Origin of the sequence: Mesorhizobium sp. M0166 (assembly GCF_040322255.1) — a bacterium.
In the GTDB taxonomy this organism is placed as follows: domain Bacteria; phylum Pseudomonadota; class Alphaproteobacteria; order Rhizobiales; family Rhizobiaceae; genus Mesorhizobium.
In genome coordinates, this window is sequence record NZ_JAMYTD010000008.1 from 108361 (window position 1) to 165395 (window position 57035).

Sequence of the window (57035 nt, forward strand, 5' to 3'; positions counted from 1 at the left end):
CGAAGGTCGGATCATTGTCCTTGATCGCCCGCAGGCCCCGGTTGAGATCGGTGTCGGGCTTGGCAAAGGCATCGATCGCCACATAGGTGTCGGCCGCCGGCTCTCCCGCCAGCCGCTTGCGCGGCAGCGAAACGACGTTCTCGGGTTTCTGGGCGGCATCCTTGTCGTTTTTGCGCGCTGCCGTATATGGATCGAAGGGCGGGCGCTCATTGCCCGTGCGTCGGCCAAGCACGTTGCGCAGCTGGAAAAAGATCACCACCGCCGCAATCAGAAAGAAAATCGTGCCGAAGTCGAAGAAGCCCATATCTTGCGCCAATCAATCCCTGCTTTGGCCGGACCAGCGGCCAAGCAAGGGCCGCGATCACATAGCGTTCAGTATCCAAAGCATATAGAACGCATGGCGCAATCATTCAAATCAAAGGCAGCCATACCTATCTAACAGCTCTGGTGCCAGCGGCGATTGCTCGCCGGCCGGCAAAACATCGAAAACGATCGGTCAAGATTTGCGTATCCCGCTGCTTCCCCTGTTCATTCTCGCGCTTCCGCTGCTGGAGATAGCCGGTTTCGTCATTGTCGGCCGCCAGGTCGGCGCGCTGGCGACAGTCGGCTTGGTGCTGGCCTCGAGTGTCGCCGGCGCCCTGCTGCTGCGGCACCAGGGTTTTGGCGTGATGGCCAGGGTCCGTGCCGAAATGGATGCCGGGCGTGATCCGAGCGGCCAGCTTGCGCATGGCGCCATGATCGTGCTGGCAGCGATCCTTTTGATCATCCCCGGCTTCATCTCGGATATTTTCGGCCTTCTGCTGTTCCTGCCGCCGGTGCGCGATCTTGCCTGGCGGATGCTGAAAGGCCGCATCGTGCTGGCAACCGATTTCAGCAGTGGTTTGCGGGCAAGGCAACGCGGCAAGACCATCGATCTCGACGACGGCGACTATTCGCGCGCTGACGACCATACGCGCGGACCGGATTCTCCCTGGCGCCGCCTCAAGGACGAGTAGCCGCGAGGCAACCGGCGTCTTTTGCAAACTTGTCTTGTCGTGCCGGCCATGATAGCGAACGCCCGAATTTCAATCCGGTCAGCAACGCTGCCCAGGCAAAAGGACCACAGCTTATGGCCAGCAACGACGACGCGCCGACCGGCGCAGCCAACGGTAATGGAAATGCGGCGCAGCCTTCGCTCAACGTGCTCGCGCAATATGTGAAGGACCTGTCCTTTGAAAGCCCCGGCGCACCGAACTCGTTGCGCGGCCGCGACAAGGCTCCGGGCATCGCCATCAATGTCAACGTCAATGCCAACCCGCTTTCGGACAAGCAGTTCGACGTCAATTTGACGCTGAACGCAAAAGCGTCGTTCGACCAGGAAGTGTTGTTCAACGTCGAGCTGGTCTATGGCGGCGTCTTCTCCATCAGCGGCTTCCCGCAGGAGCACATGCTGCCGATCCTGTTCATCGAATGCCCGCGGCTGCTGTTCCCGTTCGCCCGGCAAATCATCGCCGAGGCAACACGCAATGGCGGCTTCCCGCCGCTGATGCTCGACCCGATCGATTTCGCGCAGATGTTCCAGCAGAAGCTGGCCGAGGACCAGGCTGCCGCCGCCAAGGTCAAGGTGAGCTGAAGCTGGCGTCACTCCGTCGTTGAAAAGCCCGGCCTCGCGCCGGGTTTTTGTTGGGGCGATGCATCAGAAGCGAGCCCGCACCTGCGTTTGGTGACCCGTCGTAGACCTTCGCGATTAGCCGAAACACCTATTCCTTCGTCATCCCAGGGCGGAGCAAGGAGCGGAGCGACGCGGCGCAGACCCTGGGATGACGAAGTGGAGGGATGTTTCGGCAAATCTCGAAGCTTGGCGACTTTCCACCGAACGGGACTATCGACGTTAGCTGCCGATCGGCCCTAACTATGCGGCGGAACTCGCTTCCGGGGCGACCCGCAGCCAGAGCGCCTTTTCGCCCAATGTGCCAACCATGCCTGCGTGTGCTGCGCGCTCGGCGTCGGTCAGGCGCGACGGCAAGGCGATCGGCCGCACACCGATCGAAATATCGATGTCGTCGACATTCTGCCTGCCGCCCGCCGGCGCCATGATGCTGTCGAGGATGAGGCTTGCCTGCTTGCCGCCGATAAGCTCGATATAGACCTCGGCCAGCAATTCCGAATCGAGCAGCGCGCCGTGCTTGGTGCGGCGGCCATTGTCGATGCCGTAGCGGCGGCAGAGCGCGTCGAGCGAATTGGGGCCCATCGGATGCTTGCGGCGCGCCAGCGCCAGCGTGTCGACGATCCGTCCCGGATCGATGGCCGGATGGCCAAGCCGGCCGAATTCGAGATTGAGGAAGCCGATGTCGAAGCCGGCATTGTGCGCGACAAGCTTGGCGCCGTCGATGAAGGCGAGGAACTCCTCGGCGATCTCCATGAAAGTCGGCTTGCCCTGAAGATCGGCGGCGCTGATGCCGTGCACAGCCTGCGCCTCGTGATGGATCTGGCGGCCTTGCGGGTTGATATATTTGTGGAAGGTTCGGCCGGTCGGGAAGCGGTTGACCAACTCGACGCCGCCAAGCTCGATGACGCGGTCCTCGCGCGTGTCGAGGCCGGTGGTTTCCGTATCGAAGATGATCTCACGCATCGAATCAGTCCACTGGTTCCGACATCATTCTAGCCGAATCACACCCGGAACAAAATGGCAACAAGTAATTGCGAGCTGCAAGCCTCTTAACCAGGCCTGGCTGCCTTATCCACGACTAGTTCGGCGATGATGGCCTTGACGGCCGCGCGAGCAGCGTCAAAGCCTTGACCGGTGTCGATGACGAAGTCGGCGCGACGGCGCTTTTCGGCGTCAGGAACCTGCCTGGCCAGGATCGACGCCAGTTTCTCCTCGTTCATGCCCGGCCGCGCCAGCACGCGGGCCTGCTGGATCTCGGGCGGCGCGGTGACGACCACGACCTTGTCGACGCGGTTACGGCCGCCGGTCTCGAACAGCAGCGGTATATCGAGCACGGCAAGCGGCGCGCCGGCGGCACGATTTTCAGCCAGGAACGCATCGGCATCGGCACGGACCAGCGGATGGATGATAGCTTCCAGCCGTTTCAGGGCGGCGCCGCGGCCGAGCACCCGCTCCGCCAGCTTTGTGCGGTCGACCGCACCGGATCTGGTGGTTCCGGGAAAGGCCGCCTCGACCAAGGGCGCGGCCTTGCCGGCATAAAGCCGATGCACCGCCTCGTCGGAATCATGGACCGGCACGCCGGCTTCGGCAAACATCTTGGCCGTGGTCGACTTGCCCATGCCGATCGATCCGGTGAGGCCGAGCACGATCATTTTATCGCGCCGATATCGGCAATAATCAGCTGGCGCAGTTCGGCGGAGACCTGCGGCCTGATGCCGAACCAGCGTTCGAAGCCGGGCACCGCCTGATGCAGCAGCATACCGAGCCCGTCGACGGTTCTCAGGCCGCGCGCCTTGGCCGCAGCAAGCAGCGGCGTCTCCAGCGGCACGTAGACGATGTCGGTGACGATGGCGCGGTCCGGCAGTCTGTCCGGATCGGCGGACAGGCCTTCATTGCCATGCATGCCGAGGGCTGTCGTGTTGACCAGCAGGCCGGCATCCTCGAGCAATTCGCCGGTCGCCGCGATGTTGTGGGCGGAGACGCCTGCGCCGAAGCGGTCGCGCAGCTCCTGCGCCCTCGTAAGCGTTCGATTGACGATGCGGATATCGCTGACGCCACGCTGCTTCAGCGCATGGATAACCGCGCGAGCGGCGCCACCGGCGCCGAGCACCACGGCGGGGCCGTTGGCCGCCCAGCCCGGTGCATACTCGTCCAGATTGGCGGCAAAGCCATGCGCATCGGTATTGCCGCCGCACAATTCGCCATCCTCGAACCACAGTGTGTTGACCGCACCGATCTGTTCGGCGTCGGCGTCGCGCCGCTTGGCCAAAGCGAAAGCGGCTTCCTTGTGCGGGATGGTGACATTGCCGCCGCGATAGCCTTGTGCCTGCAGCGTCTGCAGGAATTCGGCAAACGCTTCCGGTGCAACGTCGATGGCCTCGTAGACGCCGTCGATGCCGTATTTCGCCAGCCAGTAGCCGTGGATCTTCGGGGATCTGGAATGCGCGATCGGGTGGCCGGTGACAAACGCCTTTTTCGGGGCCTCAGCCATCGATCGCCCCAAGCTCGCGCAGCTTGGCCAGCACCGGCAAAAGCGGCAGGCCGACAATGGTAAAATAGTTGCCTTCGATTTTTTCGAACAGCTGGATGCCCTCGCCTTCGATCTGGTAGGCGCCGACGCTGGACAACGCCTTGGCGCCGACGCGCGCCAGATGGCGGCCGATGAAGGCCGGATCGAGCTTGCGCATGGTCAGGCTGGCGATGCCGACATGCCGCCACAGAACCTGGTCGTCACGGGCCAGCACCACGGCGCTGTTGAGATAATGCGTCTTGCCCGACAGCGCCAGCAGATGACGGCGCGCCCCTTCCATGTCGGCTGGCTTGTGGAACAGCTCGTCGCCGAGCGACAGCGTCTGGTCGCAGCCGAGCACCAGGGCGCCGGGCTTGCGCTCGCTGACGTCGGTGGCCTTGGCTTCGGCGAGCACGAGGGCGACATCCTCCGGCGACACGCCACTATTCTGCGGCGGCGCCTCAAGCGCGCGCTCATCGACAGAAGCCGGAACCGCTTCGACACTGACGCCGGCATTGACGAGCAGCGCCTTGCGGAACGGACTGCCCGAGGCAAGGATGATTTTTTCGGCCATTCTTTTCGCCCGTTTCCTAGCGCTCACTAGGGTGTGTCGAGATTCAGGTCAGGCCGAGCCGAAAATGGTGGCTTCCGAGAACCGGAGCGGAGCGTACTTTTCGTACGTGAGCACCGGAAGCGCAGGAAGCCGCCGTTTGCAGGCCGGCATCACCTGAATATCACACGCCCTAGCGCGTCTTGCCGCGCAGGGCAACGATCGCCGCCGCCGTCTCCTCGATCGAACGGCGGCTGACGTCGATCATCGGCCAGCCATGCCGTGTGCATATCTGGCGGGCATAGGTGAGCTCTTCGGCGATCGCGGCGCGGTCGACATAATCGGTTGGTTCATAGGCGCTGGTGCCGAGAATGCGGTTCTGCCGGACTTGCGAGATGCGTTCGGCGGTGGCGACCAGGCCGACGATCAGCGGCCTCCTGGCATTGACCAGGCTTTCGGGCACCGGCACGCCGAGCACGATCGGAATGTTGGCGGTCTTGATGCCGCGATTGGCGAGATAGATGCTGGTCGGCGTCTTCGAGGTGCGGGAGATGCCGACAAGCACGATATCGGCATCGTCCATATTGGCCGGCAGCTGGCCGTCATCATGCTCCATCGTGAAATTGAGCGCGTCGATACGGCGAAAATATTCAGCGTCCAGCACATGCTGGGCGCCGACGCGGCGCCCGGCCGGCGTGCCGAGATAGGACTGGAACACTGTCAGCACCGGCTCCAGCACCGAGACGCAAGGCAGGCCCATCGCCGCGCAGCGTTCGTCGATGCCACGGGCAAGCTTCTGGTCGACCACCGTGTAGAGGATGATGCCCGGCTCCTCCTCGATGTCCTCGAACACCTTCGTCACCTGCTTTTCGGTGCGGATGAGCGGATAGATATGTTCGATGGCGCGCGCATCCTTGTATTGCGCGGAAGCCGCGCGGCCGGCGGCCAGCAGCGTTTCGCCGGTGGCGTCGGAAATCAGGTGAAGGTGAAAGAAGCTCTGCGGTTTGTTCACAGGATACATTCCAGGCTGTGGGCCGATGTGGATAAGCCGGGCGGAAAACTCGGCCACCGCAAAGCGACTGTATCAGATGGCGGTTTGTCCACAATTCGATGTGCTGTCGGCTTCTCCGGGCGGTTGGGGACAAGTCCGGGGACGGAGCTTTTTGCCTTCGCTTCATCCACAGGGGCAATTTCCCTGGCCTGGCGGCAACGCATTGACTCCAGTCGCAAATTCGCGGTTTTCCACAAAGTCCTGCAATCCCGTTGAAGAAGCGCGCGACAATATGCTGGCTGGTCTTTTCCAAGGCAAAGCGGGACAGGAGACAACCACCACAACCAACAGACTCTTAGAATCATAAGATTCCTAAAAATAGAATATTTAATTATAGGGAAGCCTGGAAAGGCGAGCGCTCAATGCCTCAAGACCGGATCGTGCTGGACGTGTTGAGAGGCAAGGCGGCGTTTCCGCCACCGGTCTGGATGATGCGCCAGGCCGGCCGCTATCTGCCGGAATACCGGGAGACAAGGAGACGGGCCGGATCCTTCCTCGATCTTTGCTACGACCCGGATCTCGCCGTCGAAGTGACGCTGCAGCCGATCGAACGCTTCGGCTTCGATGCATCGATCCTGTTTTCCGACATCCTTGTCGTGCCGCATGCGCTCGGCCGCGACGTGCGCTTTGCGGAAGGACGCGGCCCGCTGCTGACGCCGATCACGGCTGTGGAGATCGCGGCTCTCGACGGCGAAACGTTTCACGTGAATCTCGAGCCGGTCTACGAGACGGTGCGGCGGTTGCGCACCAGACTGCCTGATGAAACGACGCTGATCGGCTTCTGCGGTGCGCCCTGGACGGTGGCGACCTATATGATCGCCGGCCACGGTACGCCCGACCAGTCACCGGCCAGGCTGTTCGCCTATCGCGAGCCGGCGGCCTTTCTTCGGCTGCTGAAGGTGCTCGCCGATCATTCGGCTGCCTATCTGATCCGGCAGATCGAAGCCGGCGCCGACGTGGTCCAGATCTTCGATTCGTGGTCAGGCGTGCTCGACGAAGCGTCTTTCGAATTGTTCTGCGTCGAGCCGGTGGCCGAGATCGTCCGGCAAGTGAAGGCTGCCCATCCCAATGTTCCGATCATCGGCTTTCCCAAGGGCGCGGGAGATCACTATCGAAGCTATCGCCAGAAGACCGGCGTGACGGGGCTGGGCCTCGACTGGACCGTGCCCTTGTCGGCGGCGAAGAAACTGCAGCGTGACGGCGCCGTGCAGGGCAATCTCGATCCGCTGAGGCTTGTAGCCGGCGGCAAGGCGCTGGCCGACGGCGTAGCGGCGATCCTGGAGGCGCTGGGCGACGGGCCGCTGATCTTCAACCTTGGTCACGGCATCACGCCGGAGACGCCGCTGGAGCATGTCGAGCAGATGGTGAAACTGGTGCGGAGCGCATCGTGACGATGATGGGCGCAGATAATGCGAACAGCACCAACAGCGGTCGAGGGGCGATGCGCCGCGCGGCAATTGCGATCGCCATCTTCCTGGTGCTGGCCGGGCTGCTGTTTTTCTTCGGTCCCGATGATTTCTATCCCTGGGCGAAGGCGATCCATGTGATTGCCGTCATCTCCTGGATGGCGGGCATGCTCTACCTGCCGCGCTTGCTGGTCTATCATGCCGATGCCGAAAAAGGCTCCGTTCAGTCGGAGACTTTCAAGGTGATGGAGCGCCGCCTGCTGCGCGGCATCATCAATCCGGCAATGGTGATCACCTGGGCATTCGGCCTGTGGCTTGCCTGGAAAGGCTTTGGTTTTCAAGGCGGCTGGCTGCATGCCAAGATCGCCGCGGTGGTTGGTCTGTCGGCCGTGCATGGCTATCTCGCCGGCGCCGTTCGGAAATTTGCCGAAGACCGCAATGAAAAACCGGCAAGGCACTGGCGGATCGTCAATGAGATCCCTACATTGCTGATGATCGTCATCGTCGTCCTGGTTATCGTGAAACCGTTCTGACGTCTTCGGTTGCCCGCAAAAGGCGGCTTGCTCTTTCAACCGACCGACGATAAAAGACGGGTCTTCCTTCCCGTCATGCGCCGCCCATTTATCGCTTCGGCCGCGCCCGGCATTTGTCGCATCCCGCCGATATTTTTTCCCAAAGCTTACTCAGAGTCCGTCTAATGATGCAAGAAATGAAGCTCACAGAGTTCAAGAACAAGAAACCACCAGAGCTGATCGCTTATGCGGAATCGCTAGAGGTCGAGAACGCCAGCGTCATGCGCAAGCAGGAGCTGATGTTCGCGATCCTGAAGAGGCTGGCGACCCAGGATATCGAGATCATCGGCGACGGCGTCGTCGAAGTGCTGCAGGACGGTTTTGGCTTTCTGCGCTCCGCCAATGCCAACTATTTGCCAGGTCCCGACGACATCTATATTTCACCGTCGCAGATCCGGCGGTTCTCGCTGAAGACCGGCGATACGGTCGAAGGGCCGATCCGCAGCCCGAAAGAGGGCGAGCGCTATTTCGCGCTGCTCAAGGTCAACACGATCAATTTCGACGACCCGGAAAAAATCCGCCACAAGATCCATTTCGACAATCTGACGCCGCTTTATCCGACGTCGCGGCTGAAGATGGAAATGGAGGTTCCGACCTCCAAGGATATTTCGGCACGCGTCATCGACCTGGTGGCGCCGCTCGGCAAGGGCCAGCGCGCACTGATCGTGGCGCAGCCGCGCACCGGCAAGACGGTGCTGCTGCAGAACATCGCCCATTCGATCACCACCAACCATCCGGAATGCTACCTGATCGTGCTTCTCATCGACGAGCGGCCGGAGGAAGTCACCGACATGCAGCGCTCGGTGAAGGGCGAGGTCGTCTCCTCGACCTTCGACGAGCCGGCGGTGCGCCACGTCCAGGTTGCCGAAATGGTCATCGAGAAGGCCAAGCGCCTGGTCGAGCACGGCCGCGACGTCGTCATCCTGCTGGATTCGATCACCCGCCTCGGCCGCGCCTACAACACCGTCGTGCCGTCGTCCGGCAAGGTGCTGACCGGTGGTGTCGACGCCAACGCGCTGCAGCGGCCGAAGCGCTTCTTCGGTGCTGCCCGCAACATCGAGGAAGGTGGTTCGCTGACCATCATCGCCACAGCGCTGATCGACACGGGCAGCCGCATGGACGAGGTCATCTTCGAAGAGTTCAAGGGCACCGGCAATTCGGAAATCGTGCTCGACCGCAAGGTGGCGGACAAGCGCATCTACCCGGCCATGGACATCCTCAAATCCGGCACCCGCAAGGAGGACCTGCTGGTTCCGCGCCAGGATCTGCAGAAGATCTTCGTGCTGCGCCGCATCCTGGCGCCGATGGGAACGACCGACGCCATCGAGTTCCTCATCGACAAGCTCAAGCAGACCAAGACCAACGCGGATTTCTTCGATTCGATGAATACGTAGGGTTGCGAGCCTTCCCTTCCCCCTGTGGGAGAAGGTGGCCGAGCGAAGCTCGGTCGGATGAGGGGTGCTCCAGCTTGGTAACGACGCCACTCCGTCCAACACCCCTCATCCGTCTCGGCGCTGCGCGCCAATCCACCTTCTCCCATGGGGAGAAGGGAAGGAGCGCCAGGTCCATCACCGCCGCAATAACCCTTCCAGCTCTTCAGCTTCCGTCACCACCGGCAGGCAGACCTGCCCGGTGCACAGCCAGGCGCCGGGCTCGGCCGTTGGCGGCAGGACGCCACCTGGCAAGGCCGGCAGATTTGTCGCCGCGCCAACAGGCACGACGATGTCCACCCGACGAGGGTCTGGATTTCGATTCGCAACCGGAACAAGCCTTGGATTCTCCGGTCTATCCACGATCACCAGTTTCAGCGGCTCCAGCGCCAGGGCACAGGCATTGACTATTCCCGCCTGGCCGTAGCCCTGGTGCTCCGCCCGCCCGCCCGCGTGCTCTGCGACTGTCCAGGCTTTTTCCCAAAGATCGAGATCGCCGGAAAGCGACGACAATCGGACCAAGGCTTCGATGATCTGGCCGGTAGCGGAAGAAATGGCTTCGTCGACATCGCCGCGGATGCGGACCGGCACGTCGGTGCTGTCGGATGCGGTCAGATAGTAACCGGTTTTGTCGTTGTCCTGATGCCAGAGGTCGAGCTGTTCGATGAATGTCCTGGCATGGGCGATGTAATCCGGACTGCCGGTCGCCTCGAACAGCGAGATGGCGGCATTGGCGATGGCGGCATAGTCGCTCGACAGAGCCGGAAACAGCTTCTTTGCGCCGAGCATCGAATGCGGCAGGCGGCCGTCACGTCCGGCGCCCGCAATGGCGGCAAAGGCCGCTGCCGCCGCTTCGATCCAGTCGGATCGGCCAAGCGACCGCCCGGCCTCGGCAAGCGCTGCGATCATCAAACCATTCCAGTCGGTCAGGGCCTTGCCGTCACGCCCGGGCCGAACGCGCTGTTCCCTCGCTGCCAGCAGCCTTTGCTTGAGCGGAACCAGAAGGTCACGATCGACGACGCTCTGCGCCTGTTGAGCATCAGTCTGGCAAATGATCGGCTTGCCTTCCCAGCCATGCGGGCCGGCAAGCGTGAAGTATTTGAAAAACAAGGCTGAATCGTCGCCGAGGGCTGCTTCGATTTCATCCCTGCTCCAAGTGTAGAACAATCCCTCCTCGCCCTCGCTATCGGCATCGAGGCTGGCGGCAAAGGCATCGCCCTCCACCCGCATTTCGCGCAACAGCCAGGCAATCGTCTCTTCGATTCGCAGCCGGAACAATTCCTTGCCGGTTGACGCATATGCCCAGTTGCACAAGCGGATGAGCTGGGCATTGTCGTAGAGCATTTTTTCGAAATGCGGGACCAGCCATTCGGCGTCGGTCGAGTAGCGGCTGAGGCCGCCGCCAATATGGTCGTAGATGCCGCCGGCCAGCATCTTTTCGAGGCTGAGGAGAACGGCGTCGCGGTGGGAAGCGGCGCCGTCGTGCAGCCAGGACAGCCAGAGGCTCTGCATGAACGGCGCGTTGGGGAATTTCGGCGCACCGCGCAGGCCGCCCAAATCGCGGTCGATCATGCCGTCAATGCCGTTGGCGAGGTTCGCCAGCATGCCGCGGTCGAGCACGGCCTTGCCATGGCTGCCCGCCAGCCGCGTCTCGACATGGGTAGTCAAACCGTCGGCACTTTGGTTAACGCTTTCTTTCTTCTCCCGCCAAGCCTTGTCAACCGCCTCCAGCACCTGGACGAAGCCCGGCCGGCCGTAGCGGGCCTCGCGCGGAAAGTAAGTGCCGCCCCAGAACGGCTTGCCGTCCGGCGTCAGGAACATGGTCAACGGCCAGCCGCCCTGCTCGCCCATCGAGGATAGCGCCGCCATGTAGATCTGGTCGATGTCGGGGCGCTCCTCGCGGTCGACCTTGATATTGACGAAGAGACGGTTCATGACGGCGGCGACGTCGTCGTTCTCGAAGCTCTCATGCGCCATGACGTGGCACCAATGGCACGCGGCGTAGCCGACAGAGAGCAGGATCGGACGCTGCAGCGCCTTTGCTTCGGCCAGAGCGGCGGGCGACCATGGCCGCCAGTGCACCGGATTGCCGCTGTGCTGCTGCAGATAGGGGCTGGCCTCCTCGGCAAGCAGGTTTTGTACAGGCAATGTCACGGCGCTACTCGATGGCGGATTGAACAGGCATAGCTAGGGCGCTTCGGCAGAGCGGGCAAATGATTTCAAAAGACTCCATCGTGGCTCTGTCGAGCGGGCGCCTGCCGGCCGGCATTGCAGTGATCCGGATTTCAGGACCGCAGAGTCGATTCGCCATCGAAACGATTGCCGGATCGACGGTGTCGAACCGCGTTGCCACCTATCGCAAGCTCCGGGCGCCTGACGGATCGGTGCTGGACAGCGGCCTGGTTGTTTTCTTTGCCGGTCCCGACAGTTTTACCGGCGAGGACGTTGCAGAGTTCCATGTGCATGGCGGGCGCGCCGTCGTGGCGAAGATGCTGGAAACCATCGCCACCTTCGACGGCGTCAGGCATGCGGAGCCTGGCGAATTCACCCGCCGCGCCTTTCTCAACGGCAAGCTCGACCTGGTCGAGACCGAGGCGCTGGCCGATCTCATCAACGCCGAGACCGAGGCGCAGCGGCGCTTTGCCGTGCACAACGCCGAAGGCGTGCAGAGCGAACTCTATCTGGGCTGGCGCCGACGGCTGATCCACGCCCGCGCGATGATCGAGGCCGAGATCGACTTTGCCGACGAGGATGACGTGCCGGGCTCGGTCGCCGATACGGTCTGGTCGGATGTCCGGGCCATGATCGAGGAAATAGAGCGCCATGTCGCCGGCTTCCGCGCTGCCGAAATCATTCGCGACGGGTTCGAAGTCGTGATCCTCGGCGCCCCTAATGCCGGCAAATCCAGCCTGTTCAACGCCTTGGCGCGGCGCGAAGCCGCCATCGTGACCGACGAGCCCGGCACGACCCGCGACCTGCTCGAAGTGGTCCTGGACCTGGAAGGGGTGCGGGTCAGGGTAACCGACACCGCCGGCCTGCGCGAGGCGCCCGGCAAGATCGAGGCGATCGGCATCGAGAAGGCCAGGACCAAGGCGCACAGCGCTGATTTGCTGTTGCTGCTGGAGGATCTGGCGGAGCCAATCGCGATCGGTGTGCTGCCGGGCGACATGCCGGCGCTGAGGGTCGGAACAAAAATTGACCTGTTGGGGGGCAAGTCACCCTCGCCCGCCGCGCACTATGATTTCGCTATCTCGACGCTGGACGGCACCGGTCTGGCCGAATTACTGGACGAGATCGGACGTCGTGCCGCAGCGCAGATCGGCAAGGCCGGCGATATCCTGCCGTCGCGGCTGCGGCACGTCGAGCTGCTCAACGAGACGAAACGCTTCCTGGTTGCGGCTGTCACCGGGGGCGATCGCGGGCAGGAGCTGCGGGCCGAGGAACTGCGCCTGGCGGCGGATCGGCTCGGACGAATCGTCGGGGCGGTCGATGTCGAGGATATGCTCGATGTGATTTTTTCGCAGTTCTGTATTGGGAAATGACTCACGTGAAACATTTGGGAAGCAGCACACCGGCGGTGATTCACGTGAAACACGGCGCAGGAGTAGGGGTGGGTACTGTTTCACGTGAAACGATCCCGCTCGTGCGTCTCCCCTTCTCCCACAAGGGGAGAAGGAGAAGACAGCGCCCTCTGTCCTTGACAGCGCGTGCCTCCGGGGACATGTGTCGGTCCACTTGAATTCGGGATTCTGAAATGACCAATCACTATGATGTGGTTGTGGTGGGCGGCGGTCATGCTGGGTGCGAGGCAGCCAGTGCCGCTGCGCGGGCTGGCGCCAGGACGGCGCTGGTGACGCTGCGCTTCGACACGATTGGCGTGATGTCCTGCAATCCGGCGATCGGCGGCCTCGGCAAGGGCCATCTCGTTCGTGAGATCGATGCCATGGACGGGCTGATGGGGCGCATTGCCGATGCGGCGGGCATCCAGTTCCGGCTGCTCAACCGCCGCAAAGGGCCGGCGGTGCGCGGCCCTCGAACGCAGGCCGACCGAAAGCTCTATCGGCTCGCCATGCAGGCGGCAATCCGCCAGCAGGTTGGCCTCGATGTCATCGAAGGCGAGGTGCTGGACTTCGAAATCGATGCCGGGGAAATCGGACACATCGCGGCGGTGCTGCTGGCGGACGGAAGCAGGCTCGCCTGCGGCGCCGTGGTGCTGACGACCGGCACTTTCTTGCGCGGGCTGATCCATATCGGCGAGAAGAAGATTGTCGCCGGCCGCATGAACGAACAGGCGAGCATCGGCCTGTCGGCGACGATGAGCCGCGCCGGCTTCAGGCTCGGACGGTTGAAGACCGGCACGCCGCCGCGGCTGGACGGCAGGACAATCGATTGGGCGTCACTGGAGAGCCAGGCGGCGGATGAAGATCCCGTGCCGTTCTCGCTGCTGACCGAGCGCATCGAAAACCCGCAGATCCATTGCGGCATCACCCGCACGACCAATGCCACGCATGAGCTGATTCGCGCCAATCTCGGCCGCTCGGCCATGTATTCGGGGTCAATCGAAGGCGTCGGGCCGCGTTATTGCCCGTCGATCGAAGACAAGATCGTCAAGTTCGGCGACCGCGAAGGTCACCAGATCTTTCTGGAGCCGGAAGGGCTGGACGACGACACGGTGTATCCGAACGGCATCTCGACCTCGCTGCCCGAGGACGTGCAGCTCGACATGCTGAAGACCATTCCGGGGCTGGAGCGGGCAACCATGCTGCAGCCGGGCTATGCCATCGAGTATGACCATGTCGACCCGCGCGAGCTCAAGCCAACGCTGGAGACCAAGCGGATCGCCGGGCTTTTCCTCGCCGGCCAGATCAACGGCACCACCGGCTACGAGGAGGCCGGCGCGCAAGGGCTGCTTGCCGGCTTGAATGCAGCGCACAAGGCGTCGGCGAGCGAGGAAATCGTGCTCAGCCGCACCGAAGCCTATATCGGCGTGATGGTCGACGATTTGACCAGCCGCGGCATCGCCGAACCGTACCGCATGTTCACCTCGCGGGCCGAGTTCCGGCTGTCGCTGCGAGCCGACAACGCCGATGAGCGGCTGACGCCGCTGGCGATGAGGCTGGGGATTGCCTCGCCGGAGCGGATGCAGCGGTTCAACAATGTCGTGCAAGACCTTGAGAAGGCGCGGCAGCTCGCCCTCGGCACCACCATGACCCCCAATGAGGCGGCGCACCACGGGCTCGAGATCAACCGGGACGGTGTACGCCGCTCGGCCTATGAGTTGCTGGCCTATCCCGGCGTCGACATCGCCTGGCTGGCGCGCATCGAACCGGCTTTCGCGGCGATCGACAGCAAAACGGCCGAACGTCTTGAAACGGAGGCCAAATATTCTGTCTATCTCGACCGCCAGCAGGCCGATGTTTCGCAGATCAGGCATGAGGAGAGCCGGCTTATTCCGGAGTCGCTCGACTTTGCTTCTGTTCCCGGCCTGTCGAACGAGTTGAAGCAGAAGATGCTGGCACGCCAGCCGCGCTCCATTGCCGATGCGCAACGCATGGAAGGCATGACGCCGGCGGCGCTGGCGATTATTGTCGCGCATGTGCGCAATGCCGAGGCGGCCGCGCGAAAGCAGGTCGCGTGAGCGCTGCGTCCTGGGCGAGCCTGCAAGCGGCAGCGGGCCCGGTTTCACGTGAAACATTCGATCGTCTGGTCGAGTTCGAGGGCGTCTTCCAGAAATGGAACCGCCGGATCAATCTCGCCGCGCAATCGACGCAGGACGATGTCTGGCGCCGCCACATCCTCGACAGCGCGCAGCTGGCGCGAATCAAACCAGACGCGAAGCGCTGGGTCGATCTCGGCTCCGGCGGCGGGTTTCCCGGCCTCGTGCTGGCGTTTTTGCTTGTCGAGCGGGAAGGCGCCGGTATCGACCTGGTTGAAAGCAACCGCAAAAAAGCATCGTTCCTGCAAGCGGTCGTCGGACAGTTCAGCCTGCCCGCCAAGGTCATCGCGCGCCGCATCGACGACAGCTATCTCCTTGTTCCTGCACCGCAAATCGTCACAGCCAGGGCACTCGCCTCGCTGTCCGACTTGCTGGACCTGGCGGCACCGTGGCTGACCAAGGGGGCGCGCGGCCTGTTTCACAAAGGCCGGGATTACCGCGCCGAAGTGGCAGAAAGCGCTCAACGATGGTCTTTCGATCTGGTAGAACATGCCAGTGCAACCGACGCGCAGGGCGTCATTCTCGAAGTATCCGACTTGCGACAGCACCCTGGCTTGTGACCGGCGACCCCAATGAATTTCTGGCATAAACCCATGATGAAGAACGGCCCCCGAATCATCACCGTCGCCAACCAGAAGGGCGGCGTCGGCAAGACGACAACCGCAATCAATCTGGCCACCGCGCTGGCGGCCATAGGCGAACAGGTGCTGATCGTCGACCTCGACCCGCAGGGCAATGCCAGCACCGGGCTTGGCATCGACCGGCGCGACCGCACCGTCTCGTCCTATGATGTGCTGACCGGCGAGCTCGATCTCGAAGCGGCGGCGATCCCGACGGCGGTGCCCGGCCTGTCGATCGTGCCGTCGACGCTCGACCTGCTCGGCATCGAGATGGAAATCGCCTCGGCGCCGGATCGGGTGCTGCGGCTGCGCAACGCGCTGCGGGCTTCGGCCGAGCGCTCGGCCAATTTCGGCTATGTGCTGATCGACTGCCCGCCCTCGCTCAACCTGCTGACACTGAATTCGATGGCTGCGGCCGATTCGGTGCTGGTGCCGCTGCAGTGTGAATTCTTCGCGCTGGAGGGGCTGAGCCAATTGCTGGAGACGGTCGAGCAGGTGCGCCGTTCGATCAACCCCGACCTGACGATCCAGGGCATCGTGCTGACCATGTTCGACGGGCGCAACAATCTCGCCAACCAGGTGGTGCAGGATGTCCGGGCGCATATGGGCGACAAGGTCTATGAAACCGTCATCCCGCGCAATGTCCGCGTTTCCGAAGCGCCGTCCTATGGCAAGCCGGCGATCCTCTACGACCTCAAATGCTCGGGCAGCCAGGCCTATCTGCAGCTTGCTTCGGAAGTCATCCGCCGCGAGCGCAAATTGCGTGCTGCCTGAACAATAAGCCGATTCGACACCGAAACGATCTGGACGGACGATGAACGAAGACCCTTCGAGAAAAAGACTGGGACGGGGACTGGCGGCGCTGATCGGCGAAATCGATCGCCCGGCGGCACCGGAAAAGCCCGGGCTGGCGGCCGACGGCAAGGTGCCGATCGAGTTCCTCAGTCCCAACCCGAAGAACCCGCGCCGTCATTTTGGCGATGCCGACCTGACCGACCTCGCCCAGTCGATCCGTGAGCATGGCGTGGTGCAGCCGGTGGTGGCGCGGCCATCGAAAACGCAGTCGGGCCGCTACGAGATCATCGCTGGCGAGCGTCGCTGGCGCGCGGCGCAACGCGCCGGGCTGACCGAAATCCCGATCATCGTACGTGACGTCAACGATCGCACGGCGCTCGAACTGGCGATCATCGAAAACGTCCAGCGCACCGACCTCAACCCGGTCGAGGAGGCGCTGGGCTACCAGCAGCTGATCGACGACCACGGCTATACCCAGGCCGATCTCGGTCAGGTGATCGGCAAGAGCCGCAGCCATGTCGCCAATACGCTGAGACTGCTCAAGCTGCCCGACGTCATTCGCGACATGCTGGTCGACGGCGCGCTCTCGGCCGGCCACGCCCGCACCCTGGTGACCGCCGACGACCCGGCCGGGCTTGCCAAGCGGATCATCGACGAAGGGCTTTCGGTGCGCCAGGCCGAGGCTTTGGCGCAGATGCCGGTCGGCGCGCCGGCGGCAAAGCGCCAACCCGCGCCCCCGCCGCAAAAGGATGCCGACACGCTGGCGCTTGAAAAGCTGATGACCAATACCATCGGCATGATCGTTACGATCGAGCACAACCAGCGCGGCGGCGTGATCAGCGTCGCCTACCGGACACTGGAGCAGCTGGATGAATTGTGCCGAAGGCTGAAGCGGGAGTAGTGGGTTGCTAAGACGTCGAGGCCTTTAGCCGGCAAACAAAGTGTGGCTGCCGCCGCGCCGGTGATTGGCGAAATCGTCGAGTAGTTAATCTCCCCCCTTGAGGGGGAAATGGCCGGCAGGCCAGAAGGGGTCGTCTCACATCAAGCGCCCACGTCGTCTGTCGTCGCGGAAGGGGCTGGTGTTCCACGCGCTGCGACCCCCTCTGTCGCCTTCGGCGACATCTCCCCTTCAAGGGGGGAGATTAGGTGCGCTGCGCCAGCCTTGCGCTCTCCACGGCAATGCCGAGCAGCGCCTGGCGTGCCAGCGCGACCGACAGATCCGGCCGCCGGCGTGTCTGCAGCACTGCCGTCTGCAGTCGGGTGAGGGCGCGGCCGAGCGCTTCGCTGCTCCACCGTTCGAGGGCTTTCTCCACCAACTTGCGCCTGGAGAAAAAAACCGGCGGGCGCGCCGCGGCAACGACCGACGCGGCATTGCGGCCGCCGGCGTCCATCTGGCCACGCATCGCCTGGATCGCCTGCAGCTGCCGCATCGCCGATGACAGCACCAGGAAGGGCTGGCCGCCGGACTGGCAATGGCGGGTAAAGGCGGTGTCGAAATCGGCGATCCTGCCTTCGAGCAGGGCGTCGACCGCCGCATCGAAGGAGAGGCCGGAGACATCGCCGGACATCGCCTTGACGTCTTCGAGACCGATTTCGGTCTGGCCGTGCGCATAGAGCAGAAGCTTTTCGATCTCGCCGCGCGAGGCCAGCCGGTCGCCGCCGAGATTGCGGCGCAGCGCCTGCCGGGCCTCCAGTGTCATCGACATGCCGGCCTTGCGCAATTCGTCGTCGATGACCGTATCGATATCCCTGGCTTCATCGGCATAGCAAGGCAATGCCATGGCATTGTCCGCCGCCTCCACCACGGCGCGCAGGCCGACGCCCTTCTTCAGGTCGCCGGCCTCGATGAGGATGATGGCGTCCCGCGCGGGCTCGGCGGTCAGCGCCTTGACGTCGTCGGCAAGCGCCTTCTGGGCGCCGGCATTGCGCACCCATAAAAGGCGCCGCTCCGAAAACATCGGCACGGTGCGGGCCTCGTCGAGCAGCCGGCCCTCGTCGCGATCGACCTCCGAACCGTCCAGCCTGACCACCGAGAACGGATCGTCAAGCGGCAGGCCGGTCTTGCCGGCAAAGGCCTTTGCCCGCTCGGCAACCAGCCCGCGATCGGGACCGTAAAGCAGCACGATCGAGACGCGCGGATCGGGCCGCGCCAACCACGAATCGACCTCGTAACCTTTCTTCTGTGCCATGCGCGCTGGTTAGCATGGCGTGAGCTCCGGGTGAACCACGGGCGCCGGCCTGCTAGTTCTTGTCCTCGGGACTATCAGGCTTGAACGAGCTATCGGCATCACCGAGGCGTTCGTAGTCCGTCATTGCCGCGTCAAGCGATTTGTCTTTCTCGACTGACCACAAAGTCACTGAGGCCAGATAATTTGTGAAGGCGTTCTGCTCTCTTGCGAAAATGGCGGCCAAACGCGAGTCGTTTTGGAAAAAGCGATCGAGTTCCTGTTTGATTGCAACGTCATTCTTCGCCAGCGACCGTATAGCCCATACAGCCGATGCCACCGTCATTACACGCATCATATCTTTTGATGCCTGGCTCTTGGGACACCCATATTTTCGGCACGCAGCGACAATCATGATATTCTCGGGGCGACCTGGAGCCACCACACCCCCGAATTTCCCCATAACAAGGCCGATACGGATTGCGTCCGCCGCGATGCCGTCACGGCTGGTTCGAAGATTTTCCAAAATATGATCTATGTAGGACAAGTCTCCTGTCGCCATATAGGCGCCAAGCAGCAGATCATTGTCCAACGGGACAAAGAGAGGTGTCAACGTTTTCAAAGGGATGGCACCGGCGGATGCTGCATCATCCAGCTTTCGGCTCGACGCGAAACGCCGCGCTTCGTCCGTGAGACCAGCCTTGTGCAGAGCGGCCAGATAAAGGTCAGCCGCGCGATCGGAGGGCACGCCATCCAGCAGTTTTCGTCGCATCTCCGGCGAGCCGTCGAACAATGCAGCGAAAAAACCGGTTATCGTTCCGTTTTCAGCGCCGGACCGAGCTTGATCCAAGGTTGTGATAAGCCGGTCAATGCAGGCAGCATCCCTCGTGCGATGGTACGTGCCGATGCAATCGTCCGACTGAGCGAAAGTTGGTCGACCGGATCCAACCAGAAAAGCTACAATCGCCAAAGCGACGACGGCCCTCGATCTGCCTTGCATTCCCACCTCTCTCAAAACGATCCTGTCAGGATAGGGTCCTGGATGGTGGGCGCAACTTGAATCGCTGGAAGCGCGGGCTCGTCAAAGGCAAGCTCACCCCGGGACATATCGTCTGTTGCGGCAATCGTCGGCAAATTTCTGCTAAGTTGCGTGCTGCCGTCCAACATCGACAAGAAATTTCGCAGACATATCTTCATCTTGTGCGCGGGAGGCTGCATCGGCCGGGTCCGAAGGACCGAAGGCTTCCCCGACGAATTGGCACTGGTCTGGCGGTATGCAAATATCTTGGCCGGGCAACAGTGGAGGACCGAGATCATGGCCGATGCCGGAATGCTGCGCTTCCATGTTCCGGAACCGGAAGTGCGGCCGGGCGGGACGCCGGATTTCTCCAATGTGAGCATTCCAAAAGCTGGCTCGGTGCCGCGCCCGAAGATCGACGTCGACCCGCGCGACATCCGCGATCTGGCCTTCTCGATCATCCGCGTGCTCAACCGCGCCGGCGAGGCGGTCGGACCGTGGGCCGGGCTGCTTTCGGACGACGAGTTGCTAGAGGGGCTGCGCCACATGATGACGCTGCGCAGCTTCGATGCACGCATGCAGATGGCGCAGCGCCAGGGCAAGACCTCCTTCTACATGCAGCATCTCGGCGAAGAAGCGGTGAGCTGCGCCTTCCGCAAGGCGCTGTCGCGGGGCGACATGAACTTTCCGACCTATCGGCAGGCCGGCCTGCTCATCGCCGACGGCTACCCGATGGTCACGATGATGAACCAGATCTATTCGAACGAGGCCGATCCGCTGAAAGGGCGGCAATTGCCGATCATGTATTCGTCGAAGGAGCACGGCTTCTTCTCGATCTCCGGCAATCTGGCGACGCAGTACATCCAGGCGGTCGGCTGGGCGATGGCCTCGGCGATAAGCAACGATTCAAAGATCGCCGCCGCCTGGATCGGCGACGGTTCGACCGCCGAATCCGACTTCCATTCGGCGCTGGTCTTCGCCTCGACCTACAAGGCGCCGGTCGTGCTCAATGTCGTCAACAATCAGTGGGCGATTTCGACCTTCCAGGGCATCGCCCGCGGCGGCTCCGGCACTTTTGCCGCGCGCGGGCTCGGCTTCGGCATTCCGTCGCTGCGCGTCGACGGCAACGACTATCTCGCCGTCCATGCGGTGGCCAAATGGGCGGCGGAACGGGCGCGCAGCAATCTCGGGCCGACGCTGGTCGAATACGTCACTTACCGCGTCGGCGCCCATTCGAGCTCCGACGACCCCTCGGCTTACCGGCCGAAAGCCGAGTCCGATGCCTGGCCTCTCGGCGACCCGATCGTCAGGCTGAAGAACCATCTCATCCAGCGCGGCGTCTGGTCGGACGAACGCCACGCCCAGGCAGAGGCGGAAATCCTCGACACGGTGATTTCGGCGCAGCGGGAGGCCGAGCGCCACGGCACGCTGCATGCAGGCGGCAAGCCCTCGGCGCGCGACATGTTCGAAGGCGTCTATGCGCAGATGCCGCCACATCTCAGGCGCCAGCGCCAACAGGCAGGGGTCTGACCATGCCGCGGCGGACCATGATCGAGGCGATCCGCGACGCCATGGACGTGTCGATGGCGCGCGACGAACGCGTCATCGTATTTGGCGAGGATGTCGGCTTCTTCGGCGGCGTCTTCCGCTGCACCCAGGGCCTGCAGGCGAAATACGGCAAGAGCCGCTGCTTCGATGCGCCGATCAGCGAGTCCGGGATTGTCGGCGCGGCCATCGGCATGGCGGCCTACGGGCTGAAGCCTTGCGTCGAGGTGCAGTTTGCCGACTATGTTTATCCGGCCTATGACCAGATCGTCTCGGAAGCGGCGCGGCTGCGCTACCGGTCGAACGGTGATTTCACCTGCCCGATCGTCGTGAGAATGCCGACCGGCGGCGGCATTTTCGGCGGCCAGACCCACAGCCAGAGCCCGGAGGCGCTGTTCACCCACGTCTCCGGCCTGAAGGTTGTGGTTCCGTCCAATCCGCACGACGCCAAGGGCCTGCTGATCGCGGCGATCGAGGATCCCGACCCGGTGATCTTCCTGGAGCCGAAGCGGCTCTACAATGGCCCCTTCGACGGTCATCACGAGCGGCCGGTAACGCCATGGTCGAAACATGAGCTCGGCGAAGTCGCCGATGGCCATTACACGGTGCCGCTCGGCAAGGCGGTGATCCGGCGGCCTGGTGCGGCAGTCACCGTGCTTGCCTATGGCACGATGGTCTATGTCGCCCAGGCGGCGGCTGAGGAGACCGGCATCGATGCCGAGATCATCGATCTGAGGACGCTGCTGCCGCTGGATCTCGAGACGATCGTCGCCTCGGTCAATAAGACCAGGCGCTGCGTGGTCGTGCATGAGGCGACGCTGACATCCGGCTTCGGCGCCGAACTTTCAGCGCTGGTTCAGGAGAACTGCTTCTACCATCTGGAAGCGCCGGTGGCGCGGGTCACCGGCTGGGACACGCCCTATCCCCATGCGCAGGAGTGGGACTATTTTCCCGGTCCCGCCCGGCTAGGCCGCGCGCTCGTCGAAACGATGGAAGCCTGAAGGGGGAACGATGGGCGAATATGTCATCAAGCTGCCCGATGTCGGCGAAGGCGTCGCCGAGGCCGAGCTCGTCGAATGGCAGGTCAAGGTCGGCGATCTCGTGCGCGAGGATGCCGTGCTTGCCGCTGTCATGACCGACAAGGCGACGGTCGAAATTCCTTCGCCCGTCGATGGCGAGATCCTTTGGCTGGGTGCCGAGATCGGCGACACCGTGGCGATCGGTTCGCCGATTGTCAGGCTGAAGGTGGCGGGCGAAGGTAACGTGAAGGATGCGGCGGCGCAGGCCGTTGAGGCCGGCGCCAAGAGTACCCCCACCCCTAACCCCTCCCCACAAGGGGGAGGGGGACGTGCCTCGGCTCCCAAGGTCGAAGCCAAGCCCACCGCGCCATCATCCAAAAAAGTTTCAACGCATGAGGGTGGAAGCACGGCGTCGGAATCCCCCTCCCCCTTGTGGGGAGGGGTTAGGGGTGGGGGTACTGCCGCCGTTGGGGGTGCTGCGCGGACCTCCGGCGCGCCGCGCCCCGAGGGCGAAAAGCCGCTGGCCTCGCCGGCCGTCCGCCTCAGGGCGAAAGAGGCCGGCATCGACGTTCGGCAGGTTCCGGGAACCGGTCCGGCCGGCCGCATCCGGCACGAGGACATCGACGCCTTCCTGGCACGCGGACCGCAGCTCGCGAAGGGCCTAGGCCTCACCCGCAACGAGGCTATCGAGGACATCAAGATAGTCGGGCTCAGGCGAAAGATCGCCGAGAAGATGACGCTGGCCAAGTCGCGCATCCCGCATATCACCTATGTCGAGGAGATCGACGTCACCGCGCTCGAGGATCTGCGCGCCGCGCTCAACAAGGAGAAGCGGTCGGGCGCGGACAGGCCGAAGCTGACGCTGCTGCCGTTCCTGATGCGGGCCATGGTCAAGGCAATTGCCGACCAGCCCAATGTCAACGCGCTGTTCGACGACGAAGCCGGTATCGTCCACCAGCATGGCGGCATCCATATCGGCATTGCCGCGCAGACGCCTTCGGGGCTGATGGTGCCGGTGGTAAGACACGCCGAGGCGCGCGACATCTGGGACTGTGCAGCCGAGGTTGTCAGGCTGGCCGAGGCGGCAAAATCCGGCACGGCGACGCGCGACGAGCTCTCGGGATCGACCATCACCATCACCTCGCTCGGCGCCATGGGCGGCGTGGCGACAACGCCGGTGATCAATCATCCGGAAGTGGCGATCGTCGGCGTCAACAAGATGATGGTGCGGCCGGTCTGGGACGGCAGCCAGTTCATCCCGCGCAAGATGATGAACCTGTCCTCCAGCTTCGACCACCGCGTCGTCGATGGCTGGGACGCGGCGGTGTTTATCCAGCGGATAAAGGCGCTGCTGGAGACGCCGGCGCTGATTTTTGTGGATTGAGGTAATGGGCAGCAGCGCAGAATGAGAACAGTAGCGATCCTTCCCACCCCCCTCTGCCCTGCCGGGCATCTCCCCCGCAAGGGGGGAGATTGGCCGCCTTCCCGGCCTTCGCCAATCTCCAATGTTGCAGGAGTAAGCGGGGCTTCGAAGCTGCTGATCTCCCCCCTTGCGGGGGAGATGCCCGGCAGGGCAGAGGGGGGTGCTGTCCCTCCAGCTTGCCGAGGAGCTAGAGCGACATGATGAAGGAAATCTCTTGCAAGCTGCTGGTCATCGGCGCCGGTCCGGGCGGCTATGTCTGCGCCATCCGTGCCGGGCAGCTCGGCATCGACACGGTGATCGTCGAGGCCGGCAAGCCCGGCGGCACTTGCCTCAATGTCGGCTGCATCCCGTCCAAGGCGCTGATCCATGCGGCCGAGGAGTTCGAGAAGCTCTCGCAGATGGCCGGCGGCAAAAGCCCGCTCGGCATTGCGATCGCCGCACCATCGCTTGATCTCGCAGCGACCATTGCCTGGAAGGACGGCATCGTTAGCCGGCTGAACAACGGTGTTGCCGGCCTGCTGAAGAAAGCGGGCGTGAAGACGGTGCATGGGTGGGCGACATTTCGCGACGGCAAGACCGTTGCCGTCGAGACCGAGATCGGCGTGCAGATGATCCGCGCCGAAACGGTGGTGATCGCGACCGGCTCGGCGCCGGTCGAACTACCATCGCTGCCGTTCGGCGGACCAGTCATTTCGTCGACCGAGGCGCTGGCGCTGAGCGAAGTTCCGGAGAGGCTGGCGGTGGTCGGCGGCGGCTATATCGGGCTGGAACTCGGCATCGCCTTTGCCAAGCTGGGCGCCAAGGTGACCGTGATCGAGGCGTTGCCGCGCGTGCTGGCGCAATACGATGCGGAACTGACCCGGCCGGTGGTGAGGCGGCTGGCCGAACTTGGCATCGAGGTGCTCGTGAACGCCAAGGCCAAGGGGCTGTCCACTAAGCGCGACGCGCTGCTGGTCGAGACGAATGGCGGCAAGAACGGCAAGATCGCCGCCGACAAGGTCCTGGTCACGGTCGGTCGGAAGCCGGTGACCGAAGGCTGGGGGTTGGAGCAGATCGACCTCGACATGGCCGGACCCTTCATCCGCATCGACGACCAGTGCCGCAGCTCGATGCGCGGTATCTTTGCCATTGGCGACGTCACCGGCGAGCCGATGCTCGCGCACCGGGCGATGGCGCAGGGTGAAATGGTCGCCGAGATCGTCGCCGGCCATAGGCGCAGCTGGGACAGACGAGCGATCCCGGCTGTCTGCTTCACCGATCCGGAGTTGGTCACCGCAGGCCTGTCGCCGGAGGAGGCCAAGACCCGTGGCGAGATCAAGGTCGGACTGTTTCTCTTCACCGCCAATGGCCGGGCGATGACGAAGTTGGGCGAGGACGGATTCGTCCGGGTCGTTGCCCGCGCCGACAACCATCTGGTGCTCGGCATCCAGGCAGTCGGCCAGGGCGTGTCGGAACTGTCGACCGCGTTTGGGCTGGCGCTGGAGATGGGCGCGACGCTGGAGGATATCGCCGGCACCATTCATGCCCATCCGACACAGGGCGAGGGTCTTCAGGAAGCGGCGCTGAAGGCGCTGGGGCGGGCGGTGCATGTCTGAGGGCAGGTGATCTCCCCCCTTGAGGGGGAGATGGCCGGCAGGCCAGAGGGGGTCGGTTCGACTGGATGGGACCTCCCTTGCGATAGATTGAGGTTAGCGCTCTACGCGAGGCGACCCCCTCTGTCGCCTTCGGCGACATCTCCCCCTCAAGGGGGGAGATTACGCAGCTCACCCCGCAAGCCGGCTAACCATCTCGTGCTGCGCATAGGCGCGGCCGAAGCGGTTGGCCAGAAACACGTCGAGCGCGATGTCCTCCTGCTTGATGAAACCTCTTGCCGGCAAGGTGCCGTCGGCGAGCATGTCGAGCACGGCGCAGATGGCGGACGCTGTGGTGACCTGGATGGCGCTGCGCACCGTTTCGCCGTCGCGCCTGGCGTAGATCTTGTTGGCGTAGGTCTCCTGCAGCAGGCGGCCGTTCTTGCGGCCGCTGACAGTGACGAAGACGATAACCACGTCCTGCAGCGTTGCCGGCAGGGCGCTTTCGAAAATGTCCTTCAGCACGTCGCGGCGGTGGCGCAGGCCGAGGTCGTTGAGCAGCGCCTTCATGATCGCGGCATGGCCGGGGTAGCGGATGGTGCGGTAGTTCAGCGTCCGCACCTTGCCCTTCAGCGTCTCGGCCAGCGTGCCCAGCCCGCCCGAGGTGTTGAACGCCTCGTAGGTGACGCCGTCGAGCGAGAACTCCTCGCGCTCCTCGAGCGGCGGCACCTCGATCAGCTCGCCTTCGACGATCGCCTCGCAAGGCTCGCAATATTCGTTGATGACGCCGTCGGTGCTCCAGGTCAGATTGTAGTTCAGCGCGTTCGAAGGGTATTGCGGCAGCGCGCCAACCCGCATGCGCACGCTTTCCAGTGTGTCGAAGCGGCTGGCGAGATCGTTGGCGACGATCGAGATGAAGCCCGGCGCCAGGCCGCATTGCGGAATAAAGGCGCTGTTGCCGGAGCGCGCCAGTTCCTTGACCCGCCTGGTGCTGATGACGTCCTCGGTCAGATCGAGATAATGCACGCCGGCACTCGCCGCCGCCTCGGCGATGCGCGTGGTCAAATGGAAGGGCGCAGCGCTGAGCACCGCGAACTTGCCGGCCAAGGCAGCTTCGAGGGTACCGGCGGCTTCGATGTCGAGTTCCAGCGTCTGGACTGTTTCAGGCAGTTCGGCCGCGCCGAGCTGCGCCGCCGAGCGGTCGACGAGCGTGACACGGTAGTCGCCCGTGGAAGCCAGCATCTCGGCAATGGTCGAGCCGATCTTGCCGGCGCCGACGACGATGATTTCCTTCATGACCGGTCCCTCGCACCAACGTTAAATTTGATGGCTAGAATCGCAGCTTGCCTGTTGAAAGGAAGCGTGGAATTGTACTAAACGCAGTATCTCTTTGTGCAATATGCCGGTAGGATTCGTCGAAATGCTCAGCGATGCCGACCAGGCTCTGCTTTCTCTACTGCGCATCAATGCGCGCGCCTCGACGGCCGAACTGGCGCGGCGGCTCGGCGTCTCACGAACGACGGTGCAAAGCCGGATCGAGCGGCTGGAACAGCGCGGCATCATCGCCGGCTACGGCGTCAGGCTTTCGCCGGATTACGAACAGGGGTTGGTCAGGGCGCATGTCTTGCTCACCGTCACCCCCAAGCTTGCCGACAAGGTGGTGCGCAGCCTGCAGGCGCTGGCACCGGTTCGCACGCTGCACTCGGTCAGCGGCAATTTCGACATGATCGTCATCGTCGAGGCGCCGTCGATCAGGGATCTCGACACGCTTCTCGACCAGATCGGCGCCATGGACGGGGTCGAGCGCACGTCGTCGTCGATCATCCTGTCGACGCGGATCGACCGCTGAGCCGGCTGGTGTCGTGGGTCCAGACGCTGGCAGGGCAGAGGGGGGCGCGAAGGATCACCAAGGGCGGTGATCGTTCTGGCGTTACTGCAGCAAAGCGATATAGGCTTTCAAAATGTGGATCGATGGCGTGCAGCCGCCCCTATCTCTCGCAGCATCGCGCGTTCACCCAAAGAACCTAGACAGGAGGCCTCCTTGCCCAAGCAGTGTTTTGGAAAATCCCATGTACCGTTGTCTCCGGCGGTCAGGGCCGGCGATTTCGTCTATGTCTCAGGCCAGGTACCGGTCGGCAGCGACGGGCTGGTGGTCAAGGGCGGCATCGCCGAACAGACCGAGCAGGTGCTGTCGAACGTCAAGGGGGCACTGGCGCTGGCCGGCTGTACGCTCGACGACGTGGTCAAGACGACGGTCTGGCTGGAGGACGCGCGCGATTTCGGCATTTTCAACACCGTCTATGCCAGGCATTTCCCGAAAGACCCGCCGGCACGCACGACAGTGGAGTCGCGGCTGATGATCGACATCAAGATCGAGGTCGAAGCCGTCGCCTACAGGCCGGCCTGACGGGCAAGCGGAGACAGGCGCGATGCAATTCGATCTGCTGATAAAAGGCGGCCGCCTCATCGATCCGGCGTCCGGCCTCGACGCACAACGCGATCTGGCGATTGCCGACGGCCGTATCGCCGCGATCGACGCCGAAATCCCCTTCGAACGTGCCGCCCGCGTCATCGACGCCACGGGCTCCATCGTCGCGCCGGGCCTGATCGACCTGCACAGCCATGTCTATTGGGGCGGCACCTCGCTCGGCGTCGATGCCGACCGGCTCGCCGCAAAGAGCGGCACCACCACCTTCATCGATGCCGGAAGTGCCGGCGCCGGCAATTTCCTCGGCTTTCGCCGCCACGTCATCGAGCGCTCGAAAGTCCGCATCCTGGCCTATGTGAACATTTCCTTTGCCGGCATTTTCGGCTTCTCGCAGACGGTGGCGGTCGGCGAATGCAGCGATCTCAGGCTCTGCGAACCGCGCGAAACGGTGGCGGCGGCGCGCGAGCACGCCGACGTGGTTGTCGGCGTCAAGGTCCGCTCCGGTCGCCACGCCGGTGGCAGCAGCGGCATCGCGCCGGTCGATCTCGCGCTCGAAGCCGCCGACAAGGCGGGCCTGCCGCTGATGGCGCATATAGACGAGCCGCCGCCCGGCCGCTCGGAAGTGCTGCCGCGGCTGCGCAAGGGCGACATCCTCACTCACTGCTTCCGGCCGTTTCCCAACGCGCCGGTCTTCGCCTCGGGGGCGGTGCGGCCGGATATGCGGCTGGCGCGCGAGCGCGGCGTCATCTTCGACATCGGCCACGGGATGGGCTCGTTCGATTTCGAGGTGGCCAAAGCGATGCTGAGCGAAGGTCTGGCGCCGGACGTGATCAGCAGCGACGTTCATCTCTACTGCGTCGACGGGCCGGCCTTCGACATCCTGATCTGCATGTCGAAACTGCTGGCGCTCGGCATGCCGCTGGTCGAAGTGCTGCGCGCCGCAACACAGCGGCCGGCCGAAGCGATCGTCAGGCCCGATTTGGGCAGGCTTGCGGTTGGCGCGGTCGGCGACATCGCGGTGCTGCGGCTGCGCACGGGGCGCTTCACCTTTGTCGATTCGGTCGGCGCCTCGCTGGTTGCCGAGCAAAGGCTGGTCTCGGACGGCATCGTGGTCGGCGGCAGTTGGTGGCCGAACGAGGCGGTGGACGATCTTGGCGAAACCGAGCGCTTCGAAGCGCATGGGCACGGCACGCATGTCGAGGTGGCGAGCCGGCATTTCGGACGTAGCCACGATTGAGGCTGGCGTATGATTAAGTCATATCCCATATTATGAAGGGGCAACGAGGAGACGACCATGCGAACCACTCAACCTCTGACCATCACCCTGCCGCTCGACATGGCGCAGATGGTGAAGGACAAAGTCTCATCGGGCGAGTATGCCACCGAAAGCGAGGTCATCCGTGACGGCCTGCGGACTTTGGCTGCCCGCGATGCGGCCATCGAGCGTTGGCTGCGCGAAGAGGTCGCCCCGACCCTCGAGGATGCACGCGCACATCCTGAACGTCTGTTGACCGCGGACCAGTTGCGCAAGAACCTGTCCAACCGTATCGATGCCGTCACTGCCAAATCCCGCTCCGGGACATGAAATATGAGGTCAGGTTTCATGCTGCAGCTGAACGGGATATTGCCGAGCTGCTGGCAGAGCTTGCGCCCAAGGCCGGCGCCGCCACCGCGCTGCGGTTTGTCAACCGGATCGTCGATTATTGCCTCAGCTTCGAGACCTTCCCCGAACGCGGTACGCGCCACGACGACATCGCGCCTGGGCTACGCACGGTGGGCTGGCGACGGCGCGCGACAATCGCATTCGAGATCGTCGGGAGCAGGGTAGTGATCCTGCGTATTTCTCTACGCAGGCCGTACGCTCGACCTGTCGGAGGAGGAAGAATAGCGCCAACGGTGAGTAGCGAACGCGCTTGCCCACAAGCGGGTGGGCCACGCCGCGACCATCCTCCACTTGAACGGATAGCTCGGACTACCGCCCCGGCGCTCCATAAACCGGCGTCGCTATGCCTTCCATGCGGGCCTTGATCTGCAGCGCGACGTACTTCGAATAGAAGCGCGACAGCGCCAGATTGCCGCCGTGGAACCACAGCGCTTCCTGCGCCGTCGGCTTCCACATGTTGCGCAATTCGCCTTGCCATGGCCCGGGATCGCCTTTCACGCCCGAGCCAATCCCCCAGCACGGCCCGACCTTGTCGGCGACTTCGCGCGAGACGATCGCCGCCACGGTTTCGTTCATCGAGAGATAGCCGGTGCAAGCGATGATTGCGTCGGCTGCCAGTTCGGTGCCGTCGTCGAAGAGGATGCCTGTCGGCGTCAGCGACTTGATCCCGACGCCGCTGCGGATGCCGATCTCGCCGTCGATGATCAGGTCGCAGGCGCCGACGTCGATGTAGAAGCCCGAGCCGGTGCGGTAGGCCTTCATCAGGAGCCCGGTCTCGTCGTCGCCGAAATCGATGGCGAAGCCGGCGCCGCGCAAGCGGTCGTAGAAAGCCGCGTCGCGCGCCTTGATGATGTCGTAGAGCGCCCGCTGGCCTTGCGGCAGCAGCGCGAACGGCGTCGAGGCGACGATCATGTCGGCCTTCTCCGTGGTAATGCCGCGGGCCAGCGCCTTTTCCGAAAAGATCTCGAAACCGATCTCCATCAGCGTGTCCGACTTGACCACCGTCGTCGGCGAGCGCTGGACCATGGTCACCTCGGCGCCGCTCTCCCAGAGATCGACGCTGACGTCATGGCCGGAACTTGCCGCGCCGATGACGGCGACCTTTTTGCCGCGGAATTTCTCGCCGCTGGAATACTGGCTGGAATGCAGGATCTCGCCCTGAAAGATATTGGCGCCCGGCAGGTCGATCTGCCTGGGCGGGCCATAAGCACCGGTTGCAAAGACGATGTGCCTGGGCTTCAGCACGATGCGCTCGCCGGCGCGGTCGAGCTCGACCGTCCAGACCTTTTCGGTCTCGTCGTAGGAAGCGCTCACGCATATGGTGGAGGTCCAGTAGTTGAGCTCCATGACGCGCGTATACATCTCCAGCCAGTCGCCCATCTTGTCCTTGGGCGTGAACACCGGCCAGTTTTCGGGAAACGGGATGTAGGGCAGGTGATCGTACCAGACCGGGTCGTGCAGCACGAGCGAGCGGTAGCGATTGCGCCAGGAATCGCCGGCCTGGGCGTTCTTCTCGATGACGATGGCCGGCACGCCCAGCTGCCTGAGCCGCGCCCCCAGCATGATGCCGCCCTGGCCACCGCCGATGACCAGGCAGTAGGGCTGTTGGCTAACGCCGAGGTCACGCGCCTCGCGGCGCCTCGCCTCCAGCCAGGTTTCGCGCTCGGGATCCGCCTTGTGGCGGACGCCCAGAGGCCGCGCCGGGCCTTTGCGCTCCTCAAACCCTTTGAGATCGCTCATCGCCGTGAACAGCGTCCGGCATTTGCCGTCCCTGAGGCGCATGATGCCATGGCCCCACGCCGATGACGTCTCGAAAGAAAACCAGGCCTCGATCGTGCCTTCGTCCGAAGTCGCTTCGCCGCTGAGCTGCCATCGGGCAGGCTTTGTCGTTGCCAGCGTCGCCGTCAGCATGTCGCGAATCGCGGCCGCCCCCTCCATCGTCTTGATATTCCAGGTGAAGGTCAAAAGATCGCGCCAGTAGCAGTCCTCGACGAACAGGTTGACTACGGCCTCGACGTCGCCCGCCTCGAGCGCCCTGGCAAAGGAGCCGAGCCAGGTGGCAGCCTGTTTCGAGGGTGCAATGTCGAGCATCTGTCTTCCCTAACTTCCAGAGACGGTGGCGCTGCCCTCATTCTTAGCCTTTCCCGGTTCTTTGTGGGAGAGGGTGAGGGCAGCGCAAACAGTCCGCAAGCCTGAGGGCGCAGCGCAAGGCTGAAGCGACTGCCGCTGCGGTCAGGCCCGCGCGCGGGCCTGATCCGAACCGCTATCCAGCCATGCAAGATCGTCCGGCGAAAGTGAGATGTCGAGCGCCTGGAGGCTGTCTTCCAATTCGTCGAGCGAGCGCGGTCCGATCAGCGGGACGGACGGGAAGGGCTGCGCCAGGACATAGGCGAGCGCGACGTGGATCGGGCTTTTGCCCAGCCGCTTGGCGAGCTCGATGGCACGGTCCCGACGGCCGAAATTCTTGTCCGAGTACCAGACCCGGACCAACTCCTCATTGTCGCGCCGGTCGCGGCCGGCGCGGTCGGTGAAGAAGCCACGGCCCTGGCTCGACCAGGCGAAGTTCGGCATCTGCCGGGCGGTAAGCCAGGCCTTCCACGCGTCGCTGGAGGAGGTGACACAGCCTGCCCAGATCGGCTCCAGCATCTCGGCCAGCGAGAAATTGTTGGAAAGCGCGCCGGGCTTCTGCTTGCCGGTGCGCTCGGCATAGGCAATCGCCTCGTCCATGCGTTCCATCGTCCAGTTCGAGCCGCCGAACGGACCGCGAATGCGGCCGGCCTTGACCTCGCGGTCCATCGCGTCGACGAATTCGTCGACCGGCACATCCGGATTGTCGCGGTGCATGAAATAGACGTCGATATGGTCGGTCTGCAGCCGCTCGAGCGACTGGGTGAGCTGCTTGCCGATGACGTCGGGATAGCAGAGCGGCGAGTGCGCGCCCTTGCCGATGACCACCGACTGCTCGCGCACGCCGCGGTTTTTCAGCCATTGGCCGAGCAGCGTCTCGGTATAGCCGGAACCGTAGACGAAGGCGGTGTCGAACAGATTGCCGCCGGCCTCGAAACAGGCGTCGAGCAGGATGGCGCCCGACGAGAAGGTACGGAAATCCTCGAAGCCGAGCGCCAGGCACGAGGCGGGCCGCGGCAGGCCCGGAATGCCGCGCTTGGGGATGGCGGTCCCGCCGGCGCGCAGCTTCCGCCCGGAGATCGTGTTGACGCGCTTTGCCGGTTTCTCGATGTCATATTCGAGCCCGATTGCGGCCCGCCATTTGTCGAGCACGCGCAGATTGCCGAGACTGTCGGCCCAGCCCATGCCGGGCCAGGCGAACTCCTGCTTCCCGCCGAGAATGGCCTCGCCGGCGGCATCGACCTCGAATGCGTAAAGCCAGCCGTCCTCCTTGACCTCGACCACCTCGGTGTCACCCGGACGGATGATGCGGATTTCGCCGGTACCGCCTTGCTTGCCGCCGGCAAACCAGAAATCCGCCACCTCGATGCGGCCCTTGCTGCCGAGAACGCGCAAGACATTGTCCTGCGCGAGCGAGATGCTGCCGGAGACTTCCGCGACGATCCCGCCCGGAAAATGCAACAGCGCCGACGCCCATTCGTCGACGCCGGATTGGCCGAGATGCGCAGCGCCGACGACTTTGTCCGGCTCGGCGAAGGGCTTTCCCGCCGCGGCGCCGGCAATCAGCCGCGCCATCGAGACGGGATAGCCGCCGACATCGAGAATGCCGCCGCCGGCGAGATCCTTGGCGTAGAGACGGTGCTCCGGCATGAAGCCCGGCATGGCGAAGCCGAAGCTGGATTTGATCATCTTGATGTCGCCGATCGCGCCGGCCCTGATCAGCTCGACCAGCTTGGCCGTCTGCGGATGCAGCCGGTACATGAAGGCTTCGCCGAGAAAGGTGCCGGCCTTGCGCGCGGCATGGATCATGGCGTCGGCCTCGAACGCGGTCAGGCCAAGCGGCTTTTCGCAAAGCACATGCTTTCCGGCCTCGGCCGCCTTGATCGCCCATTCGGCATGGCTCGGATGCGGCGTCGAAATATAGATCGCATCGACATTCGGATCGCCAAGCAAAGCCTCGTAGCCGTCGAGGATGCGGGCGCCGGGGAAAGCATCGGTGAGCCCCGCCTTGCCCGGATTACGCGCGCCGATGGCGACCAATGTGCCGGTGCGCGAATGGGCGACGCCGCCGGCAAAGGCCTTGGCGATGTTGCCGGGCCCGAGAATGCCCCAGCGAATTTTTTCTGGTTTGGACGTCATGTCAAATCTCCGTGGGGTGGCCGCGAGCAATCGCGATCGGACAAAAGAAAGATGGGTTAGCGAATGCGTGCGCCGGTGGCGTCGAAGAGAAGCGAGCGGTCGGCTTTGATCGACACCACCAGGTCGTCGCCATTCGCGCGATGCCGCGAGGCCTCGCGCTCGATGATCAGTTCCTCGCGCCCGCCCCCGGTCCCGGAATTGGCATAGACATAGCTCACCGATCCCAAGTGCTCGGCGACGTCGGCCTTGAGGGTAAGGTCGCAATCGCCCTGGCCGGCGTCGAAGAAATGCTCCGGCCGCACGCCGAGCACGACATCGCCGCCTATCGCAGGCAGGGCATCGGAAAGCGGCTTGCGCAGTCGCGCGCCGCGATGGTTGATCAGTTCGACGACCGCTGCGCCGTTGTCGGCGCCAACCAATTTCGCCGCCAGAAAATTCATCTTCGGCGAGCCGACGAAGCCGGCAACGAAGCGGTTGGCGGGGTCGTCGTAGAGATCGAGCGGCGCGCCGATCTGCTCGATATTGCCGGCGTTGAGCACGACGATCCTATCGGCCAGCGTCATCGCCTCGGTCTGGTCGTGCGTCACATAGACCATAGTAACGCCAAGCTCCTTATGAAGGCGCGATATCTCGACGCGCATCTGCACCCTGAGCTCGGCGTCGAGATTGCTGAGCGGTTCGTCGAACAGGAACACTTGCGGCTCACGCACGATGGCACGGCCGATGGCGACGCGCTGGCGCTGGCCGCCCGACAATTGCCGCGGCCGCCGCTTCATCAGCTCGGCGATGCGCAGGATTTCGGAAGCCCGCTTCACCCGCCGCTCGGTATCTGCCTTGGGGTTGCCGGTCATTCTCAGGCCGAAGCTCAGATTCTGCTCGACCGTCATGTGCGGATAGAGCGCGTAGGACTGGAACACCATGGCGATGCCGCGATCGGCCGCCTCGACGTCGTTCACCACTTTGCCGCCAATGGCGATCTCGCCGTCGCTGATGTCCTCGAGCCCGGCGATCATCCGGAGCAGCGTGGACTTGCCGCAGCCGGAAGGGCCGACGAAGACGACGAATTCGCCATCATCGATGTCGATATTGGCGCCGTGGACGATCTCGAAGACGCCGAAGCGCTTGATGACGTTTTTGAGTGTGACTGCCGCCATGCTGATCCTTACTTGATGGCGCCGGCGGCGATGCCGGCAACGAAATGGCGCTGCAGAAGCACGAACACGACGAGCATTGGCGCTGTCAGCATCACCGCGCCCGCCATGATGCCGCCCCAGGACACCTTGGTAAGACCGATCAGCGTGCCGAGCGCCACGGGCGCGGTCATTGCGCCCGGCTTGGAATTGATCAGCAGCGGCCAGAGATAGTTGTTCCAGGAGGCAAGGAAGAGGATGATGGCGAGCGCCGCCAGCATCGGCCGCGCCAGAGGCAGTGCGACGAACAGGAATATCCGCCATTCCTTGACGCCCTCGACCTTGGCGGCGTCGAACAGCTCGTGCGGCATCATCGAAAAACTCTGCCGCATGAACAGCACGCCCAGCGAGTTGAACAGCGGCGGCACGATCAGCGCCACCCAGGTGTTGGCGAGCTTGAAGTCGCGCGCCACCATGATGAATTGCGGTATCAGCACGACCGCATAGGGCAGCGTGATGGTGCCGAAGATGATGGCGACGACCATGCCTTTGCCGAAGAAGTTGTAACGCGCCAGCGCCCAACCGGCCATCGAGGTCAGCATCACCGACAGGAAGGTATAGGTCACCGCCACCGAGACGGAGATGCCGATGGCGCCGATGAAATTGGTGCCGCGCTGCAGATTGCCGACATTGTCGATGAAGTTGCCATGCGGCAAAAGCTCGATGTCGGGGCTGAAGATGCCGTTGTCGGGCATCGTCGAAAAAACCACCATCATCCACAGCGGAAACAACCAGACCAGCGCCAGCGGCGTCAGGAACAGATGCAGCGCGATGCTGCGTCCCAATCTGGCCTGGGAACGGCTGATTCTTGAACGCGAGGTCATTTCGGTTCCCTCGTCAGCCATATCTGTACCAGCGAGATGGCGATCGCCAGCCCGGCCATGGTGTAGGCGATGGCCGAAGCGTAGCCGAAATTGAGCGACCGGAAGCCTTGGCGGTAAAGCAGCAGCCCGAGCGTTTCGGTGCCGCCGCCCGGCCCGCCGCGCTCGGTGATTAGGAAGGGCTCGGTGAACAGCTGCATGGTGCCGATGATCGACAGCACGGCGCAGAACACGATGATCGGCTTGAGCAGCGGCAGCGTGATGTAGAAGAACTGTTTGACCTTGCTGACCCGGTCCAGGGTCGCCGCCTCGTAGACATCCTCGGGAATCGACTGCAGGCCGGCGAGCAGGATGATGGCGTTGTAACCGGCCCAGCGCCACGTCACCGCCATCATGATGACCGCCATCGCCGGGGTGACGTTGGTAAACCAGTCGACGCTGGGCAGGCCGATGCTGTTCAGCAATTTGTTGATGATGCCGTAGTCGAGATTGAACATCAGCCGGAAAACCGCCGAATAGGCGACTTCGCCAACCACGACCGGCGCGAAGAAGGCAAATCGGAACAGGCCACGCGCCTTGAGCAGCGGCGAATTCAAAAGCACCGCCATCACAATCGCCAGCGAAATCATCACCGGCACCTGGATGACAAGGATCAGCAATGTGTTCTTCAAGGCATTGAAGAAGGCCGGATCGCCGATCAGCCGGCCCCAGTTGAAGGTCGGCGCGAACCGCCACGGCACGGTGCGCGTCGCCTGGAACGAGATCAGGAAGGAATCGATGATCGGCCACAGCCAGAAGATCGAAAAGATCAGCAGATAGGGCGCGAGGAAGCGATACGCCGTAGCGTTCTGGTAGCGCATCGTTTTCCTCCTTTCTGCTTTTCAAGTCTCTTGCCTTCTCCCCTTGTGGGAGAAGGTGGATCGGCGCGTAGCGCCGAGACGGTTGAGGGGTGATGGCCGGAGTGCCGCCGGCACCAAGCTGGAGCACCCCTCATCCGTCGCCGTCGGCGACACCTTCTCCCACAAGGGGAGAAGGGGAGCCGCGCACCGGAGCCGTCTCGTCTAGATCACGACTTGACCGGCAGGCCGGTCGCCGCGGCGATCTGGCTTGCGGCATCGTCGAGCGCCGCCTTGGCGTCGGGGTAGCCGCCGGCCAGATATTTGGTCTGCACCGCGCGGATGATGATTTCGGCGTCGCTCTGGAACGGCGTGCCGCGGCTGGGGACGACCTTCGGCAAGGTGCCGAGGATGTCCTTCCACACGGCTTGGCCGCCCCAATAGGGCAGGCCTTCGGAGACATAAGGGTCGTTGAGCGCCGAAATCAGCGACGGCACCAGGCCGAAGCCTTTCAGCATGGTGATCTGGCCCTCATTCGTCGCAAGTGTGTATTTCAGATAGGCGTAGGCGGCTTCCTTGTTCTTCGACACCGAGGTGATGGCGAGCGAGGAGCCGCCGAGATTGGCGGCGCGCGGACCGTCGGCGGTCAGGCTCGGCATCAGATAGACGCCCCATTTGCCTGCCCCATCGGGCGATTCGGTGCGCACGGTGCCTTCATACCAGCCGCCATACATCTGCGTGGCCACCTTGCCGGCGGTGTTGTTGGTGATCTTGGTGCTCCAGTCGGCAGAGGAAATGATGCCGGCGTCCTTCATCTCCTTGATCTTGGTCATGGCATCGACGCATTTGGGCTGGTTGACGGTGATCGATTGACCGTCGGCGGAGAAGTAGGCGCAGCCCTGCTCGTTGGAAATCATGCGGAAAAATTCGGAATCGCCGTTGAAATCGGCGTTGGTCATCGTCACACCGGGATTGGCGGCCTGGATCTTCTTGGCGGCGGCGATGAAATCGTCCCAGGTCTTGATCGAGGACGGATCGACGCCGGCCTTCTCGTAGAAGTCGCGGCGATAGAACATCGCCACCGGGCCGGAATCCCAGGGCATCGCATAGGCCTTGTCATCAACCTCGAGCTCGGTGCGCTTGAAGTCGGGGAATTTTGCCTGGTCTTCGGCGGTGTAGCCGAGCGTGTGCAGGTCGACGAAGCAATCCGGGAACTGGCTCCAGTAGTTTTCGGCTTCGCCGTTCTCGATCGTCACGATGTCCGGCAGCCCCTCGCCGCCGGCGGCGCAGCCGGCGATCGACTTGTCGTAGGTCGGCTGGTTGCCGAGGTCCTCGACGGTCACCTTGATGTCGGGATACTGCTTGTTGAAGCCCGCTATGGTGGCCTTCAGCGACGAAGCGGCGATATTCCAGCTCCAGATCGTGATTTCACCGGACTGCGCAAAGGCCGGGCTGGAGCCCAAGGCAAGCGCGAGCGCGGCGCAGGTCAATTTTATGCGCATTGAAATCCTCCCATTTCAGTTGCTCTCTGTTTGCGAGCGTGGCTAGACTAGGCTTCGAGAACGCCTTGTCCGCGACAAAGGGAATAAGAAATGAGCGGAAAGTAAGATGCCGGAAAGGCCGTTTTACCAGCCCGGCGCCAGCAGCGTGGAGGGCCTGCCGCTGCTGCTGCAGATGTTCCACACCCAGCCCCTGGTGATGCTCAAGCCGCATTGGCACGCCCAGGTCGAGGTGAATTTCATCGTGCGTGGCGCCGTGCATTACCGCATGGACGGGCACGGGCTTTCGCTCTCTGCGGGCGACATGTGCCTGTTCTGGGGCGGCCTGCCGCACCAGATGGACGAAGCCTCCGACGATGCCATCTACGCCGGCGCGCATCTGCCGCTGGTGCATTTCTTCCGGCTGCATTTGCCCGTAGAGGTCCGCAACAGGCTGATGACCGGGGCGACGCTGGTGACCGACGCCACCGACCGGTCGGACGACCACAATTTCGAGCGCTGGAACCGTTATGCCCGCTCCGGCGACCCGGTCAAGGCCGAGCATGCCGTCAACGAGCTTTTGCTGCGGCTGGAGCGGGTGCGCTTCGAGCCTTACCGGCTGGTGCCCGAAACCCCAGCCGAACAGGAGATAGGCAGTCCCTTCGATCAGCAATCGCTGCGCAATGTCGGGCGCATGTGCGACTTCATCGCCGAGAATTTCCTCTACGAGATCGATTGCGTCGACATCGCCGCGGCGGCCGACATCCATCCCAAATACGCGATGAGCATCTTCAAGAAATCGACCGGCATGACGCTCAACGAATATGTGAATTTGCTGCGCCTTAGTTACGCGCAGGCGCTGCTGATGCATCAGGATGCCAATGTGCTGCGCGTCGCCATGGAATCGGGCTTCGGCTCGCTCAGTGCCTTCAACAAGTCGTTCCGCAAGCTTTCCGGCATGTCGCCGTCGGATTTCCGCAGGGGCGTGGCCGGCGCCAGATAACGGCTGGATTCAGCCGATAATACCCAGGCGCCTCGGCAGGCGGTTCATCGGCAGCGGCCCGTTGGCGGCGATCAGGAACTGGTCCTCGAGATTGAAGCTGGCGAGACCGTCGATGTAGAGTGGGATCTCGAACGCCAGCACCATGCCGGCTTCGATCACGACATCGCTGTCGGCCGCAATGAACGGCCATTGCTCGGAAAACACGGAATGGCCGACGCTGTGGCCGAAATGGCCGCGGCGATAGGAACGCAGGCCCTGGCGCGCCAGGCTTTCGCTGGCGGCGCGATGCACGGCGGCGAGCGGCTTTCCGGGCATAAGCGCGGCAAGCCCATCGGCGAAGGCGCGTTCGGCTATCGCATGCAATTCGGCCTGTTCGGGCGACGGCGGCCCGAAGGTGAAATTCCGCGACATGTCGGAGGCATAGCCGTTCACGCTGCACACCATGTCGGCCTTCAGCGGATCGCCGGCGGCGGCGACCGCGTCGGCGCCTTTTGGGCGAGCGCCCAGCGTGACGTATTCGGCCGTCGAGATTTGCAGCGACGACCCGGAGGCTGCATCGGCGACGTCTTGCCGGTAAAGCGCGACCAGCTCAGACTGACGCATGCCGGTCGCCGCATGCTGCTGCAGCCGCGACAGGCCGGCTTCCGACAGGACGATGCCCTGCTGCAGAAGGTCGATTTCGCTTTGCGATTTGATTGCCCGCAGCCTGTCGATAATCGGCGAGCCGTTGACCAGGGCAATGTCCGGCAACATCGCCTGCATCGCGGAAAAATCGCTGGCCGAGACGAAATCCAGCTCGATGCCGAGTGTCGCACGCTCCAGCCCGAATTCTGCGAGGATCGTTTTCAGCTCGCGGACGGAGCGGGCAAGCTCGAAGGTCGCCGGACGTGAAAAGCCGGGGGCGCGGCCAACCAGGCCGGCCTCGATGCGCTGCGCAACGGGCCGGTCGGCCGTCGCCGGCTCGAGCGACGCCGATTCGATCCAGATCGCATGCGTGCGCACCACGGCGCCGGCCATCGCCGCCCGGAGCTGGCCAGCCTGGAAATCCGCCACCACGACGCCGATCGGCAGGTCGCCTCGCCTCGGGATGACCACGAAACCGGCGCCGGCCCGCCGGAACAGGCCGGCCGGGCCGATCCAGGCACCGGTGGCATATTGGAACGCCTCGGGCTCGCAAAGCACCAGCGCCTCGATGCCGGCGCGCTGCATCAGGTCAGTTGCGCGCTCGCGGTCGACAAAGCCGGTCATGGGATCTCCTCGCATGCAATCGAATCCGACGCCGATGCGGCGTCGTTTGGCCTTAGCGTAGATTCAGTGCCGCCGTGGAGCTGCTTTTTTCTCGAAGCGCTGTTCACCTTGAGAGTTGGGCGCCAGGACGGGAAACGAAAAAGCCGCGGCGAACCGCGGCTTTTCAACACAACACAACAAATGGCTGCTTCGAAAGCTTATTCGGTTTCGTCAGAGGTGTCGTCTGCATTGTCTGCCGCGTCTTTCGCTGCCTGTCTTGCCAGCGCTGCCTGCAAGGCCAGAGTGGCCTGTGGTGAGGCCGGTGTCGTCGCAACGACCGCCGCTGCATGAGCAACTCCGGTCGTCGACTTATCCTTGGCCGCGGCGGAAGTGGCGGCTCCGTGTCCCTGCGAGCCGGCCCCGGCCGAGTTTCCGCCGTTACCGTTGCTGCCGCCATTGCCGTTGCCATTGCCGTTGCCACCGGGAGCAGCGAGGACCGGAGACGCGACAAGGGTGAGAGCGGCTACAGTCGCGAATAGACAGGTGCGCGTTTTCATAATTCCTCCTTCGAGTCGCCCTCCCGCCAGGATGGGTTCCAGATGAAAAACGTCAGGACTTCCGAATCCGAAAGTCGGCTTACATAGCTTTGTTCAAATACAGTATTCTACAAGACGGACCTTGGTCCAAAATCGACACGCAAAAGTCCTGAATTTTATCGTCAGCGTACTTCGCACGACCGCAGCGGCGGGATTTTTGCTGCCGGTAGAATTATCCGCTGCCGCTACGGCGCAGCGTGCGTCGACTGACATGAGGTTAGGATCGAGGAGCCCTCGCTGAGATCATTCAAGGCGATTGAGGAACATTCCTCATTTCGTGAAGTTGGGAGCGCAGGCGCGCTTTTGAGGTGCCGCTCTGCGATCTTGGCGCCAGGAATCGCCGACCATTCAACACCGCCCGAAAAATCGGCTGAATTCCGAAAATTAAACCGGCACCACGTCGCCCATGGCGTCCAAAAAGCTAGTGAGTTCAATTGGATGAATGGCTTGCCCGAAAAGATTCGAACTCCTGACCCCCAGATTCTGGTCTGAGAGTCGAGATCTAGGTGGTTCGAACGTGTCCCCTACTCCGTCAACGCTCCGGCTTCCCACGCCAAGGCACATCATGGTTTAGGAGCTTGGCTGAGATGCTCGAAATGAAGTACCCAACCCATACCTTATTCCATTCTGGAGCTTCCACGTTGATCGTAGCGGCCAAGGCCGCCGAGAATCCGAGATGGTCAATACCAGTGAAATGGTGCAGGTTCTTCTGGACCTACGTGGCAAGCAAGCCGCTGAGCAGACGTAGCTTCCTGATTTCAGCATATGGACCCTCTTTGTAATACGAATTGAAAATTGCGCCCTCATGTTTCAGAACAGGTCGGTAGACCCGCGAGGATGGTTTCGAATCCCGCGGGTCGCTACGGTCCTCAAGGCGAGAATTCTAAGAGACGTTCAACAATGACCCAGCACGCAGAAAACGCTCGAATTCTCATGTACAGCCACGACACGTTCGGGCTCGGCCATTTGCAGCGCTGCCGGACTATCGCGCATTCGCTGGTCGAGGATTTCCGCGGACTTCAGGTGCTTATCATTTCGGGTGCGACTATCGCTGGCGCCTTCGACTACCGCGCCCGTGTCGACTTCGTGAAGATCCCCAGCGTCATCAAGCTGCGTAACGGCGAATACACCTCGCTGGAAAAGGACATCGATCTGCATGAGACGCTAAGGATGCGCCAGTCGATCATCCGCCATACAGCTGAGACCTTCCGGCCGGATATCTTCATCGTCGACAAGGAACCGCTCGGCCTGCGCGGTGAGATTGAGGACACGCTGTCCTACCTCAAGACGCGGGGCACCACGCTGGTGCTTGGCCTGCGCGAGGTGATGGATGCGCCGCATCTGCTCGAAGCAGAGTGGGCACGCAGAGACGTGATGCGCAAGATAGGCGTCTTCTACGACAAGGTCTGGGCCTATGGTCCGCCGGATTTCTACGATCCGTTGACCGGCCTGGATGTACCCCCGGCTGTCAGGGCAAAGATGAGGTTCGTCGGTTTCCTGCAACGGAGCCTGCAGCGGAACGAGTTGCCCGGCCACCGGCCCGAGGGCGACTATATCCTCGTTACCACCGGTGGCGGCGGTGACGGCGCCGATCTGATCCACGACGTCATCGATGCCTATCAGCAGGATCCGCAATTGCAGCATAGAGCCCTGATCGTGCTTGGGCCTTACATGCCGGCGCGCAAGCGCAACAAGCTGCTCAGGAAGGGGTCCAAGATCCCCTACATCAAGATCATCGAGTTCGACAACCGCATGGAAGACCTGATTGCCGGCGCCAAGGCGGTAGTGGCGATGGGCGGCTACAACACCTATTGCGAGATACTGTCTTTCGACAAGCCGGCGCTGATCGTGCCGCGCGTCGAGCCCCGCCGGGAACAACTGATCCGCGCACGGCGCGCAGCCGAACTCGGCCTCATCGAGATGCTTTTGCCGGAAGAAGCCGAGGATTCCCGGCGGTTTGCAGATGCACTGAAGGTGCTGCCGGACCGGCCCCGCCCATCGCAGAGCAATCCGCATCTGACGCTGGAGGGGCTGCCTCACATTTCCGAAATCGTCGCGGAACTGCTCGACCGGCGGGCCGGCCATCACCTTTCGGTCATTGAAGGAATGACCTGAGTTGCAACATCGCAAGATCGTCGTGGTTCTGAAGGGTTATCCGCGGCTGTCCGAAACCTTCATCGCGCAGGAACTGCTCGGTCTTGAGCGTGCGGGGTTCGACCTGATACTCGTCGCGCTCAGGCGGCCGACCGACGAAAAACGCCACCCCGTGCATGACGAGATCAAAGCGCCCGTCCATTATCTACCGGAATATCTGCATGAAGAGCCGCTGCGCGTGCTTCGCTCGCTGTTTGCCTATCTGCTGCGTCCGGGCTTCTGGCGCGCGCTCGGATCGCTGGCTGCCGATATGCCCCGCGACTTTACGCGCAATCGCGCGCGCCGCTTCGGGCAAGCGCTCGTGCTGGCGGCCGAATGGCCGGAAGACGCGGCCTGGCTGCATGCACATTTCGCGCACACACCGGCATCGGTGACGCGCTATGCCAGCCAGCTTCGTGGCCTGCCCTGGACCTGCTCGGCCCATGCCAAGGACATCTGGACTTCGGCGGACTGGGATCTGGCCGGCAAGCTTTCCTCGGCGCGCTGGACGGTCACTTGCACGAAAACCGGCTTCGACCGTCTGAAAAAACTCGCTAACGGCAACTCGTCTGTGCACCTGAGCTATCATGGGCTCGACCTTGATCGCTTCGGCAGTTTCGGCGAGGCGCGAAAGCAGCATGACGGCTCGGCGCCGGACGAACCGGTTGTCGTCCTGAGTGTCGGGCGCGCCGTTGAAAAGAAAGGTTACGATACGTTGCTGCAGGCCCTTGCCCTGTTGCCCGGCGATCTGGCGTGGCGTTTCGAGCATATCGGCGGCGGCGAGGAACTGGAACGGTTCAAGGCGCTAGCGCAAAAGCTCGGCCTGGATGGTCGAGTCTCTTGGAAGGGCGCGCTTGCGCAGGAGGAAGTGCTTGAGCACTACCGCCGCGCCGACATCTTCGCCCTGGCTTGCAGGATCACCGCAAATGGCGACCGCGACGGTCTGCCGAACGTTCTGGTGGAGGCGGCTAGCCAGCGGCTTGCCTGCGTGTCGACCGATATTTCCGGCGTGCCGGAGCTTTTATCGCCGGATGAAACCGGGTTGCTGGTTCCGACGGAAAACCCGATTGCCCTGGCACAGGCGCTGGAGCGCCTGATCCGTGATCCCGTGCTCCGCGACCGCCTCGGCGACGCCGCGGAGCGGCGCGTGCGCGGCAATTTCGATCATATGGCAAGCATTGGACAGCTCAAGGAACTGTTCGAGCGGGAGTGGCGGGCCGCCGAATGAAGCGGCTGCGCGCTTTCTTCTATGTCCAGCACCTGCTCGGCATCGGCCATCTCGCGCGCGCCAGCCGCGTTGCAGCGGCTCTGGTCGAGGACGGGTTTGACGTAACTGTCGTTACCGGCGGAGCGCCGATCGCCGGGTTTCCGGGACTGGGGATAAAATCTGTAACCCTGCCACCTGTCACCTCCGGTGATGAAGGATTTTCCGGACTTGTCGACCTGCAGGGCAACCCGATCGACGATGATTTCAAGAAATGGCGTTCGGAGATGCTGCTGCAGGCATTCCGGGATTGCAGGCCTGATATCGTCATTGTCGAGGCGTTTCCATTTGGGCGCCGGCAGATGCGTTTCGAACTCTTGCCGCTGATCGAGGCCATCGACGCGACGTCGCCCAGACCGCTGCTGGCGACGTCCGTCCGTGATATTCTCCAGGAGCGCGTCAAGCCGGGCCGAAACGAGGAAACGGTCGATCTCATCAACAGGCATTTCGATCTTGTTATGGTCCACGGCGATCCGGCTTTCGCAACCATCGACAGGACATTTCCACTGGCTGGGGCGATCAGGGCCGAGGTCACCTACACAGGGCTCGTTGCCGCGCCGCCATCGCCCGCGGCCTCCGAGCGCTTCGATGTTCTGGTGTCGGTTGGCGGCGGGGCTGCCGGAAAGAGCCTTGTCAGCTCCACCATCGCAGCGGCGCGGAATGCCAACAACGCTTGGAAATGGTGTTTGATCACCGGCCCAAACCTGCCGAAAGACGAGTTTGACGCGATCGCACGCGATGCCACGCCGGGCCTGTCCATCTTCCGGTTCCGCGAGGACTTCGCCAGCCTGCTGACCGGCGCCCGCCTGTCAGTCTCGCAGGCGGGTTACAACACGGTCTGCGATGTCCTGCGCGCGGGTTGTCGCTCCCTGCTCGTTCCATTTGCCGCCGGCGGCGAAACCGAACAGACGGTTCGCGCCCTGATGCTCGAAGAACTCGGTCTTGCAACGGTGCTGATGGAAAAGGACCTAACGCCTGAAGGTTTGGCGCAAGCGATCGGACAGGCGCTTGTGGGACCGACGCCATCCGCGCATCGCCTCGATCTGCAGGGCGCGCGTCGCTCGGCGCAAATCCTGCGCGAGCGGTATCGAACATGGTCCCTAAATGTGGCGCCCGGTTTCGGAAAAGTTCATGATCAAACAGACGATAGATCCTAGAGCAACTCATCGTTTCACGCCGAACCGCTCTATCTCTTTGTTTTGACGCAATTCCAAAGGGAAAGCGTTACGCGCTTTCCCGGGAAAACCGTTTCACACTTTTCCTGGAATTGCTCTAAAGCGTCGCGTCTGGTGAGATTCGTGCGACGCGCATCAAGTCCTGTTTTTATGCGTGTCGTTGTCCCAAAACCGCTACGCACTTTGCGCGAAATGCATCAAACAGTTCCAATCAGCATGAAGCGCGTATAATTTTTTGTCGGCAGTTCGCCGGAGAACCGCACCTCCCGTAGCGCCGCCATTTCCTCGAAGGCTGCAAGCGAAGCCACGCAGTTGATGTGCGTCGGCTCGCTGAAATAATCGTTCGATTGCAGCAGTACATTCGTGCCCGGCGGAAGCAGAGCAAGCCAGGCGCGCAGATCGGCTATGTGTTCGCAGCTCGTATTGACCATCAGGTCGGGCCGCCCGGCCGCATAGTCGAGTGCGTACATATCTGCAGTCAGTGCCCGGAACCGGTCGCCGGCTTCCCGGTTGAGGGTCCGGGCGACCGGCGCGACTTCGGGATCGATGTCGATGCTATCGACCGCCGCGATGTCGAAGCGGGCATCGTTGAAAAGCATTGCCGGCAATACGCCGTACCATCCACCCAGGACCCATATGCGCTCGAACCGGCCGCCGCAGCTTTCGAACAGCCTGTCGAGCGCCCACATCTTGCAGGCGACCTGCTTGTGGTTGAAGGCGTTGGCGATATCGGCCTTCGAATGCTTGGCGACGACGCGCGCCAGCCCTGACACGAGAGGGCAGTTGACATAAGCAGCAATTCCCCGCGTGAGGTCCAAGGCTTGCTCGTGCCAGTCCATGGCATTGCGTGGTTGCGTGACATCCATCATAATTCGTCTTGTATGTTGGGATTTTGGGCGACACAACGCAATCTTGCCTCCCGCAAGACTGTTTGATTCCGCGGACGTGATCATGCTGCAAGCCGCTTGGCTATTGCCCGGTGCCGGAGAGAGCCTGTTGCATCTGTCCGGATCATCTACGTCCATCCGCCAGCACCAGCCGCGCGGCTGCGGCCTCGTGCTGCTCGGCTGTTCGCCAAAACCCTACGGAAGCCGCGGACCGTTTGGCCAGCTGCTTTCTTCGCCGATCAACAATGCCCATGTCGTTGCCATCGACCATGCGCCGGAACTGGATCGCGCCGCCTCGCAGGTTCCTTGCGTCGTTGACCGCTGGACAATGTCCGTGCACAGCAGCTTCGAGCTCATCGTTGGCGACGAAGAAATTGCCGATACGCCATTCGCCAGCAGGTGCTTTTACATCCTGCATCCTTCCAACTGAAGGGTCCACAGTCGCATATGGAAGCCAGCCTAGCCCGCTATATCTGGACGCACACCAAGAAGCAGCAGCTCTGGATATTGATGATCGTCGTGCTTTCGATGATCCCGTATTTCATGTCCTTCGACCTGCCGAAGCTGATCGTCAACGGCCCGATCCAAGGTCGCGGCTTCGAGCAACCGGGCGCGACCCAGCCATTCATGAGGCTACACTATAACCTGCCGTTCATTGGAGAGGTCCAGTTCTTCTCCGGTTTTCAGCTCGACCGCATGGAGACCCTGTTTGCCCTGAGCCTTGTGTTCCTCTTACTAGTCGTCATCAACGGCCTGTTCAAATTCTACATCAACACCTACAAGGGCCGCCTCGGCGAACGCATGCTGCGGCGTATCCGCTTCGATCTGGTCGACCGCGTGCTGCGTTTTCCGCCGGTTTACTTCAAGCGGGTCAAATCCGCCGAAGTGGCGACCATGGTGAAGGACGAGGTGGAGCCGCTGGGCGGCTTCATCGGCGACGCCTTCCTGCAGCCGGTGCTGCTCGGCGGCCAGGCGCTGACGGCCATGCTGTTCATCATGATCCAGAACGTCTGGCTCGGAATGATAGCGGTCGTGATCGTGGCGATCCAGATCGTGCTCATCCCGCGAATGCGGCGGCGGCTGATCGTGCTCGGGCGCCAACGGCAGTTGACGGCGCGCGCGCTTTCGGGCCGGGTTGGCGAAATCGTCGACGGCATCGGCGCGGTTCACGTCCACGATACATCAAACTACGAGCGCGCCGACATAGCTGCCCGGCTCGGGCTCATCTTCAAGATCCGCTTCGATCTTTACCAATGGAAATTCATGGTGAAGTTCCTCAACAATTTTCTCGCGCAGCTCACGCCCTTTCTGTTCTACATGATCGGCGGGTATCTGGTCCTCCAGGGGCGGCTGGACGTCGGCCAGCTCGTGGCCGTGATCGGCGCCTACAAGGACCTGCCCGGACCGATGAAGGAACTGATCGACTGGGATCAGGATCGGCAGGATGTCCAGGTCAAATATCAACAGGTCGTTGAACAGTTCACCGTCGAAGGTCTCATCGCGCCGAAAATCGGGGCATTGACGATCGACGATCCCGATCCGATGAGCAAGCCGCTGTCGGCGATCAATCTGTCCATAGCAGACGATGGCGGTGCAATGCTCCTCAACCGCATCTCCCTCCAGGTCAAGCCGGGTGAGACGGTGGCGCTGGTCAGTACCGCAACAGGTGGAGCGGAGGCGCTTGCAGAAGCCTTCGCGCGGCTGAACTGGCCGGACAGCGGAAGGGTCGCTTCGGGCAGCGACGACCTGCTTGAACTTCCCGAAGCAGTAACCGGCCGGCGCATGTCGTATGCCTCGTCGGATGTTTTCCTGTTCCAGGCAAGCCTCCGCGACAACCTGCTCTACGGGTTGAAGCATGCGCCGCTGACATCGGTGCCTTACGACGGTGCTGCGGCAGACCAGCACCGCTGGAACATCCACGAGGCGCGCCGGTCGGGCAATCCGGATCTTGATATCCACAGCGACTGGATAAACTATGCTTCCGCTGGCGCTACCGGCCCGCACGACCTCTTTGAAGCCGTGCGCCGGGTGCTCGACGCGGTTGTTCTGTCGCGCGACATTCTGGATCTTGGCTTGCGCTCTTCGGCCGACCTCACGCGTCACACGGAGCTTGCCAGGCGGATCGTCGAGCTGCGTGCGGCGCTGCGGACCCGGCTGGAACAAGAAGGGCTGAGCGGACTGGTGGTTCCTTTCGAACCGGGCGCCTACAATAAGGAAGCAACGATCGGCCAAAACCTGCTCTTCGGCGCTGCCGCCGGCCCCGAACTGGCCGACAGGGCCCTGGCGGCCAATCCCTATTTTGCGTCCGTGCTGAGGCAAGCCGGCCTCGACCGCACGCTCTATGAAATGGGCCTGGAGATCGCCAAACAGGCGATCGAGCTGTTTGCCGACCTGCCGCCCGATCACCAGTTCTTCCAGCAGCTCGCCTTCATGAGCGCCGAGGAGATACCCGCCTACGAAACCTTGCTGCAACGGCTCAAGAACCGTCCCTACGAGGCGGTTTCGGAGAACGATCGCGCCATGATCGTCACCTTGAGCTTTGCCTATATCGAGCCCCGGCACCGCTTCGGCCTGCTGAGCGACGAACTGATGAGCAAGATCGTCGCTGCACGCAACCGGTTCTATGAAGACCTGCCGCCCGAGCTGCACAATGCGGTCGAACGGTATGATCCTGCCAAATACATTGCCGCGGCCACCGTCATGGATAATGTCCTGTTCGGCCGTGTGGGCAACAATCATCCCGATGCGCCGGACCGCATACGCTCCATCGTCTATGACATTCTTGACGAACTGGGGCTTTATGGCGAACTTCTGGATGTCGGCCTGGACTTCAACGTCGGCTCCGGCGGCAGGCGGCTGACCGGTGGACAGCGACAGAAGCTCGATGTTGCGCGAGCCTTGCTCAAGCGTCCCGATTTTCTCATTCTCAACCGGCCGCTGTCGGCGCTCGACCAGCGCATGCAGGATAAGGTGCTGCGAAATGTGCTCGAGGAAGCCAGGCGCGACGGTTATTCGCCGGCAATTGTGTGGGTCGTGACGAATCCGGCAATGGCGATGATGTTCGATCGCGTTATCGTCTTCGACTCGGGTCAATTGGCGGAAGACGGAACACAGGAGACACTTTTGGCAGGGAACGGTATCTTCAAGGAACTGTTGTCATAGAGCAACGGACATTCAGATGGGATCATTCTGCCGGTGCACGACATCGGGCTCGCCACCTTTCGCGTGGTTTGTCTCGCGGTTCCGGAAAGAGAATTGATTCCATCTGGGCGTCCGTTGCTCTAGTCTGGCAAACGCGAATTTTGGAAGGTTTGCGACAATGCTGCTCAAGGATGAAGTTGGAATGCTGCAACGCGTTCCCTTGTTCTCTGCCATCGAGCCGACAAAGCTTAAGCTGCTTGCGTTCACATCCGATCGTGTGAGCTACAGCGCCGGCCAGATCCTTTTCCGGCAGGGCGACGAGGGAGACGCCGCCTATGTCATCCTTTCAGGCAGGGCGGATATTCTTGTCGATTCCGACAGCGGACCGATAAAAGTTGCCGAACTGGAGCCAAATTCGATCGTCGGCGAGATCGCCATATTGTGCAACAGCTCCCGCACTGCCACCGTCAGAGCGGCAAGTCCGCTGGAAGCCCTGAGAATCCGCAAGGATCATTTCCTGAGGCTTATGAGGGAGTTCCCGGAAATGACCATCGAGATATTGCGGGTTCTTGCCGATCGCCTAAGCCATACGACGGCGGATCTGATCGACGCACGAAGCGCCAAATAACAAAGGACGTGCGCTCGATCCTCGCCGTCGTGACGGCACTGTCCTCTCGCTGAGAAGGTCACCCGGAGAGAGCCTGTCTCGCCTAGCAGCAGTTGTTTGGATATGATGGGCGAAGGGGTAGCATGGACGACAACGTTTTCCTGGTCAGGTTTTGGGGTGTCCGCGGCAGCATTTCGGTATCAGGGCCAGAATTCTCTCGCTATGGCGGCAACTCAATCTGCGTCGAGATGCGATGCGGTAAGCATACGCTTCTGTTCGACGCAGGCTCTGGCCTACGGCCTGCCGGCGCGGCGCTTCAGGCGTTGGGCGTGACCGATTTCGACCTGCTTTTCACTCATTGCCATTACGACCACATCATCGGGCTGCCGTCTTTTGCGCCGATCTATGACCGGGGCGCCAAGGTTACGCTTTGGTCCGGGCATCTTGCAGGACACATGACGACCCGGCAGATGGTCGATGAATTCATGCGGCCGCCGTGGTTTCCGGTGAAACTGGAGGCCTGCAAGGCAAGCCTCGACTATCGCGATTTCGTATCCGGAGACGTGCTTCGCCCGCACGAAGGGGTGGTGGTCCGAACCGGCAGTCTTATGCATCCGGGCGGCTGCATAGGCTACCGGGTCGAATGGGGCGGCCGCGTCGTGGCGGTGATCACAGACACTGAGCACGAGCCGGACAAACTCGATCAGGCGGTGCTCGGCCTGATCGAAGATGCCGACCTCGTCATTTACGATTGCACCTACACCGAGGAGGAAATGGAACGCCGCCGCGGTTACGGGCACTCGACGTGGCAACAGGGCGTCAAGCTCTGTGAGGCGGCGGGTGCGCGCGGGCTTGCGCTGTTTCACCACGATCCGACACGCACCGACAAGGAACTGGACAAGATCCAGAAACTGGCCAAGGACAGGTTTTCCGGCGCTTTTGCCGCGCGGGATGGCCAGACGCTCAAACTTCCAGTCTCACTGCGCAAAAAGCGCTGAGCTATTTTCCTCTATCTGACGCAATTCCCAAGGGAAAGCGCTACGCGCTTTTCCCGGGAAAACCGTTCACACTTTTCCTGGAATTGCTCTACCGGCGCTGCGCCCGATCAATGTCCTGATCGGAAGCCATGCGCAGGCTTCACTCTGTGCGGTGACCGTGAACAGCCGTTCGAGGAAGAGCCATGCCGATTGATCATGTACGAGATGGTGGGTGAGCAGGCCCACCGGTTCGCCGCCATCGAATGCATGCTGCAATTGCGCGATGATAGCCTGAACCAATAGGCCGTGATCGCGGCAGCCGCGCGTGCCATGCCAATCCATGATGTCGACATTGCTGTTGATGACCGCAAGTGAAGCCGGCCTTGGCGGCCCATAGACCGACAGTGCCGTAAATCCTAACGATCCAAGGTCGGATACCAAGCCGGCGTCGATCCTGTTCCAGGGTGGCACCAGCATCGGAACGGCACGTGCGCCGTGCAGGCCGGTTACGTGCGCCAGCCCGCGAGCCAGATCATCGAGCACCGCCTCGCGTGGCCGATGCGCGCCGAGCTCCTGCTTCTTCTGGCCCTCAGGCGCATGATTTCGGTGCGCCCAGCCATGGATGGCGACCGTGGCATGCGGCGCCTCGTCAAGCCGAACGACAAGCTTCTCGTCAGTCAGGGCGGGAATGACGGCCAGGGTCACCGGAACCGCGAATTCGCCAGTGAGGTCGAGCAGCCGATCAAGCGCAGGCGTCGTATCCACGGCGTCATCGTCGCGCAGCCAGAACTCTGCCTTACGGTCCGCCCGTTGCCGGCTCGCCAGTTCCTCCACCAAGGGTTGCCAGATTTGATCGGATGTCATGAGACCGGGATCGTCGCAAGAAGTTCGGCCAGACGCGCCGCCGCGGCACCGAGAGAACGTTCTTCGAGGATGAAACGTCTGGCTTCTGCGGCCATGATGGATCTTTCGTCGTTACGGGCCAGAAGCCTTTCAATGGCAGAAGCGAACGCCGCCACATCGCCCGGCGGGGTGAGAGACCCGGCCTGGCCATCCCGCACGACCTCCGGCACGCCGGCGATGTCCTGAGCCACAACCGGAAGGCCCGCGGCCTGTGCTTCAAGATAGGCAACACCATAGGCCTCGCCGAAACCCGGCCAGACGTAAATTCCCCCACTGTAGAGGACATCCGGCACGGCGGCTGGCTCAATCGCGCCAAGCCATTCGATACGGTCGGCGGGCAAGCCGGCGAATTGCGCTCTGACCGCTTCGCGGGCAGGTCCGTCCCCGACGACCGACATGGTCCAGGGCAGGTGAGCGATCGAACTCAGCGCCTGCGCCAGCATGCGATAGCTTTCGACTTTGTCGCCCGCGCGCATCATGGCCACGGTAACGAGGCGCGTCGGGCAACCCCGTGCCGGCGTTTCCCGGAATACCGATGTGTCGATGAAGGGCGAAAGCATGCCGAAAGCGGCGTCGGGTACCGCATCTGCCAGTCCCTGACGATCCCTTTGCGTGAAGCAGATGTTCAGCGCCGCCTGTTCGACGGCTCGCGCCACCAACGCTTGCGTATCGGCCCACAAGCCGGTGTTGCGCCGCCTCGAATAGGAGGCTTCCGCTGTCACATAGGGGACACCAAAGGCCAACGCCAGTTCGGGCCCGATCAGGTCGGGCGCCTTGTAATAGGGATGATAGGTGAACCACAGGTCGGGCTTGCCGTCACGATCCCAAAGCCTTGCCAGCCGCGCGGCTTCCTCCCGGGCCTCGATCTTGAGCGCATCGAAACTTTTCGAATCCGGTTCGCGTAGATAGAAGCGCAATTCGGATGCCAGTTCGACGCTATGCCCTCCATGCTCCAGCGCCTTGACCAGCATCCGTGCCATCTGGCGGTCGCCGGAGGCAACGGGATGATTGGGCGACTTCAGCGGCGCGTAGAAGGCAATTCGCATCGCCGGACCCTATCATCGGAAAGCCTGCGCAAGTCAATTTCGAAGCATGAACGACTTCACCTTCAAGCACTGGAATGTGCTATCTGATGCTCATGGAAACAGCTGCCGCGTCCGACCCGTTTGTCGCTTCTTTGCCGGTCTTCGCAAAGTTCGAAAGCGTTGCCGATATCGATAACTATCAGCCGCTCCCCGATAGCTGGGCGCTGGCCACCGCCGACATCGTCGGCTCGACCAGGGCGATCGAGGCGGGGCGCTATAAAACCGTCAATATGGCCGGCGCCAGCGTCATTTCGGCGTTGCTCAATGCGCTGGGTAGGCAAGATCTTCCCTTTGTCTTCGGCGGCGACGGCGCGCTCGTGGCGTTTCCCGGCTCGGCGCTGGAGATCACCCGCAACGCGTTGGCGGCTGTCCAGAGATGGGTGGCGGACGAACTGGATCTGACCTTGCGTGCCGCAATCGTGCCGATAAAGGATATAAGAGCGCAAGGCCTCGACGTTCGCGTGGCGAGGTTCCAGGCCTCCGATGCGGTCTTCTATGCCATGTTCGCCGGAGGTGGCGGCAGTTGGGCGGAAGCCGAGATGAAAGCGGGGCGCTACCGCATCGATCCTGCGCCGGCCGGCGCGCGGCCGGACCTGACCGGCCTCTCGTGCCGCTGGAACCCGATCGAAGCCCGGCACGGCGAAATCGTCTCGATCATAGCCATACCGGGGGCGTCGCGCGATTTGCGCGGTTTTCAGTCTCTGGTTTCCGACATCATCGCCCTTGCCGGCAGGCAGGAACGCGATGGCCACCCGGTGCCGGTGAACGGGCCGGACTACAGTTTGCTGCCCGCCGGCCTCGATATCGAGTCGCGGGCCACGGCGCCGGCAGGACGGCGGTGGCTGTCGAAGCTGTGGATAGTGTTCCTGATGACGCTTACGGCTGTTGCGGATAGATTTGGCTGGACGATCGGCAGATTCGATCCGAAGATCTACAAACGCGAAGTGGCCAGCAATTCGGATTTCCGGAAGTTCGACGATGGCTTGAAGATGACCATCGACGTTGACGCGGATGTGTTGCAACGGATCGAGAACCGGCTGAAACAGGCGGAAGAGGCGGGCATCTGCAACTATGGCCTGCACCGCCAGAAATCGGCCTTGATGACATGCCTCGTCGCATCGCCGCTGCAGCGCGATCACGTTCATTTCATCGATGGCGCCGCCGGCGGCTATGCGATGGCTGCTGCAAGCCTGAAGGCGAAGGTGCCGGTCTGACGGCTTGCGGACATCGATTTTCCGCAATATGCCTCGGGGCTCTTGGGGCCGGTGAGCCTCACCATGGAAGCGGACGGCCTGTCCGAATTGACGGGAAGCAGATTGTTGGACGCCTCACGATCGACATATGACCGTCTTCTGAACCGGATTTCGACGCGTACCGCGCAAGTCGGCGTGATCGGACTGGGCTATGTCGGGCTGCCGCTGGCGGTTGCGATCGCACGCGCCGGCTTCCCGGTTTCCGGCTTCGACATCGAAGCCCAGAAGGTCGAGAGCCTGAACAGCGGCCAATCCTACATCGAGGCGGTGACGTCGACAGCCCTTGCCGGCCAGGTGGCAAGTGGACGGTTCCGCGCCACTGCGGATTTCGCCGAACTAGCCGTCTGCGATGTCATCATCGTCTGCGTTCCGACACCGCTGACGAAACACCGCGAGCCGGATCTCTCCTTTGTCAGGAACACCGCAGGCACCATCGCGAAGCATCTGCGTCTCGGCCAGCTGATCGTGCTGGAATCGACCACCTATCCCGGCACCACCGACGACGTGATCAAGCCCATACTGGAAGAAACCGGCTTGCAGTCGAAGACAGACTTCTTCCTCGGCTTTTCGCCCGAACGCGAGGATCCCGGCAACCGCAGCTTTGAAGTCGCGACGATCCCCAAGGTCGTGGCAGGGGACGGCATTGAAGCGGCGACGCTCGTGCAGGCTTTTTACCAGGGCGTGGTCAAGACCGTCGTTCCGGTTTCCACCACGGCGACCGCCGAGGCGGTCAAGCTGACGGAAAACATCTTCCGCTCGGTCAACATAGCCCTCGTCAACGAGTTGAAGGTCGTGCTCGGTGCGATGGGGATCGACATCTGGGAGGTGATCGAGGCGGCAAAGACCAAGCCCTTCGGCTACATGCCTTTCTATCCTGGCCCTGGACTTGGCGGGCACTGCGTTCCGATCGATCCCTTCTACCTGACGTGGAAGGCGCGCGAATACGAACTGCCGACCCGCTTCATCGAGCTGGCGGCAGAGATCAACACGGCCATGCCGCGTCATGTCGTCGATGAACTGGCGAAGGCGCTGGACCGGCGCTGCGGCAAGGCGCTCAGCCGCTCGCGCATTCTCATCATCGGGCTCGCCTATAAGAAGAATGTGCCCGACATCCGCGAAAGCCCCTCGTTGCGGCTCATTGAACTCATCGAGGAATGGGGCGGCAGGGCAGAATTCCACGATCCGCATGTTACCGAAATCCCGACCACACGGGAGCATATGGCGATCAAGGGGCGTCGCTCGGTCGAATTGACCGAGGCGGCCTTGAAGGATTTCGACGCTGTCGTCGTTGCAACCGACCACGACGCGATCGACTATCAGGCGATCGCGGATTACGCTCGACTGATCGTCGATACACGCAATGTTTTTGGCCGCCTCGGGCTAGCCCGAGAGACGGTGGTGAAGGCCTGACGGCGTCCGAGCCGGCGAATTTGTGGCGGATCAAGGAGATTTCGAGATAGCATGAACACAGCGCAAGCAGAAATTTCTGCCATTCTCATGGATAAGGTTGCCGATTGGCTGACCCAATCGGCGTTGGCGGGCGACGACCTGAAAACATTGGTAAGGGGCTTTTGTGAACGGCTGGCTGCTGCCGGCCTGCCGTTGAAGCGGGTGCATTTGAGCTTTTCGATGCTTCATCCGCTTTATGACGCGCTTGGCTTCACCTGGCTCCGCGGCCAGGGCCTGGAAGTGGAAGGCTTCCGCAATGAGGACGGCGTTCATTCTGACAGATTCCTGACCAGCCCATACTACCATCTGCTCAGCCACAAGCTCGACCATCTGCGGCGCCGGCTCGACCCGTCGGTGCCGTCGGAATTTCCTGTTTTCGATGACCTCAAGCTTATGGGCGTCACCGACTACATGGCTTTCGTCCATCCCTTCAGCGGCAACACCAGTCAGGGCATGATCGGGTCTTGGTCCACCGACAGTGCTGCAGGCTTCAGCGACAGCATGATTTCGGCGCTGCTGCGCATCCAGAACCATCTCGCTATCGCAACCAAGATGGCGGTGCTCACCAAGCTTGCCGACAACATGATGACCACTTATCTCGGCGGCGACGCCGGCAGGCGGGTGCTGGACGGCCAGATCAAGCGCGGCGAGGGCGACACAATCCGGGCTGCACTGGTCATGGCCGATATGCGCGGGTCGACAAGGCTTGCCGAAACCTCCGGCCGCGAAGTCTATATCGATACGCTGAACCAGTTTTTCGATGCCATTGCTGCACCTTTCAATCGCAGAGGTGGGCAGATCATGAGTTTCCTGGGGGATGGCTTCATTGCCGTCTACCCTTGCGAAAGGCACCGTGCGCAGTCCGAGATCGCCTGCCGGGCTGCCCTTGCGGCAGCGCACAAGGCCACCGCGCGCATGATGGATCTCAATCTGCGCAGAAAGGAGCAGCGGTTGGGCGACATTAAATTCGGTATCGGCCTGCATGTCGGCAATGTGATGTTCGGCAATGTCGGGCTTACCGACCGGCTCACATTCTCTGCCTTCGGCTCGGCTGTAAACGAGGTCCAGCGCCTTCAGACCCTGACCAAGAAATATTCGCACAGCGTTCTCGCCAGCGAAGATTTCGCCGGCTATTGCAGCGCCAATAGCTGGCTGACGCTCGGCAAGGAGGAACTGGCGGGCATCAAGAAGAAGCTGACGGTGCTTTCACCCGATTTGTCGGGTGCTCTCGCACTCGATGAAGACGGTGCGCTGGAGCCGATTTACGACCGAATATCGGACGCCGAGCAGGTCATGCTGCTTCATCGCGATGCCGCGCGGCTGTCGGCGGGCGACCCGAGGAAGCTCCAGTAACCGCCACGATCTGATCCGAACGCGTTTGGTATGCAGTCCGGTCGCCGGTTCCGCCAGGGAACTGGCGACTGTTCGAATCCAAGTTGCTCTAGGCTGGCAATGCGATAGTCTCGCCTTCTGGACGTGCCAGAGTGGGGGCTGGTGTGAGAATGAATTTGGGCGTTGATCTACTGCGGATCGAGGATGTTGGCATCTCTTTTGCCATTATAGGGGGACCGTTGCATGCTGTCAGGCGTGCAAATCTTCGCGTCCTGCCCGGCAA

At 62.5% G+C, this 57035-nt stretch carries 52 protein-coding genes (2 of these 52 only partly in view); 31 read left to right on the top strand and 21 right to left on the bottom strand.

Going from position 1 to position 57035, the window contains the following annotated elements; translation table 11 throughout:
• On the bottom strand, positions 1-304 hold the beginning of the coding sequence (locus tag NKJ46_RS12470) for a Tim44/TimA family putative adaptor protein (RefSeq protein WP_292659652.1). 404 nt of this gene lie to the left of the window's left edge; 304 of the gene's 708 nt are visible here — the first part of the coding sequence; it begins with the start codon at positions 302-304; the stop codon falls past the left edge of the window.
• Positions 305-503: 199 nt separating this feature from the next.
• On the opposite strand from NKJ46_RS12470, the gene NKJ46_RS12475 reads away from it, so the two are divergent.
• Together NKJ46_RS12475 and secB are read left to right on the top strand one after the other, a co-directional pair.
• Positions 504-995 carry an FxsA family protein gene (locus NKJ46_RS12475; RefSeq protein WP_352665244.1) on the top strand — a complete coding sequence of 164 codons (492 nt, stop codon included), beginning with the start codon at positions 504-506 and terminating at the stop codon, positions 993-995.
• Between the two features lie 113 nt (positions 996-1108).
• A complete protein-coding gene (gene secB, locus NKJ46_RS12480; protein WP_352453643.1) occupies positions 1109-1612 on the top strand; it encodes a protein-export chaperone SecB in 504 nt (167 codons plus the stop codon).
• A 279-nt stretch (positions 1613-1891) separates the two neighbouring features.
• On the opposite strand, the gene dnaQ is transcribed toward secB, so the two are convergent.
• The 5 genes from dnaQ to NKJ46_RS12505 all read right to left on the bottom strand — a co-directional run bounded on the left by dnaQ (position 1892) and on the right by NKJ46_RS12505 (position 5719).
• Positions 1892-2611: a DNA polymerase III subunit epsilon gene (gene dnaQ, locus NKJ46_RS12485; protein ID WP_352565554.1), complete on the bottom strand. Its 720-nt coding sequence runs from the start codon at positions 2609-2611 to the stop codon at positions 1892-1894.
• Between the two features lie 86 nt (positions 2612-2697).
• Positions 2698-3300, bottom strand: coding sequence for a dephospho-CoA kinase (coaE, locus tag NKJ46_RS12490; protein WP_352665246.1), 603 nt, complete (start codon positions 3298-3300; stop codon positions 2698-2700).
• On the bottom strand, positions 3297-4139 hold the full coding sequence (locus NKJ46_RS12495) for a shikimate dehydrogenase (protein WP_352665247.1): 843 nt from the start codon (positions 4137-4139) through the stop codon (positions 3297-3299). Before NKJ46_RS12495 ends, coaE begins: the two co-directional genes overlap by 4 nt.
• Positions 4132-4731, bottom strand: coding sequence for a Maf-like protein (locus tag NKJ46_RS12500; protein ID WP_352665248.1), 600 nt, complete (start codon positions 4729-4731; stop codon positions 4132-4134). The genes NKJ46_RS12495 and NKJ46_RS12500 overlap by 8 nt, the downstream gene beginning before the upstream one ends.
• Before the next feature lie 169 nt (positions 4732-4900).
• Positions 4901-5719, bottom strand: a complete 819-nt coding sequence (locus NKJ46_RS12505) for a pyruvate, water dikinase regulatory protein (protein ID WP_352458816.1) — start codon at positions 5717-5719, stop codon at positions 4901-4903.
• A gap of 401 nt (positions 5720-6120) precedes the next feature.
• On the opposite strand from NKJ46_RS12505, the gene hemE reads away from it, so the two are divergent.
• From hemE to rho, 3 genes are all read left to right on the top strand, one after another.
• Positions 6121-7149 carry a uroporphyrinogen decarboxylase gene (hemE, locus tag NKJ46_RS12510; RefSeq protein WP_352665249.1) on the top strand — a complete coding sequence of 343 codons (1029 nt, stop codon included), beginning with the start codon at positions 6121-6123 and terminating at the stop codon, positions 7147-7149.
• Between the two features lie 5 nt (positions 7150-7154).
• Entirely contained in the window at positions 7155-7697 is a 543-nt protein-coding gene (hemJ, locus tag NKJ46_RS12515; protein ID WP_352665320.1) for a protoporphyrinogen oxidase HemJ, read from the top strand.
• Between the two features lie 167 nt (positions 7698-7864).
• Positions 7865-9130 carry a transcription termination factor Rho gene (rho, locus tag NKJ46_RS12520; protein ID WP_023675925.1) on the top strand — a complete coding sequence of 422 codons (1266 nt, stop codon included), beginning with the start codon at positions 7865-7867 and terminating at the stop codon, positions 9128-9130.
• A 174-nt stretch (positions 9131-9304) separates the two neighbouring features.
• Here the strand turns inward: rho and NKJ46_RS12525 are convergent, their stop codons facing one another.
• On the bottom strand, positions 9305-11320 hold the full coding sequence (locus tag NKJ46_RS12525; RefSeq protein WP_352665250.1) for a thioredoxin domain-containing protein: 2016 nt from the start codon (positions 11318-11320) through the stop codon (positions 9305-9307).
• Between the two features lie 59 nt (positions 11321-11379).
• Here NKJ46_RS12525 and mnmE point away from each other — a divergent pair, with 59 nt between their 5' ends.
• The 5 genes from mnmE to NKJ46_RS12550 all read left to right on the top strand — a co-directional run bounded on the left by mnmE (position 11380) and on the right by NKJ46_RS12550 (position 17198).
• Positions 11380-12708 carry a tRNA uridine-5-carboxymethylaminomethyl(34) synthesis GTPase MnmE gene (gene mnmE, locus NKJ46_RS12530; RefSeq protein WP_352665251.1) on the top strand — a complete coding sequence of 443 codons (1329 nt, stop codon included), beginning with the start codon at positions 11380-11382 and terminating at the stop codon, positions 12706-12708.
• A 212-nt stretch (positions 12709-12920) separates the two neighbouring features.
• Positions 12921-14804, top strand: a complete 1884-nt coding sequence (gene mnmG / locus NKJ46_RS12535) for a tRNA uridine-5-carboxymethylaminomethyl(34) synthesis enzyme MnmG (RefSeq protein WP_352665252.1) — start codon at positions 12921-12923, stop codon at positions 14802-14804.
• Positions 14801-15442, top strand: coding sequence for a 16S rRNA (guanine(527)-N(7))-methyltransferase RsmG (gene rsmG / locus NKJ46_RS12540; RefSeq protein WP_352665253.1), 642 nt, complete (start codon positions 14801-14803; stop codon positions 15440-15442). Before mnmG ends, rsmG begins: the two co-directional genes overlap by 4 nt.
• A 33-nt stretch (positions 15443-15475) precedes the next feature.
• The gene (locus tag NKJ46_RS12545; RefSeq protein ID WP_084642633.1) at positions 15476-16276 is read left to right on the top strand and encodes a ParA family protein; all 801 of its coding nucleotides are present in this window, start codon (positions 15476-15478) and stop codon (positions 16274-16276) included.
• A gap of 40 nt (positions 16277-16316) precedes the next feature.
• Complete coding sequence (locus NKJ46_RS12550) at positions 16317-17198, top strand: ParB/RepB/Spo0J family partition protein (protein ID WP_352665254.1); 882 nt, start codon at positions 16317-16319, stop codon at positions 17196-17198.
• Positions 17199-17439: 241 nt separating this feature from the next.
• On the opposite strand, the gene holA is transcribed toward NKJ46_RS12550, so the two are convergent.
• Together holA and NKJ46_RS12560 are read right to left on the bottom strand one after the other, a co-directional pair.
• Positions 17440-18486: a DNA polymerase III subunit delta gene (holA, locus tag NKJ46_RS12555; RefSeq protein WP_352665255.1), complete on the bottom strand. Its 1047-nt coding sequence runs from the start codon at positions 18484-18486 to the stop codon at positions 17440-17442.
• Positions 18487-18538: 52 nt separating this feature from the next.
• Positions 18539-19462: a hypothetical protein gene (locus tag NKJ46_RS12560; RefSeq protein WP_352665256.1), complete on the bottom strand. Its 924-nt coding sequence runs from the start codon at positions 19460-19462 to the stop codon at positions 18539-18541.
• 315 nt (positions 19463-19777) lie between these two features.
• Here NKJ46_RS12560 and NKJ46_RS12565 point away from each other — a divergent pair, with 315 nt between their 5' ends.
• The 4 genes from NKJ46_RS12565 (at position 19778) to lpdA (ending at position 25062) form a co-directional block, all read left to right on the top strand.
• Entirely contained in the window at positions 19778-21010 is a 1233-nt protein-coding gene (locus NKJ46_RS12565; RefSeq protein WP_352665257.1) for a 3-methyl-2-oxobutanoate dehydrogenase (2-methylpropanoyl-transferring) subunit alpha, read from the top strand.
• Between the two features lie 2 nt (positions 21011-21012).
• Positions 21013-22026 carry an alpha-ketoacid dehydrogenase subunit beta gene (locus NKJ46_RS12570; protein WP_352665258.1) on the top strand — a complete coding sequence of 338 codons (1014 nt, stop codon included), beginning with the start codon at positions 21013-21015 and terminating at the stop codon, positions 22024-22026.
• Between the two features lie 10 nt (positions 22027-22036).
• The gene (locus NKJ46_RS12575) at positions 22037-23428 is read left to right on the top strand and encodes a dihydrolipoamide acetyltransferase family protein (RefSeq protein WP_352665260.1); all 1392 of its coding nucleotides are present in this window, start codon (positions 22037-22039) and stop codon (positions 23426-23428) included.
• Positions 23429-23667: 239 nt separating this feature from the next.
• Positions 23668-25062: a dihydrolipoyl dehydrogenase gene (lpdA, locus tag NKJ46_RS12580; RefSeq protein WP_352665321.1), complete on the top strand. Its 1395-nt coding sequence runs from the start codon at positions 23668-23670 to the stop codon at positions 25060-25062.
• 168 nt (positions 25063-25230) lie between these two features.
• Here lpdA and NKJ46_RS12585 read toward each other — a convergent pair whose 3' ends face one another.
• Positions 25231-26334 (bottom strand): saccharopine dehydrogenase family protein, encoded by a 1104-nt coding sequence (locus NKJ46_RS12585; protein ID WP_352665261.1) that lies wholly within the window; start codon positions 26332-26334, stop codon positions 25231-25233.
• Positions 26335-26458: 124 nt separating this feature from the next.
• Here NKJ46_RS12585 and NKJ46_RS12590 point away from each other — a divergent pair, with 124 nt between their 5' ends.
• From NKJ46_RS12590 to NKJ46_RS12610, 5 genes are all read left to right on the top strand, one after another.
• Positions 26459-26887: an Lrp/AsnC family transcriptional regulator gene (locus tag NKJ46_RS12590; protein WP_352665263.1), complete on the top strand. Its 429-nt coding sequence runs from the start codon at positions 26459-26461 to the stop codon at positions 26885-26887.
• Between the two features lie 192 nt (positions 26888-27079).
• Complete coding sequence (locus tag NKJ46_RS12595; RefSeq protein ID WP_352466543.1) at positions 27080-27445, top strand: RidA family protein; 366 nt, start codon at positions 27080-27082, stop codon at positions 27443-27445.
• Between the two features lie 22 nt (positions 27446-27467).
• Entirely contained in the window at positions 27468-28703 is a 1236-nt protein-coding gene (locus NKJ46_RS12600; RefSeq protein ID WP_352665265.1) for an amidohydrolase/deacetylase family metallohydrolase, read from the top strand.
• A 57-nt stretch (positions 28704-28760) separates the two neighbouring features.
• On the top strand, positions 28761-29051 hold the full coding sequence (locus NKJ46_RS12605) for a ribbon-helix-helix domain-containing protein (RefSeq protein ID WP_352665267.1): 291 nt from the start codon (positions 28761-28763) through the stop codon (positions 29049-29051).
• Positions 29048-29494 carry a type II toxin-antitoxin system RelE/ParE family toxin gene (locus NKJ46_RS12610; protein WP_352665269.1) on the top strand — a complete coding sequence of 149 codons (447 nt, stop codon included), beginning with the start codon at positions 29048-29050 and terminating at the stop codon, positions 29492-29494. The genes NKJ46_RS12605 and NKJ46_RS12610 overlap by 4 nt, the downstream gene beginning before the upstream one ends.
• Here the strand turns inward: NKJ46_RS12610 and NKJ46_RS12615 are convergent.
• The 6 genes from NKJ46_RS12615 to NKJ46_RS12640 form a co-directional block, all read right to left on the bottom strand.
• Positions 29439-31220 (bottom strand): NAD(P)-binding domain-containing protein, encoded by a 1782-nt coding sequence (locus NKJ46_RS12615; protein ID WP_352665271.1) that lies wholly within the window; start codon positions 31218-31220, stop codon positions 29439-29441. The genes NKJ46_RS12610 and NKJ46_RS12615 overlap by 56 nt on opposite strands.
• Positions 31221-31361: 141 nt before the next feature.
• Positions 31362-33395, bottom strand: a complete 2034-nt coding sequence (locus NKJ46_RS12620) for an aldo/keto reductase (protein WP_352665272.1) — start codon at positions 33393-33395, stop codon at positions 31362-31364.
• Between the two features lie 56 nt (positions 33396-33451).
• Entirely contained in the window at positions 33452-34549 is a 1098-nt protein-coding gene (locus NKJ46_RS12625) for an ABC transporter ATP-binding protein (RefSeq protein ID WP_352665273.1), read from the bottom strand.
• 8 nt (positions 34550-34557) lie between these two features.
• A complete protein-coding gene (locus NKJ46_RS12630) occupies positions 34558-35409 on the bottom strand; it encodes a carbohydrate ABC transporter permease (protein WP_352665275.1) in 852 nt (283 codons plus the stop codon).
• Positions 35406-36266 carry a carbohydrate ABC transporter permease gene (locus tag NKJ46_RS12635; RefSeq protein WP_023720572.1) on the bottom strand — a complete coding sequence of 287 codons (861 nt, stop codon included), beginning with the start codon at positions 36264-36266 and terminating at the stop codon, positions 35406-35408. Before NKJ46_RS12635 ends, NKJ46_RS12630 begins: the two co-directional genes overlap by 4 nt.
• Before the next feature lie 206 nt (positions 36267-36472).
• Positions 36473-37744 (bottom strand): extracellular solute-binding protein, encoded by a 1272-nt coding sequence (locus tag NKJ46_RS12640; RefSeq protein ID WP_023675947.1) that lies wholly within the window; start codon positions 37742-37744, stop codon positions 36473-36475.
• A 106-nt stretch (positions 37745-37850) separates the two neighbouring features.
• Between NKJ46_RS12640 and NKJ46_RS12645 the strand changes: the two genes are divergently transcribed.
• Positions 37851-38723 (top strand): helix-turn-helix domain-containing protein, encoded by an 873-nt coding sequence (locus NKJ46_RS12645; protein WP_352665276.1) that lies wholly within the window; start codon positions 37851-37853, stop codon positions 38721-38723.
• A gap of 9 nt (positions 38724-38732) precedes the next feature.
• On the opposite strand, the gene NKJ46_RS12650 is transcribed toward NKJ46_RS12645, so the two are convergent.
• Both NKJ46_RS12650 and NKJ46_RS12655 read right to left on the bottom strand, forming a co-directional pair.
• A complete protein-coding gene (locus NKJ46_RS12650; RefSeq protein ID WP_352665277.1) occupies positions 38733-39971 on the bottom strand; it encodes a M24 family metallopeptidase in 1239 nt (412 codons plus the stop codon).
• Positions 39972-40168: 197 nt separating this feature from the next.
• Complete coding sequence (locus tag NKJ46_RS12655; RefSeq protein ID WP_352665279.1) at positions 40169-40507, bottom strand: hypothetical protein; 339 nt, start codon at positions 40505-40507, stop codon at positions 40169-40171.
• Positions 40508-41446: 939 nt separating this feature from the next.
• Here NKJ46_RS12655 and NKJ46_RS12660 point away from each other — a divergent pair.
• Genes NKJ46_RS12660 through NKJ46_RS12670 form a run of 3 tightly spaced genes read left to right on the top strand, consistent with a single transcriptional unit; the run spans position 41447 to position 45100 of the window.
• Positions 41447-42661, top strand: a complete 1215-nt coding sequence (locus NKJ46_RS12660; RefSeq protein WP_292654357.1) for a glycosyltransferase family protein — start codon at positions 41447-41449, stop codon at positions 42659-42661.
• Between the two features lies 1 nt (position 42662).
• Positions 42663-43907 carry a glycosyltransferase gene (locus NKJ46_RS12665; protein WP_352665280.1) on the top strand — a complete coding sequence of 415 codons (1245 nt, stop codon included), beginning with the start codon at positions 42663-42665 and terminating at the stop codon, positions 43905-43907.
• Positions 43904-45100: a glycosyltransferase family protein gene (locus tag NKJ46_RS12670; RefSeq protein WP_352665282.1), complete on the top strand. Its 1197-nt coding sequence runs from the start codon at positions 43904-43906 to the stop codon at positions 45098-45100. Before NKJ46_RS12665 ends, NKJ46_RS12670 begins: the two co-directional genes overlap by 4 nt.
• 215 nt (positions 45101-45315) lie before the next feature.
• Here the strand turns inward: NKJ46_RS12670 and NKJ46_RS12675 are convergent, their stop codons facing one another.
• Positions 45316-45984: a class I SAM-dependent methyltransferase gene (locus tag NKJ46_RS12675; RefSeq protein ID WP_352665283.1), complete on the bottom strand. Its 669-nt coding sequence runs from the start codon at positions 45982-45984 to the stop codon at positions 45316-45318.
• Positions 45985-46069: 85 nt separating this feature from the next.
• Here NKJ46_RS12675 and NKJ46_RS12680 point away from each other — a divergent pair, with 85 nt between their 5' ends.
• The 4 genes from NKJ46_RS12680 (at position 46070) to NKJ46_RS12695 (ending at position 50751) form a co-directional block, all read left to right on the top strand.
• Positions 46070-46435, top strand: coding sequence for a hypothetical protein (locus NKJ46_RS12680; RefSeq protein ID WP_352665285.1), 366 nt, complete (start codon positions 46070-46072; stop codon positions 46433-46435).
• A 17-nt stretch (positions 46436-46452) separates the two neighbouring features.
• Positions 46453-49167, top strand: coding sequence for an ABC transporter transmembrane domain-containing protein (locus tag NKJ46_RS12685; RefSeq protein ID WP_352665286.1), 2715 nt, complete (start codon positions 46453-46455; stop codon positions 49165-49167).
• Between the two features lie 157 nt (positions 49168-49324).
• The gene (locus NKJ46_RS12690) at positions 49325-49774 is read left to right on the top strand and encodes a cyclic nucleotide-binding domain-containing protein (protein ID WP_023675957.1); all 450 of its coding nucleotides are present in this window, start codon (positions 49325-49327) and stop codon (positions 49772-49774) included.
• Between the two features lie 122 nt (positions 49775-49896).
• A complete protein-coding gene (locus NKJ46_RS12695) occupies positions 49897-50751 on the top strand; it encodes an MBL fold metallo-hydrolase (protein WP_352665287.1) in 855 nt (284 codons plus the stop codon).
• A 66-nt stretch (positions 50752-50817) separates the two neighbouring features.
• Here NKJ46_RS12695 and NKJ46_RS12700 read toward each other — a convergent pair whose 3' ends face one another.
• A complete protein-coding gene (locus NKJ46_RS12700; protein WP_352665288.1) occupies positions 50818-51594 on the bottom strand; it encodes a polysaccharide deacetylase family protein in 777 nt (258 codons plus the stop codon).
• A complete protein-coding gene (locus NKJ46_RS12705; RefSeq protein ID WP_352665289.1) occupies positions 51591-52679 on the bottom strand; it encodes a glycosyltransferase family 4 protein in 1089 nt (362 codons plus the stop codon). Before NKJ46_RS12705 ends, NKJ46_RS12700 begins: the two co-directional genes overlap by 4 nt.
• A gap of 74 nt (positions 52680-52753) precedes the next feature.
• On the opposite strand from NKJ46_RS12705, the gene NKJ46_RS12710 reads away from it, so the two are divergent.
• The 4 genes from NKJ46_RS12710 to NKJ46_RS12725 all read left to right on the top strand — a co-directional run.
• The gene (locus tag NKJ46_RS12710; protein WP_352665291.1) at positions 52754-53932 is read left to right on the top strand and encodes a DUF3095 domain-containing protein; all 1179 of its coding nucleotides are present in this window, start codon (positions 52754-52756) and stop codon (positions 53930-53932) included.
• Between the two features lie 105 nt (positions 53933-54037).
• Positions 54038-55381, top strand: a complete 1344-nt coding sequence (locus tag NKJ46_RS12715) for a nucleotide sugar dehydrogenase (protein WP_352665293.1) — start codon at positions 54038-54040, stop codon at positions 55379-55381.
• 51 nt (positions 55382-55432) lie between these two features.
• Positions 55433-56773 (top strand): adenylate/guanylate cyclase domain-containing protein, encoded by a 1341-nt coding sequence (locus NKJ46_RS12720; protein ID WP_352665295.1) that lies wholly within the window; start codon positions 55433-55435, stop codon positions 56771-56773.
• Between the two features lie 149 nt (positions 56774-56922).
• On the top strand, positions 56923-57035 hold the 5' portion of the coding sequence (locus tag NKJ46_RS12725; RefSeq protein ID WP_352665297.1) for an ABC transporter ATP-binding protein. It continues 1783 nt past the right edge of the window; the window shows 113 of its 1896 coding nt (coding positions 1-113); its start codon is at positions 56923-56925; the stop codon falls past the right edge of the window.

Coding starts and splice junctions, on each gene's coding strand:
- secB (WP_352453643.1), top strand. CDS start 1,109: ATGGCCAGCAACGACGACGCGCCGACCGGCGCAGCCAACGGTAATGGA.
- dnaQ (WP_352565554.1), bottom strand. CDS start 2,611: ATGCGTGAGATCATCTTCGATACGGAAACCACCGGCCTCGACACGCGC.
- coaE (WP_352665246.1), bottom strand. CDS start 3,300: ATGATCGTGCTCGGCCTCACCGGATCGATCGGCATGGGCAAGTCGACC.
- NKJ46_RS12495 (WP_352665247.1), bottom strand. CDS start 4,139: ATGGCTGAGGCCCCGAAAAAGGCGTTTGTCACCGGCCACCCGATCGCG.
- NKJ46_RS12500 (WP_352665248.1), bottom strand. CDS start 4,731: ATGGCCGAAAAAATCATCCTTGCCTCGGGCAGTCCGTTCCGCAAGGCG.
- hemE (WP_352665249.1), top strand. CDS start 6,121: ATGCCTCAAGACCGGATCGTGCTGGACGTGTTGAGAGGCAAGGCGGCG.
- hemJ (WP_352665320.1), top strand. CDS start 7,155: ATGGGCGCAGATAATGCGAACAGCACCAACAGCGGTCGAGGGGCGATG.
- rho (WP_023675925.1), top strand. CDS start 7,865: ATGCAAGAAATGAAGCTCACAGAGTTCAAGAACAAGAAACCACCAGAG.
- mnmE (WP_352665251.1), top strand. CDS start 11,380: ATGATTTCAAAAGACTCCATCGTGGCTCTGTCGAGCGGGCGCCTGCCG.
- mnmG (WP_352665252.1), top strand. CDS start 12,921: ATGACCAATCACTATGATGTGGTTGTGGTGGGCGGCGGTCATGCTGGG.
- NKJ46_RS12545 (WP_084642633.1), top strand. CDS start 15,476: ATGATGAAGAACGGCCCCCGAATCATCACCGTCGCCAACCAGAAGGGC.
- NKJ46_RS12550 (WP_352665254.1), top strand. CDS start 16,317: ATGAACGAAGACCCTTCGAGAAAAAGACTGGGACGGGGACTGGCGGCG.
- holA (WP_352665255.1), bottom strand. CDS start 18,486: ATGGCACAGAAGAAAGGTTACGAGGTCGATTCGTGGTTGGCGCGGCCC.
- NKJ46_RS12560 (WP_352665256.1), bottom strand. CDS start 19,462: ATGCAAGGCAGATCGAGGGCCGTCGTCGCTTTGGCGATTGTAGCTTTT.
- NKJ46_RS12565 (WP_352665257.1), top strand. CDS start 19,778: ATGGCCGATGCCGGAATGCTGCGCTTCCATGTTCCGGAACCGGAAGTG.
- NKJ46_RS12570 (WP_352665258.1), top strand. CDS start 21,013: ATGCCGCGGCGGACCATGATCGAGGCGATCCGCGACGCCATGGACGTG.
- NKJ46_RS12575 (WP_352665260.1), top strand. CDS start 22,037: ATGGGCGAATATGTCATCAAGCTGCCCGATGTCGGCGAAGGCGTCGCC.
- lpdA (WP_352665321.1), top strand. CDS start 23,668: ATGAAGGAAATCTCTTGCAAGCTGCTGGTCATCGGCGCCGGTCCGGGC.
- NKJ46_RS12585 (WP_352665261.1), bottom strand. CDS start 26,334: ATGAAGGAAATCATCGTCGTCGGCGCCGGCAAGATCGGCTCGACCATT.
- NKJ46_RS12590 (WP_352665263.1), top strand. CDS start 26,459: ATGCTCAGCGATGCCGACCAGGCTCTGCTTTCTCTACTGCGCATCAAT.
- NKJ46_RS12600 (WP_352665265.1), top strand. CDS start 27,468: ATGCAATTCGATCTGCTGATAAAAGGCGGCCGCCTCATCGATCCGGCG.
- NKJ46_RS12605 (WP_352665267.1), top strand. CDS start 28,761: ATGCGAACCACTCAACCTCTGACCATCACCCTGCCGCTCGACATGGCG.
- NKJ46_RS12610 (WP_352665269.1), top strand. CDS start 29,048: ATGAAATATGAGGTCAGGTTTCATGCTGCAGCTGAACGGGATATTGCC.
- NKJ46_RS12615 (WP_352665271.1), bottom strand. CDS start 31,220: ATGCTCGACATTGCACCCTCGAAACAGGCTGCCACCTGGCTCGGCTCC.
- NKJ46_RS12620 (WP_352665272.1), bottom strand. CDS start 33,395: ATGACGTCCAAACCAGAAAAAATTCGCTGGGGCATTCTCGGGCCCGGC.
- NKJ46_RS12625 (WP_352665273.1), bottom strand. CDS start 34,549: ATGGCGGCAGTCACACTCAAAAACGTCATCAAGCGCTTCGGCGTCTTC.
- NKJ46_RS12630 (WP_352665275.1), bottom strand. CDS start 35,409: ATGACCTCGCGTTCAAGAATCAGCCGTTCCCAGGCCAGATTGGGACGC.
- NKJ46_RS12635 (WP_023720572.1), bottom strand. CDS start 36,266: ATGCGCTACCAGAACGCTACGGCGTATCGCTTCCTCGCGCCCTATCTG.
- NKJ46_RS12640 (WP_023675947.1), bottom strand. CDS start 37,744: ATGCGCATAAAATTGACCTGCGCCGCGCTCGCGCTTGCCTTGGGCTCC.
- NKJ46_RS12645 (WP_352665276.1), top strand. CDS start 37,851: ATGCCGGAAAGGCCGTTTTACCAGCCCGGCGCCAGCAGCGTGGAGGGC.
- NKJ46_RS12650 (WP_352665277.1), bottom strand. CDS start 39,971: ATGACCGGCTTTGTCGACCGCGAGCGCGCAACTGACCTGATGCAGCGC.
- NKJ46_RS12655 (WP_352665279.1), bottom strand. CDS start 40,507: ATGAAAACGCGCACCTGTCTATTCGCGACTGTAGCCGCTCTCACCCTT.
- NKJ46_RS12660 (WP_292654357.1), top strand. CDS start 41,447: ATGACCCAGCACGCAGAAAACGCTCGAATTCTCATGTACAGCCACGAC.
- NKJ46_RS12670 (WP_352665282.1), top strand. CDS start 43,904: ATGAAGCGGCTGCGCGCTTTCTTCTATGTCCAGCACCTGCTCGGCATC.
- NKJ46_RS12675 (WP_352665283.1), bottom strand. CDS start 45,984: ATGGATGTCACGCAACCACGCAATGCCATGGACTGGCACGAGCAAGCC.
- NKJ46_RS12680 (WP_352665285.1), top strand. CDS start 46,070: ATGCTGCAAGCCGCTTGGCTATTGCCCGGTGCCGGAGAGAGCCTGTTG.
- NKJ46_RS12685 (WP_352665286.1), top strand. CDS start 46,453: ATGGAAGCCAGCCTAGCCCGCTATATCTGGACGCACACCAAGAAGCAG.
- NKJ46_RS12690 (WP_023675957.1), top strand. CDS start 49,325: ATGCTGCTCAAGGATGAAGTTGGAATGCTGCAACGCGTTCCCTTGTTC.
- NKJ46_RS12695 (WP_352665287.1), top strand. CDS start 49,897: ATGGACGACAACGTTTTCCTGGTCAGGTTTTGGGGTGTCCGCGGCAGC.
- NKJ46_RS12700 (WP_352665288.1), bottom strand. CDS start 51,594: ATGACATCCGATCAAATCTGGCAACCCTTGGTGGAGGAACTGGCGAGC.
- NKJ46_RS12705 (WP_352665289.1), bottom strand. CDS start 52,679: ATGCGAATTGCCTTCTACGCGCCGCTGAAGTCGCCCAATCATCCCGTT.
- NKJ46_RS12710 (WP_352665291.1), top strand. CDS start 52,754: ATGTGCTATCTGATGCTCATGGAAACAGCTGCCGCGTCCGACCCGTTT.
- NKJ46_RS12720 (WP_352665295.1), top strand. CDS start 55,433: ATGAACACAGCGCAAGCAGAAATTTCTGCCATTCTCATGGATAAGGTT.